The organism is Chryseobacterium sp. (genome assembly GCF_019236175.1).
Lineage (GTDB): Bacteria > Bacteroidota > Bacteroidia > Flavobacteriales > Weeksellaceae > Chryseobacterium.
In genome coordinates this window covers 115,344-173,014 of record NZ_JAFAJM010000015.1, presented here as the reverse complement: position 1 = coordinate 173,014, position 57,671 = coordinate 115,344, and the positions used below count along the sequence as shown (strand labels likewise).

50 protein-coding genes and 1 pseudogene (2 of these 51 cut by a window edge) are annotated in these 57,671 nt (G+C 37.8%); 42 read left to right on the top strand and 9 right to left on the bottom strand.

Going from position 1 to position 57,671, the window contains the following annotated elements; genetic code table 11:
* The 3 genes in view from JO178_RS13815 to JO178_RS13805 are tightly spaced (each overlapping or abutting the next) and all read left to right on the top strand, a layout consistent with a single transcriptional unit that may run on beyond the window.
* A protein-coding gene (locus JO178_RS13815; RefSeq protein WP_291936864.1) for a tellurite resistance TerB C-terminal domain-containing protein crosses the window boundary here: on the top strand, positions 1 to 152 show its 3' end. It extends 1,327 nt beyond the left edge of the window; 152 of the gene's 1,479 nt are visible here — the last part of the coding sequence; the start codon falls outside the window, past its left edge; it ends in the stop codon at positions 150 to 152.
* Positions 142 to 1,458: an ATP-binding protein gene (locus tag JO178_RS13810; protein ID WP_291936861.1), complete on the top strand. Its 1,317-nt coding sequence runs from the start codon at positions 142 to 144 to the stop codon at positions 1,456 to 1,458. The genes JO178_RS13815 and JO178_RS13810 overlap by 11 nt, the downstream gene beginning before the upstream one ends.
* On the top strand, positions 1,455 to 3,602 hold the full coding sequence (locus JO178_RS13805) for a DEAD/DEAH box helicase (RefSeq protein WP_291936858.1): 2,148 nt from the start codon (positions 1,455 to 1,457) through the stop codon (positions 3,600 to 3,602). Before JO178_RS13810 ends, JO178_RS13805 begins: the two co-directional genes overlap by 4 nt.
* A gap of 31 nt (positions 3,603 to 3,633) precedes the next feature.
* Here JO178_RS13805 and JO178_RS13800 read toward each other — a convergent pair whose 3' ends face one another.
* Both JO178_RS13800 and JO178_RS21525 read right to left on the bottom strand, forming a co-directional pair.
* The gene (locus JO178_RS13800; protein ID WP_291936855.1) at positions 3,634 to 3,810 is read right to left on the bottom strand and encodes a helix-turn-helix domain-containing protein; all 177 of its coding nucleotides are present in this window, start codon (positions 3,808 to 3,810) and stop codon (positions 3,634 to 3,636) included.
* A gap of 8 nt (positions 3,811 to 3,818) precedes the next feature.
* Positions 3,819 to 4,067 carry a cyclic nucleotide-binding domain-containing protein gene (locus JO178_RS21525; RefSeq protein WP_365866773.1) on the bottom strand — a complete coding sequence of 83 codons (249 nt, stop codon included), beginning with the start codon at positions 4,065 to 4,067 and terminating at the stop codon, positions 3,819 to 3,821.
* A gap of 727 nt (positions 4,068 to 4,794) precedes the next feature.
* Between JO178_RS21525 and JO178_RS13795 the strand changes: the two genes are divergently transcribed.
* A complete protein-coding gene (locus JO178_RS13795; protein ID WP_291936852.1) occupies positions 4,795 to 5,136 on the top strand; it encodes a hypothetical protein in 342 nt (113 codons plus the stop codon).
* A 14-nt stretch (positions 5,137 to 5,150) separates the two neighbouring features.
* Here the strand turns inward: JO178_RS13795 and JO178_RS13790 are convergent, their stop codons facing one another.
* Positions 5,151 to 5,882 carry an MBL fold metallo-hydrolase gene (locus JO178_RS13790; protein WP_291936849.1) on the bottom strand — a complete coding sequence of 244 codons (732 nt, stop codon included), beginning with the start codon at positions 5,880 to 5,882 and terminating at the stop codon, positions 5,151 to 5,153.
* Between the two features lie 292 nt (positions 5,883 to 6,174).
* On the opposite strand from JO178_RS13790, the gene JO178_RS13785 reads away from it, so the two are divergent.
* Entirely contained in the window at positions 6,175 to 7,362 is a 1,188-nt protein-coding gene (locus JO178_RS13785) for an MFS transporter (RefSeq protein WP_291936846.1), read from the top strand.
* An 18-nt stretch (positions 7,363 to 7,380) separates the two neighbouring features.
* Here the strand turns inward: JO178_RS13785 and JO178_RS13780 are convergent, their stop codons facing one another.
* Positions 7,381 to 7,758 carry a helix-turn-helix domain-containing protein gene (locus tag JO178_RS13780; RefSeq protein WP_291936843.1) on the bottom strand — a complete coding sequence of 126 codons (378 nt, stop codon included), beginning with the start codon at positions 7,756 to 7,758 and terminating at the stop codon, positions 7,381 to 7,383.
* 159 nt (positions 7,759 to 7,917) lie between these two features.
* Between JO178_RS13780 and JO178_RS13775 the strand changes: the two genes are divergently transcribed.
* From JO178_RS13775 to JO178_RS13720, 12 genes and pseudogenes are all read left to right on the top strand, one after another.
* Entirely contained in the window at positions 7,918 to 8,859 is a 942-nt protein-coding gene (locus JO178_RS13775) for an alpha/beta hydrolase (protein WP_291936840.1), read from the top strand.
* Entirely contained in the window at positions 8,856 to 9,434 is a 579-nt protein-coding gene (locus JO178_RS13770) for an MFS transporter (protein ID WP_291936837.1), read from the top strand. Before JO178_RS13775 ends, JO178_RS13770 begins: the two co-directional genes overlap by 4 nt.
* Entirely contained in the window at positions 9,434 to 10,021 is a 588-nt protein-coding gene (locus tag JO178_RS13765) for an MFS transporter (RefSeq protein WP_365866770.1), read from the top strand. The genes JO178_RS13770 and JO178_RS13765 overlap by 1 nt, the downstream gene beginning before the upstream one ends.
* A 70-nt stretch (positions 10,022 to 10,091) precedes the next feature.
* Positions 10,092 to 10,793, top strand: a complete 702-nt coding sequence (locus JO178_RS13760) for a DsbA family oxidoreductase (protein ID WP_291936831.1) — start codon at positions 10,092 to 10,094, stop codon at positions 10,791 to 10,793.
* A gap of 275 nt (positions 10,794 to 11,068) precedes the next feature.
* Positions 11,069 to 11,359, top strand: a complete 291-nt coding sequence (locus tag JO178_RS13755; RefSeq protein ID WP_291936828.1) for a hypothetical protein — start codon at positions 11,069 to 11,071, stop codon at positions 11,357 to 11,359.
* A gap of 33 nt (positions 11,360 to 11,392) precedes the next feature.
* Complete coding sequence (locus JO178_RS13750) at positions 11,393 to 11,980, top strand: nucleosidase (RefSeq protein ID WP_291936825.1); 588 nt, start codon at positions 11,393 to 11,395, stop codon at positions 11,978 to 11,980.
* Between the two features lie 58 nt (positions 11,981 to 12,038).
* The gene (locus JO178_RS13745) at positions 12,039 to 12,830 is read left to right on the top strand and encodes an AraC family transcriptional regulator (protein WP_291936822.1); all 792 of its coding nucleotides are present in this window, start codon (positions 12,039 to 12,041) and stop codon (positions 12,828 to 12,830) included.
* Positions 12,831 to 12,898: 68 nt separating this feature from the next.
* Positions 12,899 to 13,909, top strand: coding sequence for a S41 family peptidase (locus JO178_RS13740; protein ID WP_291936819.1), 1,011 nt, complete (start codon positions 12,899 to 12,901; stop codon positions 13,907 to 13,909).
* Between the two features lie 8 nt (positions 13,910 to 13,917).
* A complete protein-coding gene (locus tag JO178_RS13735) occupies positions 13,918 to 14,439 on the top strand; it encodes a GNAT family N-acetyltransferase (protein WP_291936817.1) in 522 nt (173 codons plus the stop codon).
* Positions 14,440 to 14,442: 3 nt separating this feature from the next.
* Positions 14,443 to 15,018 (top strand): Crp/Fnr family transcriptional regulator, encoded by a 576-nt coding sequence (locus JO178_RS13730; protein WP_291936814.1) that lies wholly within the window; start codon positions 14,443 to 14,445, stop codon positions 15,016 to 15,018.
* Positions 15,019 to 15,065: 47 nt separating this feature from the next.
* A pseudogene (locus JO178_RS13725) lies at positions 15,066 to 15,311 on the top strand (3-oxoacyl-[acyl-carrier-protein] synthase III C-terminal domain-containing protein); the annotation flags it as partial.
* 152 nt (positions 15,312 to 15,463) lie between these two features.
* Complete coding sequence (locus tag JO178_RS13720; protein ID WP_291936809.1) at positions 15,464 to 16,276, top strand: alpha/beta hydrolase-fold protein; 813 nt, start codon at positions 15,464 to 15,466, stop codon at positions 16,274 to 16,276.
* 135 nt (positions 16,277 to 16,411) lie between these two features.
* On the opposite strand, the gene JO178_RS13715 is transcribed toward JO178_RS13720, so the two are convergent.
* Positions 16,412 to 17,509, bottom strand: a complete 1,098-nt coding sequence (locus tag JO178_RS13715; protein WP_291936803.1) for a TauD/TfdA family dioxygenase — start codon at positions 17,507 to 17,509, stop codon at positions 16,412 to 16,414.
* A 216-nt stretch (positions 17,510 to 17,725) separates the two neighbouring features.
* Here JO178_RS13715 and JO178_RS13710 point away from each other — a divergent pair, with 216 nt between their 5' ends.
* The 9 genes from JO178_RS13710 (at position 17,726) to JO178_RS13670 (ending at position 31,523) form a co-directional block, all read left to right on the top strand.
* Positions 17,726 to 19,252, top strand: a complete 1,527-nt coding sequence (locus tag JO178_RS13710; protein WP_291936800.1) for an aspartate aminotransferase family protein — start codon at positions 17,726 to 17,728, stop codon at positions 19,250 to 19,252.
* The gene (locus tag JO178_RS13705) at positions 19,224 to 21,641 is read left to right on the top strand and encodes a GNAT family N-acetyltransferase (RefSeq protein ID WP_291936796.1); all 2,418 of its coding nucleotides are present in this window, start codon (positions 19,224 to 19,226) and stop codon (positions 21,639 to 21,641) included. The genes JO178_RS13710 and JO178_RS13705 overlap by 29 nt, the downstream gene beginning before the upstream one ends.
* Entirely contained in the window at positions 21,634 to 22,950 is a 1,317-nt protein-coding gene (locus tag JO178_RS13700; RefSeq protein WP_291936794.1) for a SidA/IucD/PvdA family monooxygenase, read from the top strand. The genes JO178_RS13705 and JO178_RS13700 overlap by 8 nt, the downstream gene beginning before the upstream one ends.
* A gap of 6 nt (positions 22,951 to 22,956) precedes the next feature.
* Positions 22,957 to 24,762, top strand: coding sequence for an IucA/IucC family siderophore biosynthesis protein (locus tag JO178_RS13695; RefSeq protein WP_291936791.1), 1,806 nt, complete (start codon positions 22,957 to 22,959; stop codon positions 24,760 to 24,762).
* A complete protein-coding gene (locus JO178_RS13690) occupies positions 24,759 to 26,162 on the top strand; it encodes an MATE family efflux transporter (protein WP_291936788.1) in 1,404 nt (467 codons plus the stop codon). Before JO178_RS13695 ends, JO178_RS13690 begins: the two co-directional genes overlap by 4 nt.
* A gap of 1 nt (position 26,163) precedes the next feature.
* Positions 26,164 to 26,409, top strand: a complete 246-nt coding sequence (locus JO178_RS13685; RefSeq protein ID WP_291936785.1) for an acyl carrier protein — start codon at positions 26,164 to 26,166, stop codon at positions 26,407 to 26,409.
* A 4-nt stretch (positions 26,410 to 26,413) separates the two neighbouring features.
* Positions 26,414 to 27,802, top strand: a complete 1,389-nt coding sequence (locus JO178_RS13680) for an AMP-binding protein (protein WP_291936783.1) — start codon at positions 26,414 to 26,416, stop codon at positions 27,800 to 27,802.
* On the top strand, positions 27,789 to 30,233 hold the full coding sequence (locus JO178_RS13675; protein WP_291936780.1) for a TonB-dependent receptor: 2,445 nt from the start codon (positions 27,789 to 27,791) through the stop codon (positions 30,231 to 30,233). The genes JO178_RS13680 and JO178_RS13675 overlap by 14 nt, the downstream gene beginning before the upstream one ends.
* A 102-nt stretch (positions 30,234 to 30,335) precedes the next feature.
* Positions 30,336 to 31,523 carry a PepSY-associated TM helix domain-containing protein gene (locus JO178_RS13670; protein WP_291936778.1) on the top strand — a complete coding sequence of 396 codons (1,188 nt, stop codon included), beginning with the start codon at positions 30,336 to 30,338 and terminating at the stop codon, positions 31,521 to 31,523.
* Between the two features lie 103 nt (positions 31,524 to 31,626).
* Here JO178_RS13670 and JO178_RS13665 read toward each other — a convergent pair whose 3' ends face one another.
* On the bottom strand, positions 31,627 to 33,117 hold the full coding sequence (locus JO178_RS13665) for a PLP-dependent aminotransferase family protein (RefSeq protein WP_291936775.1): 1,491 nt from the start codon (positions 33,115 to 33,117) through the stop codon (positions 31,627 to 31,629).
* Between the two features lie 66 nt (positions 33,118 to 33,183).
* Here JO178_RS13665 and JO178_RS13660 point away from each other — a divergent pair, with 66 nt between their 5' ends.
* The 5 genes from JO178_RS13660 (at position 33,184) to bioA (ending at position 37,992) form a co-directional block, all read left to right on the top strand.
* On the top strand, positions 33,184 to 33,810 hold the full coding sequence (locus JO178_RS13660; protein WP_291936770.1) for a hypothetical protein: 627 nt from the start codon (positions 33,184 to 33,186) through the stop codon (positions 33,808 to 33,810).
* Entirely contained in the window at positions 33,800 to 34,945 is a 1,146-nt protein-coding gene (locus JO178_RS13655) for an aminotransferase class I/II-fold pyridoxal phosphate-dependent enzyme (RefSeq protein WP_291936769.1), read from the top strand. The genes JO178_RS13660 and JO178_RS13655 overlap by 11 nt, the downstream gene beginning before the upstream one ends.
* A 42-nt stretch (positions 34,946 to 34,987) precedes the next feature.
* Positions 34,988 to 35,599, top strand: a complete 612-nt coding sequence (gene bioD, locus JO178_RS13650) for a dethiobiotin synthase (RefSeq protein ID WP_291936767.1) — start codon at positions 34,988 to 34,990, stop codon at positions 35,597 to 35,599.
* A gap of 2 nt (positions 35,600 to 35,601) precedes the next feature.
* A complete protein-coding gene (gene bioB / locus JO178_RS13645) occupies positions 35,602 to 36,585 on the top strand; it encodes a biotin synthase BioB (RefSeq protein WP_291936764.1) in 984 nt (327 codons plus the stop codon).
* A gap of 108 nt (positions 36,586 to 36,693) precedes the next feature.
* Positions 36,694 to 37,992 (top strand): adenosylmethionine--8-amino-7-oxononanoate transaminase, encoded by a 1,299-nt coding sequence (bioA, locus tag JO178_RS13640; protein WP_291936761.1) that lies wholly within the window; start codon positions 36,694 to 36,696, stop codon positions 37,990 to 37,992.
* A gap of 52 nt (positions 37,993 to 38,044) precedes the next feature.
* On the opposite strand, the gene JO178_RS13635 is transcribed toward bioA, so the two are convergent.
* Positions 38,045 to 38,425 (bottom strand): helix-turn-helix domain-containing protein, encoded by a 381-nt coding sequence (locus JO178_RS13635; protein WP_291936758.1) that lies wholly within the window; start codon positions 38,423 to 38,425, stop codon positions 38,045 to 38,047.
* 26 nt (positions 38,426 to 38,451) lie between these two features.
* On the opposite strand from JO178_RS13635, the gene JO178_RS13630 reads away from it, so the two are divergent.
* Entirely contained in the window at positions 38,452 to 39,222 is a 771-nt protein-coding gene (locus tag JO178_RS13630) for an MBL fold metallo-hydrolase (RefSeq protein WP_291936755.1), read from the top strand.
* A 56-nt stretch (positions 39,223 to 39,278) separates the two neighbouring features.
* Here JO178_RS13630 and JO178_RS13625 read toward each other — a convergent pair whose 3' ends face one another.
* Positions 39,279 to 40,484 (bottom strand): MFS transporter, encoded by a 1,206-nt coding sequence (locus JO178_RS13625; protein WP_291936752.1) that lies wholly within the window; start codon positions 40,482 to 40,484, stop codon positions 39,279 to 39,281.
* A 71-nt stretch (positions 40,485 to 40,555) separates the two neighbouring features.
* On the opposite strand from JO178_RS13625, the gene JO178_RS13620 reads away from it, so the two are divergent.
* Positions 40,556 to 41,338 carry an AraC family transcriptional regulator gene (locus JO178_RS13620; RefSeq protein WP_291936748.1) on the top strand — a complete coding sequence of 261 codons (783 nt, stop codon included), beginning with the start codon at positions 40,556 to 40,558 and terminating at the stop codon, positions 41,336 to 41,338.
* A gap of 324 nt (positions 41,339 to 41,662) precedes the next feature.
* Here JO178_RS13620 and JO178_RS13615 read toward each other — a convergent pair whose 3' ends face one another.
* Entirely contained in the window at positions 41,663 to 43,012 is a 1,350-nt protein-coding gene (locus JO178_RS13615) for an MATE family efflux transporter (protein ID WP_291936746.1), read from the bottom strand.
* Between the two features lie 243 nt (positions 43,013 to 43,255).
* On the opposite strand from JO178_RS13615, the gene JO178_RS13610 reads away from it, so the two are divergent.
* The 9 genes from JO178_RS13610 to JO178_RS13570 form a co-directional block, all read left to right on the top strand.
* Positions 43,256 to 43,864 (top strand): hypothetical protein, encoded by a 609-nt coding sequence (locus JO178_RS13610; RefSeq protein ID WP_291936742.1) that lies wholly within the window; start codon positions 43,256 to 43,258, stop codon positions 43,862 to 43,864.
* A gap of 216 nt (positions 43,865 to 44,080) precedes the next feature.
* Positions 44,081 to 44,761, top strand: coding sequence for a response regulator transcription factor (locus JO178_RS13605; RefSeq protein WP_291937196.1), 681 nt, complete (start codon positions 44,081 to 44,083; stop codon positions 44,759 to 44,761).
* Positions 44,758 to 46,107, top strand: a complete 1,350-nt coding sequence (locus tag JO178_RS13600; protein ID WP_291936739.1) for a HAMP domain-containing sensor histidine kinase — start codon at positions 44,758 to 44,760, stop codon at positions 46,105 to 46,107. The genes JO178_RS13605 and JO178_RS13600 overlap by 4 nt, the downstream gene beginning before the upstream one ends.
* Positions 46,108 to 46,409: 302 nt before the next feature.
* On the top strand, positions 46,410 to 49,457 hold the full coding sequence (locus tag JO178_RS13595) for a SusC/RagA family TonB-linked outer membrane protein (protein WP_291936735.1): 3,048 nt from the start codon (positions 46,410 to 46,412) through the stop codon (positions 49,455 to 49,457).
* A gap of 11 nt (positions 49,458 to 49,468) precedes the next feature.
* On the top strand, positions 49,469 to 50,821 hold the full coding sequence (locus tag JO178_RS13590) for a RagB/SusD family nutrient uptake outer membrane protein (RefSeq protein WP_291936732.1): 1,353 nt from the start codon (positions 49,469 to 49,471) through the stop codon (positions 50,819 to 50,821).
* Between the two features lie 260 nt (positions 50,822 to 51,081).
* Entirely contained in the window at positions 51,082 to 51,444 is a 363-nt protein-coding gene (locus tag JO178_RS13585; RefSeq protein WP_291936729.1) for a hypothetical protein, read from the top strand.
* A 219-nt stretch (positions 51,445 to 51,663) separates the two neighbouring features.
* Positions 51,664 to 56,001 carry a CusA/CzcA family heavy metal efflux RND transporter gene (locus JO178_RS13580; RefSeq protein WP_291936726.1) on the top strand — a complete coding sequence of 1,446 codons (4,338 nt, stop codon included), beginning with the start codon at positions 51,664 to 51,666 and terminating at the stop codon, positions 55,999 to 56,001.
* Between the two features lie 7 nt (positions 56,002 to 56,008).
* On the top strand, positions 56,009 to 57,160 hold the full coding sequence (locus tag JO178_RS13575) for an efflux RND transporter periplasmic adaptor subunit (protein ID WP_291936723.1): 1,152 nt from the start codon (positions 56,009 to 56,011) through the stop codon (positions 57,158 to 57,160).
* Positions 57,161 to 57,545: 385 nt separating this feature from the next.
* Positions 57,546 to 57,671 carry the start of a hypothetical protein gene (locus JO178_RS13570; protein ID WP_291936721.1) on the top strand. It continues 1,683 nt past the right edge of the window, so 126 of the gene's 1,809 nt are visible here — the first part of the coding sequence; its start codon is at positions 57,546 to 57,548; its stop codon lies off the right edge, out of view.

The following is a 57,671-nucleotide window of genomic DNA, read 5'->3' as shown; positions in this document are numbered from 1 at the left end:
TTAAAACGAAAGGCCTTTTTACGGGCTCTGCTATAGACTCTGTCAATGAATCCTGTTTTGAAATTCTGGATGATGTTCTGATTGAAGAGGAAGATGAGTATTTTATTATTAACACAAATTATTACCAAAAACTTTTAAACAATGATCGATAATATTAAACCCAAAGAAGCTGCCTCCATTGTCAATTCTCTGGTAAGCGGAGTCGTACCGAAAATTGGAGTACAGCATATTACAGTAGGAAGATCTGAAGAAATCAATGCAGCAATCGGGGCTCTGCAAGATGTAAAAAACGGTCTGAGCCTTGTGAAATTCTGGATAGGGGATTTCGGAAGCGGAAAATCTTTTATGCTGCATGTATTAAATACAGTAGCTTTAAAACAAAAATTCGTAGTGGCCAATGCCGATTTTACTCCGGATAACAGACTTTATGCCAATGACGGAAAAAGTGTGATTCTGTACTCAGCGATTATGGATAATATTGCTATTCAGACAAAGCCGGAAGGGGGAGCTTTACAAACTTTGCTTGAAAAATGGATTGAGCAGGTGATTGCAAAAACAGCAGAAGAAAATCATATTTCATTAACGGAAATCAGAGACGATCAGTACCTGACTCTGATCCAGCATTCTATTATGAAAACCATCAATGAAATTACCGAAGTAGGAGGATTCGATTTTGGATCGGCTGTTATCAAATATTATGAAGGCTATGTTAAAGGTGACGAGCTTTTACGAAGAAATGCCCTGAAATGGCTTAAAGGTGAATATTCTACTAAAACAGAGGCGAGACAGGATCTTGGAATCCGGGAAATCATTAATGACTCCAATTATTATGACATGCTTAAAAACTTCTGTAAGCTTTTTGTAAGTATGGGGTACAGCGGTTTTATGATCAATCTGGATGAGGCAATTAATCTGTATAAAATCTCAGTTTCTGCTTCGCGGGAGAAGAATTATGAAAAAATACTATCTATTTATAACGATTGTTTTCAAGGGAAAGTCTCTAACCTGTTTATCAATTTTGCGGGAACAAAAGAATTTCTGGAAAATGAAAGAAGAGGGCTTTTCAGTTATCAGGCCTTAAAGTCAAGACTGGAAAGCAATAAATTTGAAACATCGGAATTACGTGATTTTGCACAGCCCGTTATTAAACTGATGCCTTTAAATCACAATGAAATCTTTGTGTTGCTTAAAAAATTAAAACTGATTTTTGATTTCAATTATCAAACGGATCTCAATATTTCGGATGAAGAAATTTCTGTTTTTATGGAAGAGATATTCAATAAACCTGGTGCCTCTGAATTCCTTACTCCAAGAGAAGTTATCAGAGATTTTCTGAATATTCTCAACATTATCAGACAAAACCCTGAAGCAGACAAGAGAAGATTGTTTGGAGATATTGAAATATCGGACGAAAGACCTAATGATCTTATTATTTTAGACAGTATTGAAGAACTATGACAGCATTCAGTCTGCTTTCCGAACCTATCAGAAAGTATATCAGAGATCAGAAGTGGGAAAGTCTAAGGCCAATTCAGGAAGCCGCTATTCAAAGAATTGTTTCAACCGATAATCACTATATTCTTATATCAAGAACAGCTTCCGGTAAGACCGAAGCTGCTTTTCTCCCTATTTTATCAAAAGTGAATTTTAAAGAACCGGGAGTCAAAGTTCTTTATATTTCTCCATTGATTGCCCTGATCAATGATCAGTTTGTCAGAGTAGAAAAATTATGTGAGTATCTGGATGTTCCGGTTACAAAATGGCATGGAGAAGCATCTAAAGGAGCCAAAGACCGGTTAATTAAAGAACCGTCCGGTATTGTCCTCATTACTCCGGAATCTCTGGAAGCCATGTTTGTCAATAAACCTTACAACATTCACCATCTTTTTTCCGGCCTTGAATATATTGTGATTGATGAGATCCATTCATTTCTGGGGTCCGACCGGGGTACTCATCTGCAATCCTTATTGAACAGGCTTGGAAAAGTAAATACTAAAAAATTAAGTATCGTAGGACTTTCAGCTACGGTAAGCGATGCTAATCAATACATTGAACTTAAAAGATTTCTCGGAAATCCTGAGGAGACAAAAGTCATCAGAGACACCACTCCTAAACCTATTCACGCTGTTTTCAAATATTTTGAAGGCAACATGAATGCATTGCCCTTACCTCTGCTGAAAGATTTGTATGTAAGAACGAGAGACTGTAAGGTGCTTATATTTCCGAATGCACGAGGAAGAGTAGAAGAAGTTGCCGTAAAGTTAAAACAGATATCAGAAAGAGTAGGGGGTCATAACAATTACTTTTCTCATCATTCTTCAGTGGATAAGGAGGTTCGTGAGTATGTAGAGTTTTTTGCTAAAAATTCTACGGAACAGAGTTTCTGTATTTCATGTACTTCAACACTGGAACTGGGCATTGATATCGGCAATATTGATGAAGTTGTACAGATTGATACGACTCACAGTATTGCTTCCCTGATTCAAAGAGTAGGACGAAGTGGCAGAAGAGAAGGAAAAGCCAGCAACCTGTTTTTATATGCTACAGGGAAATGGAGCCTGCTGCAATCATTAGCCTGCTGGATGCTTTATCAGGAACAATATATAGAACCTACCCCTATCAATAGAGCTCCTTATGATGTTTTGGCGCACCAGATTCTATCCATTGTTAAAGGCACATCCGGAATTACTTTGTCTAAACTTATGGAAGAAATTGCAGGGAATTCAACATTCTCAGCTATTAAAAAGGAAGATACGGAAGAAATTATCCACCATCTTACAGCAATTGAATTGTTGGAACAACTGGGGAACGAATTGATTATCGGGATCGAAGGAGAAAAAATTGTTAATAATAAAGATTTTTACACCCTTTTCGAAACTCCCGTTTTTTTCAAAGTTGTCAGTAATGGAATGAAAATCGGAGAATTGCCCTTATCTCCGCAAATAAGAGAAGAAGAGAATATTTATCTGGCGGCCAGAATCTGGAGTATACGATATATTGATTTTCAGGCAAAAAAAATAGAGGTTGTTCCGGCAATAGATGGAGAAAAACCTATGTTTTCAGGTGACCCTGCAGATACAGCATACCGAATTCGTGAAAAAATGCTTGAAATCCTGATCTCAAAAGATGTATATGATGATCTGGATGAAACAGGACATGATGTCATCAATACGATGAGAAGGGATTTTTCAGTATTTCCCATTAAGGATATTAAAACAGAAAGGCCTTTGTTTACAACTGGTGACAAACTTAGTTTTTATTCATTTACCAGTTCGAAAATCAACAGGACCCTGCATTTTATATTGGAAAAACTGGGGCTGAAAACTTCCTTGAATGACAGTGAAAGCTCGTTTGAAATAAAAGGAATCAGCTCTTCCGACTGGATAAGCAGTCTTCAGGGAATTAATCATCACCTCAATATTGATTCTATGCTTACGGACTTGCTCATCACTGTTCCTTCAACCATCGATTTTTCAAAATGGGGAAAATATCTGCCGGTATATTATCAGGCCGAATTGCTGAAAGAAAAATATTTTGATTTTGAGGCGTGTTATGCCTATCTTCTGGATTTAAAAATTATAGAAAATAATCCCTATGAATAAGTAAAAGGCCGGAATTTATCTATCCGGCTTTTTAATAATAGATCTTTCTTTTTTCAATCTTTACAATTTCATTTTTTTCCATTTGTTTGATGGTCCGTATCACGGTCTCAACACATAATCCGGTAAGTGATGCCGGCTGCTGTCTGGTAAGAGGGATCTGAAACGAATAAGGGCTTTTGTCTTCATGATAGCTTTTTAAATAATCCATCAGTAGTTTTAGCTTGGAAACAGGATTCTGAAAAGAAGATTATAAAACATGATATATTTATAATACATTCTTTCCGCCAGACACTGGTAAATATTCAGTGAAATATCAGGATTAGTTTTTATTAAATTCAAAAAAATTTCCCTCGGCATCTTAAAAACAACAGATTTCTCCATAACCACTGCATTCATAGGATAGGGGCGGTCTACAAACAAAAGGGATTCTCCAAAACTATGCCCGTCTGAAAATATATTCTGGATAAATTCCTTACCGTCTTCTGTATAGTTATTGAGTTTAACTTTTCCTTCCTTAATCTGATAATCGGAAATTCTTCTTCATGGAAAACAACATCTCCTGTAGAGTACTCTCTGGTTTTCCGCTCCAAATAATATTAATAAATTTTCTGGAATCATAATGCGACCGGCATATTTTTAAAATAGGTGTTTTTTAAAAAAAATAAAGAAACGGTGATTTTACACATTAACCATGAAATTGCATACCATTCAGATACCACAAAAACAAAGTTTTCTGCCGGGAATCTCCTTTATTATAAATGCAGAAGTATTGATCAGGATCATAAAAACTTACTGATATTACCAGCTACATTTATACTCCATCAAAAACAGAAAAACAAACCATAAAAAAGCAGTTAATAAAAGGGACTATGATATTTTACTGAAAAACATAACGTGGTACCTATGTGGTATACACTTTTAATAGAATTTTAATCATTTTTTCTTTCTTTGTTCCAGATAAAAAGTGAATAATATTTACATCTGAATTTTTTAACATAATTGTTCAATAAACGTAAAATAAAATCTGCGATTTATTGAATATTATCCAAAAAATGCAATTTAATTTTAAATACATAAAAATTATTCTATTATCTGTGTTAAATTATCAATAACTGATTGATAAGAGAAAAAGAGTTTGTACTGATGCACAAAAGATGTTGCATCAGAAATTAGTAGAGATGAGAACGTAATTATGAAAAATAGAAAACCTGAATCCAACGTAGAGGATTTGAATCAGAAGATTCTTGTGCAAGATGAAATTATGGCACTAGCCAAAGCAAATTCACCTCGTTTGCTAAGTAAATTCAGATTGGTGTATCCTGATTTTTTCGACAAGTTATCAGCTATACAGCCCGGCCTTAAGAATTCTGAATTGATCTTTTGTATTTATCTTAAACTGAATATGACTACAAAAGAAATTGCAACCTGCATCTTTGTCACGCCAAAAGCAATACAAAACCGGAAAAACCGGATCAGAAAGAAGCTCAATATTCCTTCTGAATTTGATATCTATAAATGGTTTAATGAATTTTAAACCATTTTTTTGATCTAAACTTCAATGATATTTTTTTGCAAATCGTGATACAATAATATTTTCCAGTGGTTTTCTCTCGCTTCTTTTTCCCACTTTAATCTCAGTTCCATGGCTTTTCTTCCATCAAAATCACTTTTGTAGGCGAGATGATATTGTAAATAAGAAGCCTGAGGAAGATCATCAGCTCCGTAGAAAACGGTTTCTTCATGTTCTCTGATCCAGAAAACCTGCATATAAGGTGTATGTCCGCCTACCACTTCATAAGAAATCTCATCGGTAATCTGGCCTTTATCCTCATTCATCCAAACGATATTCGGAAGTTGAATCAGCTGCTCCAGCACTTCAAAATCAAAAGAAGGATTTCCTTTATTTTCCATTGCAAAATCAAGTTCTCTTTTCTGAATATAGATGACTGCATTAGGAAAAACAGCTTCATAACCTTCTTCCGTTTGCCTGACTGCTCCTTCGATATGGTCTTTGTGAAGATGAGAAAGTAATAATTTCGTCACCTGATCCGGATGTATATTTTCTTTAGCAAGAATTTCGGAAACAACAGAATCGGCATTATCATTTTTCCAGCCAATGCCTGCATCCAGAAGGATATAGTCGTTTTGTGTAACAATAAGGAAAGGCTGTACAGACATTTTAATCCCCGCTGCGGTATTCCAGTTCTCTTCTGTTAAAAGACTAAAATCTTTCGTCTTGCTCGCTGAGAAATTGCCTTCTTTGAGTGGAATAATTTTCATGCTGCAAATTTCTTCAATATTTCTAAGATCTAAAAGGTTTTTCATCGATATATATCATCAATAAAAACAATCAGGCATGCTGATATTTAAGCAAAATTTTCAATTGGCGGGGAATCAGTGTGATCGATTAAAATCAATTGAAGGAATTCATGATCTGTAAAAAAAGAAATCCTGTATCTTACTTCTTTTTTATGAAAATGCCTACCTTTGAAATCTTAAATTCAGAGCGGAAAAATGACTGAAAATATCAATTGCCGGTCCGATTTTTATTCACCAAAATTGTATACGTACTATGCAGGAGCATTCTTCCAACGGGATTTCCCGGGCTGTTATCTGGCTGATGGCTATTATTTCGGGACTTGTAGTCGCCAACAACTATTATAATCAGCCTTTATTGGCTCTTATTTCCGAAGATCTTAACGTTTCAGAAACTGCAGCAAGCAGAATTTCTGTACTCACTCAGATTGGGTATGCAATGGGGCTTTTATTGATTGTACCTTTGGGTGATAAATTTTTCCGTAAAAAACTAATTTTAATCGATTTGTTTCTCGTTTTCGGTTCATTGCTGTGGATGACTTTTGCCAATCAGTTATGGATGTTGTATGCTGCCAGTTTACTGATTGGGGCTACCTCTGTTATACCTCAGTTATTTGTTCCTATTGCGGCAGAACTTTCATCAGATAAAGAAAAGTCTGCCAATATCGGGCTTGTGATGTCTGGTTTGTTACTGGGAATTCTTCTTTCGCGTTTTGTAGGTGGAATTGTAGGAGAAGTCTGGGGCTGGAGAGCGATGTTTGGAATTGCGGCAGGGCTGATGGTTTTAGTCTGGCTTGCCGTATATAAAATGTTACCGGAGCTGCACCCGAATTTTAAAGGAACTTACAAAGAACTTATGCAGTCTGTAGCACATCTTGCAAGAACGCAGCCTATTCTTCAGCTGGCTTCGTTCCGGGGTGCAATGGCTTTCGGATCAATGTGTGCCTTATTTACAACATTGGTTTTTCATATGGAAAAACCTCCGTTCAATGCCGGATCATCTGTAGTGGGAAGTTTTGGACTGGCAGGAGCTGTGGGAGCCTTAGCTGCGGCAAAGGTGGGAAAACTGCAAAAATATTTAGATATTAACAGAATCATATTGTATTCTTTACTGATCGTGATTGGAAGCTGGGGGTTCACTTATTTTGGCGGAGAGACTTACTGGGGGCTTATTGTAGGGGTAATTCTTGTTGACCTTGGTGTACAGTCCAGCCATATCATGAATCAAACCAATTATTTCCTGATAAAATCCAATGCGGTTAACCGATTGAATACAGTCTATATGGTTTCCTATTTCATCGGCGGATCATTAGGAACATGGCTGGCTTCTGTAGCATGGCAGAAAGCACAGTGGGAAGGCGTTTGCTTTGTAGGCACCGCATTTGGAGTATTCGCTCTGATTGCTCATATTCTGTTCTGCGGAAAAGTGAATCATAAAGCTTAATCCGGTTTCATATCAATATTAGTCTTCAGATACTTCCTGTTTCTGGATTAAATCTCTGTGCTTTCCGCCCCATTCACTCAGTACTTTCCAGATAGGAATTAATTCTCTGGCGATTTCCGTAAGCTCATAATCTACCCTTGGTGGAACCTGAGCATGCACTGTTCTTTTCAGTAATCCTTCTTTTTCAAGTTCTCTCAACTGAAGCGTAAGCATCCTTTCGGTGATTCCTGAAATGGATTTTTTGAGCTCGCTGAAACGTAACTTCCCATCTTTTAATTTATCTAAAATCAGAAGCTTCCAGCGGCCTCCGATTTTACAGACCGCATAGGTTAAATCACATTCATGGATATATTGTCTGTTGATATTATTCGTTGAGTTTTCTTTTATTCTTCCCATTACTTACAAATTTGTTAGTACCATACATTTAACGGTATACTATGCAAATGTAAGGTTTGATATTTAATTTTGCTGCAAAGAAGCATATAATAATGCAGCAGAAAAGAACAATAGCGCTAATGTTCATTGCAAAAAGAATATCAATTTAAACTTTAACAAATGCAGTTTACACCAAAAATTAATCAGATTTTACATCATTTAGAAAAAATACAATCATTTAATGCTCAGAATTCCCTGGACGATACCCGTAAATATCTTGAAGCAATGTCACTTCAGCTGAGCGGTAAAAAAGAACCGGTGAGAATGATCGAGGAATTGAATATCGCAGCAGGAGATCATCAGATCCCTGTCCGGATTTACCGCCCAAAAGGAATTACAGGGGGAAACTCCTCAGCCATTATCTATATTCACGGAGGATGGTTTATTGCCGGAGGTTTTGAAACTCATGATGCGGTAGTGCGTAAGCTGGCCAATGCAACAGAATCGGTGATTATTTTTGTGGATTACCGTCTTGCACCTGAACATCCTTTTCCTGCAGGGCTGAATGATTGTATTCATGTAACAGACTGGATCATTGATCATGCTGAATCATTGGGAATTGCCGGATCACGCATCGGAATTATCGGAGACAGTGCAGGTGCTGCATTGGCTACGGCTGTTTCAATACAATTAGGCAGGAAGCTGAAATTTCAGGCATTGATTTACCCTGCAGCAAATAATCATCTTGAATCAAAAACCTGGGAAACTTATGAAAATGGCCCCGTGCTTAACAAACCGGGAGGAGTAGAGGCATGGAAGTGGTATCTTCCGGAAGAAGAAAAGAATAATTCCCTGGCTGTTCCGGCTTTAATACAGGATTTTAAAGATACTCCGCCTACCCTGATTCTGTTAGCAGAACACGACCCGTTATTGGATGACGGCAAACAATTATCTGAAAATATGAAAAATGCAGGAGTATCTGTCAGTACAAATTTTTATCATGATATGGTGCATGGGTTTATGCATATGGGAGGAATTCTGGATGAAGTGCAGCAGGCCATTGATCAAATGGCATCTTTTGCTCATAAACATTTTGAGGTCAGCATGGAAAGCCAGTTATGAAAAAATATGCTTATATAGGATGCCTCGGATTTATTGCAGTCATCACTACCGAGTTTGGTATCATCGGAATTCTTCCGCAGGTTGCCGAATATTATAAGATCAGCATTGATAAAGCCGGATATTTATTGAGTGCATTTGCTTTGGTTATTGCACTTACAGGACCTTTTATGACTCTGATCACTTCAGGGATCGACCGGAAAAAAATAATGATGGCAGCCATTTTTATGTTTTTAATAACCGGGATTGTTTCATCACTTTCTCCACCATTCTGGCTGATGATGGTGGTGAGGGTTCTTCCTGCTTTTTTGCAGCCTGTATATATTGCAACAGCATTGTCAGTTGCCATATCCCGTGCTGATGAAAAGAACAAAAATGAGCTGATGAGCATTGTCTTCAATGGAGTAGCAATAGCCATGGTGACCACAGTACCTTTTGCAACATGGATTTCGGGGCTTTATTCCTGGGAATATTCATTTACAGTACAGGCTGCAGTAAGTTTGATCGCATTATTCTTCATCTACTTTTTTCTTCCGCCTATACCGGTAAAAGAAAAAAATCGTATGGAAGTCAGGTGATGATTTTAAAGAAACCTGCGTTTATTGTAAGTATTCTGGCTAATCTGTTTATGATTACGGCCTGGTTTTCTACCTACAGCTATTTTGCCGATTATCTGAACAAAGCCAGAGGGATGAATACGGCCATGATCAGTTATATGTTGCTTTTATTTGGAATCATAGGCATTCTGGCCAACTGGATCGCCGGGAAAATGCTCAGCAAAAGTATAACAGGAACGATCTCTTTTTTTCTTTCAGGAACGGTTCTGATTCCCATCTTTTTATATTTTTCCGAGAATAATCTGTGGATTACTTTTGTGGTAATAGGTTTGTGGGGGTTCCTTTATTCTCCAAGTTTTCTGAATGCTTCCACTTATATGATCTCTGCGGCTCCCGATTCTTTGGAATTTGCAAACAGTCTGGCTACGTCATTCGGAAATCTGGGAGTCAGTCTTGGAACAACCATAGGAGGTTGGGTTATTGTTTCCAAAGGAGTGGAATATACGCCCTGGATTGGCTTTGCATTCGGACTTCTTGCATTTCTGATGATCTTTTTACGAGCCAGGTTTGAAAAAAGAAATCAGGATTTGTTAAGCTGTCAGAATTAAATGTAACAAATTTTATTACATTAAAATAATTGCGTATCTTTGCGGTATAAAAATTTATAAATCAAATACAATGAAAATAGAAATATGGTCGGACGTTATGTGTCCATTTTGTTATATCGGAAAAAATAATTTTGAGCAGGCTTTAAGTAAATTACCATTTAAAGATGAAGTGGAAGTGGAATGGAAGAGTTTTCAGCTGGATCCGAGTTTAGATCCTAAAGAGACTCAGGATACGATTCAGTATTTCAGAGAAAAAAAAGGATTCCCTGAAGCTCAGGCAACACAAATGCTGGGTCAGGTTACCCAAATGGGAAAAGGAGCAGGAATTGATTTTGATTTCGGAAAAACACTGATCACCAATACTTTCAGTGCACATAAATTGCTTCATCTGGCTAAAAAGCATAACCTGTCGAATGAAATGGAAGAAGCTTTGTTTATTGCTCATTTTATTGACGGAAAAAATGTAGGGGATACTGAAGTTTTAGTTTCTCTTGCTGAAAATCTCGGGATTGATCAAGAAGAGGCGAGACAGGCGGTAACTTCTGACGAGCTGGATTACGAAGTTAATCAGGATATTCAGGAGGCCAGAAATAATGGTATTTCAGGAGTCCCTTTCTTTGTTCTAAACGGGAAATATGCTGTTTCAGGAGCTCAGCCGGTCAATGTATTTGAAGATGCTCTTCAGCAAACTTATAAAGAAACGGTGAGCCCTTTTAAAGATCTCTCCGGCAATAGTGGCGCTTCGTGCGATGCTGACGGTTGCAGCATTTAAGATATCAAAAAGACCAAAGCAGTTTTATTTGCTTTGGTTTTTTTATGTAAAAAGGACAGACTGATAATATTCGCAGGAATAAAAGTATCTTTGAAATACATGATATTAAATAAACTTCAGGGAGGTGGTAAAATAAAATTAAAAAACGGATATTAGTGCATCAGAATTAAAGGGCTCATGGAACTACTAAAAGTAAAAACGAATATTTTTCGTAATGCGGCCGTTATTTCTTATCTGCTTATTATTTTAATGGGGCAGATCATAGGGTACCCTTAATGATCTGGCTTTTAGTTACAGCTTTTGATTTTGATAATTCTGATCAGCTTTCTGCCGTATCAGGTATTTTAGGAGTTTCCCTGCATTTAACACCATGGAAAAACAAATTCTACGTTACCATTCTGAGCTTTATCATGATGCTTTTACCCGTTGCCGGAAGGATGATAAAGATACCGATAGAGCAGTTTAATTATCCTGCATTCGAGATTCCTTTGTTTATTTTTTTCGTCTGTTATCTGATATTTATAATTCTTAATGCAAAAAAAGCGAAACCTGTCGTATCTTTGTAAGGCAGTGATAGACTGTATAAATCTAATTTCTCAATGATAAAAATTAACAACGAGACTCAATATTCAATTGATGATACTCTTTTTGTTTTTGCTCTGGATTCTGAAGCAGGAACAGTGTTTGACGGCAAAAATAAATTAATTACAGGCATCGGAAAGGTCAATGCCGCCATCGAATTAACCAAAGAAATTCATACCAGAAAGCCTAAACTGATCGTGAATTTAGGTTCAGCAGGAAGTAAAGGATTTCAAAAGGGGGAAGTGGTTTGCTGTACCCAGTTTATTCAAAGGGATATGGATGTAAGGGGCCTTGGATTTAAATTATATGAAACTCCGCTGTCCGGTGTTCCCCCGGTATTGGAATATGGTCTTAAAATGGAGGCCTTACAGGAAGGAATCTGTGGAAGTGGGGATAGTTTTGAAATGAATCATTCCGAAACAGATTATAATATTGTAGATATGGAAGCTTATCCATTGGCTCTAATTGCTCAAAAAGAAAATATTCCGTTTTTATGTCTGAAATACATTTCAGATGATGCGGGAAGTGATGCAGCGGATGACTGGAGTGTACAGGTACATCTGGCTTCTGAGGCATTTAAAAAAATATTATTTTCATCAATATAATCCTGAAGTCAATTTCAGGATTTTGTTTTCAATTGTTACCATCAGTTTCTTCAATCGTATGAAAGTTACTTTTTATCAGCCGGTACATCCTCGTCTTAAAGAATATATAGAAGGATATTATTTTGTAGAAAAAGATGATGATCAACCGGTCAGATATTGTACATTTCCGGACAATTACTTTATCATATCAGCATGTAAGGATGTATCTATTATTCAGGATAAAGGATGGGTGGAAATATCAAGATCCCCATCTAAAAATATGATGATGGATTTTGTTTTCAGATGCTCTGTTCCGACCGAAATCTTTTATCACCAGTCTGTTGATGAAGTTACGGTCTACTTTAAGCCATTAGGCATATATCATTTTTTTAATGCTGAAACCAGCAACGACCTTCCACAGGAAATTCTCCGTTCAGATTATAAAGACATTATAAATGCCACCCTGAAAGAATCAGACAGACAAATACAGATTGAAATACTTGAAAATTACTGGCTTTCAAAATTCCGGCAACGGGATTTACGTCTGGCTTATCTGATATTGGATGATTTTGAAACTGAACTTAGTATTGAAGAAATTGCAGCTAAAAATAAGATAACGAGACAATATCTGAATAAAGTTTCACAAAGATATCTGGCTAAACCGGCCTCCGAATTCAGAAAAATTCAACGGTTTCGTAAAGTATTGGTTTCAAATAAAAAATCCATAAACCTTACAGCACTTTCTTATGAAAATCTTTTTTATGATCAGTCTCATCTTAATAAAAATTTTAAAGAACTGACGAAAATAAGCCCCGGAAAATTCTTTGATCATGTAGATACAGAGCAAAATAATATCTGGTTATTTATCTGAGTTTCCATTTTTACAATTCCTGTGATTTTCATTGAAGTACATTTGCCGAAATACTAAACCTTATTTCAATGAAAAAATTATTAATCGGAATTCTCTTGGTCAATTCTTTATTCTCTTATGCCCAGAAAAATGATACTTCAGCCGTATTATCTGATATTACAGAAAAAGTAAAAAACTACTATATCGATAAAGAAGCTTATCAAATAGTGGATTCTTTATTCCGCAGTGAATTAAAAAAAGAAACTTTTAATCATTTAAGTAAAAAGGATTTTGCAGCCTTTCTCACTCAAAAGCTGAGAACAACGGTTAAAGATGAACATTTTTTTGTGAAATACCTTGAAGATAGCACCCCTGAAAAGGGGATGAGTGAAAAAGAAAAAGAGAAGCAGAACAACTATCATAATAGTCTTGAAAATTTCGGTTTTGAAAGCGTTCAACGACTTCCCGGGAATATCGGTTACATCAATTTCAAAGGCTTTGCATCTCCTGAATCCAGTGAAAAAACATTAGCTGCTGCTATGAATTTTATTGCAACTACTCATTCTCTGATTATTGATCTCAGGGAAAACGGTGGCGGAGAAAACGGAATGCTTCTTCTGTTTTGCAGTTATTTTCTTAATCAGAAGACGGATTTATATACCACTTATTTCAGATATAATCGGAAGACGGTGATGAACAGTACCCGATCTAAAGTTTCCGGACAGAAATATCTTCATAAAAAGATTTATATTCTTACCAGCAAGAAAACTTTTTCGGCGGGTGAAGGACTTGCTTATTTTTTGCAGCAGTATAAACTGGGAGAAGTCATTGGTGAAAAGACAGGAGGGGCAGCCAATCCCGTAGAACATTTTATGATTCAGGATAAGTATCTGCTGCTCGTTCCGGCCGGAAAAATAACATTTTTAAAGAATAATAAAAACTGGGAACATATAGGCGTAATTCCCGATCAGGAAGTGAAAAGTGAAGATGCTTTAAGGACAGCTCACCTTAAAATTTTAAAAAATATTTTAGTCACAGGAACAAAAACAGAATTAACCATACCTGAAATAAAAAATCTTATTAATAAATTAGAAGAATAATTCATATTATGTCATCGATAATCATCCATAAATCCGGAGAAAAAGATATCGAACTACTTCAAAGTATGGCGATCCAGACTTTCACGGAAACTTTTGCAGAAGCCAATACTGAAAAGGCTATGAAAAAGTATCTTGAAGAGAGCTTTAATACAGAGAAGATAAAATCTGAGCTGAATAATCCGGATTCTGTGTTCTATATTGCCTGGGAAGAAGATAATCCGGTAGGCTATCTGAAATTAAATTCCGGTAAAGCACAAACGGAATTACAGGACGAAAACGGTCTTGAAATCGAAAGAATTTACGTAAAAAAAAGCCACCACGGCAAAAAAGTAGGGCAGCTACTGTATAACCAGGCTCTGGAATCGGCATTACGGCTCCATAAATCTTATTTGTGGCTCGGGGTATGGGAAGAGAATCTGAGAGCGTTGAATTTCTACAGGAAAAACGGCTTTGTAGAATTCGATCAGCATATTTTCCGGCTTGGAGATGATGAACAAACTGATCTGATGATGAAGAAAATACTGGGTTAATAAATGAAGCATTCAGAATTTATAAAACAGATCACACAGTATTATCCACTGTCTGATGATACGGTTAGAGCCTTACTCGCTATCTGTACCGAAGAGAAGTACCCTAAAAATGACCTCCTGCTGGAAGCCGGAAACAGGGCGAATTATTATTATTTTTTAAAATCAGGATTGATAGGATATTACACTATTGACGAACAGGGAGATTCTATTTATAAAATTTTCTTTGAGGAAAACAGTTTTGTAGCTTCTACGGCAGCCATTATTAAAAATGAACCCAGTGATTTTAATATCATTGCTCTTGAAGACTGTTCTGTCATCCAGTATCCGGTAAAAGCTTATCGTGAGCTGTTGGAAAAACATCACGATCTCGCCCTGTTTCATTTATATTATTTAGAAAAAAACTGGGTGGTCAAAAAAGAACCGCTGGAAGTTTCCTTAAAATATGAAACAGCAAAGCAGAGGTATCTTCAGCTGATTCAGAATCAACATTTATACAGCCGGTTAAAACAACACCAGATCGCTTCTTATCTGGGAATTACTCCTACACAACTTAGCCGCATCAGAAAAGACATGAGTTGATTTTTTTCTACCGCATAATATAATAATTTCATAAACAGTTAGTTGTGTTATATCTTTTCCTGTTTTCACAATTTTCTTTAAAGAATATCAATATTATTCGTGATTATTATCGGATACCGGAAGAAAAGATTCCTTTCTACTCAAAAGAATTAAGCTATACTGGGTCTTCAAGTCCATTTTTAGCCCTGCATCAGTATCAGAAAAAAATAAGATCTTTACAAAAAGGAGAGAACATCCTTATCTGGACCCTTGGTGCTGGCTATCAGGCTGGATTAATGTTATGGAAATATTAATAATTTAATATGATAAATAAGAAAAGCTTCAACATATGTTGAGGCTTTCTTTCTTTTTTGGCCACACCTTTGTAGTGTTATTACACCAGCTATTGTATGATCTGCAGCATACCCTGATGTGATACCCATCATTAACTAAACATTTTTACAGCATGAAAAAGTTCATCAACATTGTTGTTATTCTGACGGCCTTTGTACAGGGAACAGCTCAGAAAATTATTCATCAGGAAATCTTCAGTCCGAAAATGAATAAAAAGATCAAAACGATCATTATTACTCCAAATCTTCAGCCCGATATGATGTATCCGTCAGTATATATTCTTCATGGCTTCAGCGGGAATCCGGACAGGATTATCAAACAGGATATTCCGGATCTGGTTAAAAAAGCTCAGGAATATAAAACAATCTATGTACTGCCGGACGGAAATTACAGTTCATGGTATGTAGACAGTCCAATCGTGAAGGATTCCCAGTACCAGACATTTATTGGAAAAGAGCTGGTAGATTTTATTGACAAAAATTATCCTGTAAAATCAGAGAAAAAATACAGAGGAATTTTAGGATGGAGTATGGGAGGTTATGGAGCTACAAACATTGGGGTTACATATCATAAAACCTTTGGAATTGTGGGAAGTTCCTGTGGTGCTCTTGACTTTAATTCATTCGGAGAAGGGTATCAGAAATATATGGTTAATAAAGTCTTAGGTCCGCAGGAATCTCTTAATCCGAATTTTCTTACAGACAGCAAAATAAAGCTTATGGCAGAAGCCGGACAACAATACCTTTTTGATTGTGGTACGGATGATACCCAGATGATTCAGATGAACAGAATTTTCCATAAGAAACTTACGGAAGCTAAAGTTCAGCATTTATACACCGAATCTTTAGGAGCTCATGTTCCGGAATACTGGAGCAGGTCATTATCCGAACAGTTATCCTTATTTGACCGTTTTTTTAAACAATAATTTTAGGAAATAAATCCTGCATAAGCATGTGGGGTTTGTTTTTTACAAATAGTTTTTATCCTATTAAAAATCCCTTTTAAGGCTGGCTTAAAAGGGATTTAACATTTAGGACAATAAAAAAAAATCTAATTAATACTACAAATGTTGAAAGTTCTTGCCCAAATGTTCTTCGATCACAAAAAAGGGATCTTCAGTAAGGGTGTGTGCCCGCATATCAATCAGGCTTACTTTACTCATCATACGAAGCATAATTCTTCTTTCGCAGGAGTGTTCAATACCATCAATATTTCTTACCCCTGCACGAAATGCCGATCTTCCGTGAGCACATAAGTGGTTATTTACCAGAATAACATCTCCGGCCTGTGGAGTAAAATCCGAATAAATCAAATGTCTTGCTTCATCCCAGAACTCAGCCAGACATTGTTGGGCTTCATCAGATTGTTTTATGCTTGGATTAAACAGTTGTTCTGCTGCATCGAATCTCATAAAAGGAAGCTTATTATTGCCGTACAACACAGCATCCAGTGTTTCTTCTTCACTTTCCCCGGTTTCCAGATTAGCATCCTTAGGAATCTTGTAAATTCTGTCGAACAGAGGTTTGTATTGGTCTCCGATTGACTCATGAGAACGTATAGAATACAGGGTAGAGGGAACCTGTTCTTCATTTCTTACATACATAAAACTCAGAAAGTCTGCCTGATGTTTAAGAAAAGCATCTTCCGTATGTACATATAAATCTGTTGCAGAACCTGAACCAGTCTGTGTTTCCCGCATTTTCTCATCCGGTATAATTGCATGAATCAGACCGCCGCCTTTTCGTTGTGAATAATACTGTACAGGCTTTGACGGCAGTGCACCATGTATCAGAGCACAGGCAAAGCCATACAGGTTAAACTTAGAATAGTCGGCAGACTGCCAGTTCGCCGGAGTTGTTCCTAAGCTTTCCTGGTCAACATCCATTAATCCTTTTAAAATCAATGCGCCATACTGATTTTCTGAAAAATCACTTGCAAAATCAGCCGCTATATGTAAAATTCTTTCAGGTAAAAAATAAGAAGCCATTTGATGCACATGCCTGATAAAGTCACGGTTTTCATAGCTTCCATATTTTCTCTGCAGATGCTCCGCCGCATCTTGTATCATTCTTCTCTCCTGAGAGGTAATCTCAATCACTGTAGGAAGTAGTTTTGCCTCCGTAATTGTGTCGTTATTTAAAATTTTTAGAGAATTCATTAAAAAAAAATTTGGTGTTTAGTAATAATTTTTATCTTTGTTTTTAATTATTCTAAATAACAATAGCAAGTCCAAATTTAGGAATAATTACTGAACTGCCAAACAAAAAAAGAAAAAAATGAAAAATTTAAAAACTTGACTGTCAGATATATAAATACGTATATCGAAAAACCACACACAACCTATTGATTTAAAAAATCACCTTACAAAAAATATATGAATAACAATTTTGCACCCCTTGAAGAGGTATCAAACACAGCTTCACCTCACATTTCGGGGAATTTTGGAAACATTTTCCATCAGGACAATTACGATCACTATCGTAATGCAGTCAACAGTACTTTAGACCTTGTACAAGAATTTTTATATAGAAATGATAAGCCTTTCAGTGGCATTCAGGCCCGGGAAATGAAGGGAATGGTACAGGAAATCGATCTTAATCAAAAATTATCTACTTATAAAGAATTATTGAATGAAGTAGATCATATTTATGTAAAGCATGCTACCGCTTTTCATCTTCCACAATATGTAGCCCATCTAAACTGTCCCGTAGTAATTCCTGCTTTGGCTGGAGAAATTCTGGTAAGTGCCATCAATTCCTCACAGGACACTTATGACCAGAGTGCGGGAGGAACCTTCATGGAAAGAAAACTTATCGACTGGACAGCAGAGCAGTTAGGATATAACGCGAATGAAAGTGACGGGGTTTTTACTGCCGGAGGGTCACAAAGTAATCTGATGGGATTAGTCATGATGCGTGACTGCTTTTCTCAAAAAAGGTACAATCATAATATAAAACTGGATGGATTGCCGCAGGAAGCAAGCCGTTTCAGGATCTTTGTTTCGGATAAATCACATTTTAGTAACCTGAAGAATGCCTCCATCATGGGACTTGGCGAAAAATCAATCATTAAAGTACCTACAGATGACAGATTCCGGATGGATATCTCCCTGCTGAAGAAATATATCAAAAGGGAAGAACAACTGGGGAATATTCCTATCGGAATTGTGGCTACAGCCGGAACTACAGATTTTGGAAATGTTGATCCGCTGGAAGATATCGCTAATATCTCAGAGCAATATAACATCTGGATGCATGTAGATGCTGCATATGGTTGCGCATTATTATTAAGTGAAAAATACCGTCACCTGCTGACAGGAATAGAAAGAGCAGATTCTGTAACCATAGATTACCATAAGTCTTTTTTTCAGCCAATAAGCAGCAGTGCTTTCATCGTTAAAAACAAGAAAGAACTCTTCATTCTTAAACACCATGCAGACTATCTGAATCCTAAAGAAATGGATGAAGAGGAAATTCCTGCACAGATTAATAAATCCATTACCCAGAGTACCAGAAGATTTGACGCATTAAAACTCTGGTTTACCCTGAGAATGATGGGGAAAGAACAACTGGCAGAATATACAGATACGGTGATTGACCTTACCAAAGATGCCGCATCTATGATTCATGAGGATCAGGATTTTGAACTGCTTTCAGATTCAGATTTAAGCGTATTGGTCTTCAGATATATAAGACAGGATATTGCAGATCTTAATGCACTGAATCAATACATTAAAATGAAACTTTTCTACAGTGGGGAAGTTTTGGTCGCCAGTACAAAAGTTGACGGAAACTTCTATCTGAAATTTACGTTCCTTAATCCGATCACTACGACAGAAGATATTCACGAAATTCTTACTAAAATCAAGAGACATGGAGAAAACTTTGGTACAGAAAACTAGCTGGAAACAAAAGGCAGAAGAGATAACATTCCGCATTCTGCTTAACGGAATGCTCAGAGAGTTTGGAAATGGAAAATTTTATGAGGGAATCCCCAAATATGATTCGCTCACAGCTCAAGCTCTGGAAAATAATCGCTATCCTCTCCATATAAGGTTTGAACTGAAAAAAAGCGGAATATTTTTATTCGCGCCGGTAACATACCGTTCCGAAAGCTCTTTTCACGAATATGCTTCTCCGGTTTGGGCCGTGGATCATCATAATCAACAGGTTTTTGAGGTAAGTATTACACAGCTGATATCATGGGTATACGAAGAATTTTCAGATACCTTCACCGAATCCGGGCTGGAGCGCTTCAAAGAAAGGATTCAGAGCAATCTGAAGAATCTGGAGCAGACATTAGCCTGTTCTAAAGATAAAAATAACTTATCCTATTCATTCCTGGAATCAGAACAACTTCTTCCGGTAGGTCATAACCTGCATCCGTTTACGAAATCAAGAATGGGATTTTCAGAAGAACAGCAGTCTGCTTATTGTCCGGAGTTTGGGAAAGGTTTTCAGCTTCACTATTTCCTGGTTAACCATCAGTTGGTCACAGAAAAATCTTTACCGGGTATTTTCGCCAGAGAACTTATAACAAAATTGATTCCTTCACTTGAAGAACTGAGTAAAACCTATCTTAAAGAGGGTGAAAACATAAATGATTTTTATATCCTTCCCGTTCATCCCTGGGAAGCGCAGTATCTTTTAACATCAAAGGAATATTCAGCTCTTTTCAAATCCGGAAACATTATTCATATCGGTGCAATGGGAGCAAAGTTTTACGCCACATCTTCCATAAGAACTGTATATAATCCTGATTTCAGCTGGATGTTTAAATTTTCATTACATGTACTGATGACAGGATCTGTAAGAACCAATAGCCTTAAAGATCTTAAGAGAGGTTATGCTTCTGCAGTCTGGTGGGAAGATATACGCCCTTCATTTGAGGAAAGTTATAAGGGTTTTAAACTCCTGCTGGAACCTGCCTCTTTAAGTGTTGAATATGATGGTGAAAATATAGAAAGCTTTAATACCCTCATCAGGGAAAATCCTTTTTCACCGGATGATAAAGTACTGCTGCTTGCCAGATTATGTCAGGATGAGTCTTCAGATAATTTTACCAGCCATTTTTTCAGAAATGTGATTCAGAATATGGGACTGGAAGCTGAAGAAGCGATAATGCTGTGGTTTGAAAAATATGTTAAACTGCTTCTGGCACCGCTTAACACATTGTTCAATACCTTCGGAATGGCCCCTGAAGTACATCAACAGAACCTTCTTATTGAACTGGATGAAAGTCTTCTTCCGAAAACAATATGGGTAAGGGATGGACAGGGATATCTCCTACGGGAAAGCAGTAAAAATCAATATAAAAATCTGATCGCGGAATATCCGGAAATTGAAGAGCTCTTTATCCGTGACGAACGCCTTCTTGATATTATTTCTCATCATCTTCTGGTAAGCAATCTGGCTGCGCTGATTACTTCAATTGGTAAAACCGGACTGGTGGATGAAAGGTCACTTATTGATATCCTGTATAAAGAATTCGAATACCTTCATGAGCAGGCCCCATCCGAACTTACTGATTATGCTCTTCATAGAAGATACTGGGCCGTAAAAGCCAATCTTCAGTCTGCCATCCTGAATGTAGACGGAGGTGTAAATGCTGCCGCGGTTTCTTATGCTAAGGTGCCTAATCTCCTTCATATGTATTTCTTTTCGGACCAGCTTATCCAGCCAAAAGGAGCAGATATTTTTTTTAGACGTTATTTCTCTAAAGAAGACGTAACCATCAGCATGCGTCCTGTTGATCTTGAAAATGATCTTGAAATGCTGCACGAATGGTTTAATCGGGAGCATGCTGTAAAAATATGGCAGATGAACTGGCCGATCGACGAACTTGAAACCTATTACCGCCTTATGCTTCCCAGCCGTGAAGGGCACAGCTATATCGTACTGAGTAATGATGAACCTTCATGTAATATCGAAATTTACTGGGCATCCAGAGATATTGTAGGAGATTATTATGAAGTATTACCGACAGATTACGGAACCCACCAGTTTATCGCGCCGGTAGATCCTAAAAAGAAATATGTATCACCTTCCACCCAATCTATGGTAGATTATGTTTTTGCCCAACCCCAGGTAGGTAAAATGGTAGGAGAAGGCTCTGTAGATTCTCTTGCTTCAATGATGAATAAAGCCCATGTGGGGTTCAAGGTAGAAAAAGTGATTGAAATGCCTCATAAAAAAGCAAATCTCAATTTCTGCTACCGCGAATGGTACTGGGAAAAATTCCCTCAAAACAAAAATGTAGAAATCACCACCAATATCACTGAACATGAATAAAGAAACCGTATACAATGTAATAGGTATAGGCATAGGACCATTTAATTTAGGTCTTGCCGCATTATCCCATCCCATTTCTGAACTTAAAACCCTTTTTCTGGATCAAAGAGATGGCTTCGACTGGCATCCCGGTCTGATGATCGATCATGTGACCCTGCAAACCCCATTTTTATGTGACTGTGTTTCCATGGCAGATCCTACCAGTCCCTTAAGCCTTCTGAACTATCTCAAAGAAACCAACAGGCTTTATAAATTCTTTATCCGTGAAAACTTTTTTATCCCCCGTAAAGAATACAACAGATACTGCCAATGGGTAATTGAACAACTGCCCGAATGCCGATTTTCAACACAGGTAACCGATATTGAGTATGAGAACGGAATCTACCTTGTTTACACGATAAACACCAAGACAAAGGAACAACAGGTTTTTAAAACGGAAAGACTGGTTCTGGGAACGGGTACCCAACCGCATATTCCTTCATTTATTCCTAAAAATGATTCACGTATTATGCATACAAGTTCCTATTTATACCGAAAGGAAGAATTAGTGGCACAAGGAAGAAAGATTGCAGTGATCGGCTCCGGTCAGAGTGCTGCCGAAGTTTTTTATGATCTTCTTCAAAACAGAGATGAAAATACGGAACTGGGCTGGTATTCACGCCCTGACAGATTTTTCCCGATGGAATATTCAAAACTGACTCTGGAGCTGACCTCGCCTGACTATGTGGATTATTTTTACAGCAGAAGCGAAACCGCAAGAAAAACTATTTTAAGCAAACAACAGGCTCAGTTTAAAGGAATTAATTATGATCTGATCAACGATATTTATGATTTTATTTATGATCTGAATATCGATAATGCAGACCCAAAACTCACAATTATCCCTAATAGTCAGCTTAATAAAGTAGACAATACAGGTCCGGCATCCCTTCATCTTGAATTTACACAGCTGGAACAGGAGGTTTCTTATGAACAGGAAGCTGATTATCTGATCATCGGGACGGGATACCGTTATCATGAACCTGCATTTCTGAAGAATATCCAGTCAAGAATAAAAAGGGATTCCAACGGCTTATTTGCAGTGAACAGAAATTACTCCATTGATGAAAACGGTGGCGAAATTTATGTTCTGCACGCAGAAGTACATACCCACAGCTACATTTCCACAGACCTGGGAATGGCAGCATACCGAAACTCATTCATCATCAATGACATCCTTGGAAGAGATCATTATAAAATTGAAAAGAAAATCGCTTTCCAGGATTTTGATGTAGAAAAATACGCCGAATTACCAACCGCAAAAATATAATAGAAAATGAACACAGAATATACAATCAGCCAGGAAAACTGGAATGAGGCTAACAGAAATCTTATGGCCAAAACCATTGCAGAATTAATGCATGAAGAATTATTGAAACCGGTTACCGTTTCTCAGGATGAAGAGGATTATACCGTATTTACACTTGAAACAGGAGTGGAGCATATTCAATACAGTTTCCGGGGCCAGGAAAGAATGATGGACTACTGGCATATTGACGGGCGGAGTATCACCAAGACAGAACATGGCGAAAAACAGCCTTCTGTGGATGTAGCTTCTTTTTTCCTTGAAATGCAGTCTGTTTTTGATCTTGATCCGTACACCATTGCCAGATATACTGAAGAATTATTGCATACTTTATACTGTGATGCAATGATTTTGGCAAAAGGAACCATGACTTCACAGAATCTGGCGGCTTCAGATTATCAGACGATAGAACATCATATGACAGGACATCCGTGGGTGATTGTCAACAAAAGCAGACTGGGGTTTTCTCCCCGTGACCTTCAGGCGTTTGCTCCGGAATCCGATCAGAATCTGAAAGTTTTATGGCTGGCCACTCATCAGAGCAGATCTGCCTTCCAGTCAGTGGACTCTATCAATAGAGAAGATTTTTACCGCTCAGAAATAGGAAATGAACTGTTTAATGAATTCCAGCTGAAACTGGCTTCCCATGGAAAACCGGTGGGAGACTATCATTTTATCCCGGTTCATCCGTGGCAGTGGGAACATAAACTAAAGATTCATTTTGCAGGTGATATCGCATCAGGACTTATCATCCAGTTAGGAGAAGGAAATGATGTTTACAGCCCTCAGCAAAGCATCCGTACTTTATTCAATGCGGATCATCCGGAAAAAAGATATTTAAAAACAGCAGTTTCCATTTTGAGTACAGGAAACATCAGAGGACTATCACCTAAACAGATGAAAATTGCACCGGCCATTACGGAATGGGTAAAAAGTCTGATTAAAGATGACGCTTACCTTGAAAATAAAGGAACAATTTTTCTGGGAGAAGAAGCGTCTATTGCTTATTTGCATCCTCAGTATGGAGCTATTGCCAATGTACCTTATCAATATAATGAATTCCTGGGAGCGCTGTGGCGTGAAAGTGCTGAAAATTATCTGAAGCCAGAAGAAGAAATGGTGACAATGGCCTCTCTGCTGTATATAGACCAGAACGGAACACCTCTGGTGGAAGCATTCGCAGAAAAGGCAGGTATGACCATCAGAGACTGGGTTATAAGCTATCTGGATGCTTATCTGACACCGCTGCTGCATATTTATTATACCCATTCGTTGTGTGTAACTCCTCACGGAGAAAATATTATGGTCGTTTTAAAGAACGGCATTCCGCAGAGAATTGTTATTAAAGATTTTGTAGATGATATTGTGCTTACTACTGAAGCCAGAGAGAAACTACCTGCTCATCTGGCGGACGGTCTGATACAGTCATCCAATAAAGAAAATATTCCTTTATTTATCCTTTTAGGTGTTTTTGATGCTTTCTTCAGGTATTTATCCAATATCCTGCATACCTATTCCGGATTTGAAGAGGAAACATTCTGGATGCTTGTTCACGAATGTATTGAAGGATATAAAACCGATAACCCCCATTTACAGGAGAGATATGCCAAATATGACTTGTACGTACCGGCTTTCAAAAGATTTTACATCAACAGCCTTCGTTTAAAAAATAACGGATACAGTGAAAACAAAGCATTTGCGATCCCAAGAAAGGACGGGGCATTACCCAATCCCTTATACCAGATCGCCAACAAAAATTCTGTAGCAGCATTATGAGGAAATTCCTGAATCTGCTAAAGAAGGGAACGGTTTTTACCTATGGAGCGCTCGCCGGGAAAAAGGTGGAGCTGACTTCGGGGAGTATCAACCGTTCCATCTTTAGTTTAGCTATTCCAATGGTAATGGAACTGGTGATGGAATCTGTTTTTGTAAGTGTCAACCTCCTGATCATTGCCAGATTGGGAGATAAGGTCCTGGGACTTGTGGGAATAACAGATAACTATATCAATTTTGCTTATGCTATTGCTGTAGGTCTTGGAATTGCTGCAGCAACACTTGTAGCGAGAAGAGCCGGTGAAAAGGATAGGGAAGGAATGGGCAGAACCGCCCATTACATTATTCTGTTAGCCCTCTTTTTTGCTCTGTTAATAGGGGGGATTTCCTGTTTATTTGCCTCTGAAATCGTGGGATTCCTGGGCATAAGTACGGATGTGGTGAATGATGGATTATCCTTTTCCCGACTGGTGTTTCTAAGTATAGGGCTGGTAATCCTCAGGCTTTCCGTTAATGGACTTTTCAGAGGAGCCGGAGATGCTGATCTTGCAATGAAATCACTGTGGCTATGCCATATTTCTAATATTATTTTTGCAGTAATCCTTGTTTTCGGACTTGGCTTTATTCCGGCTTTCGGACTGATGGGACTGGCGTATGCTACTGTTTTATCAAGACTGCTGGCAGTGATCTATCAGTTTTTCATTTTACTTTCCGGCAAAACAAGCATTAATATTCTGATGAAGTTCCATTGGGATATTCCCCTGCTGAGAAAGATCTTGAAAATAGCTTTTGGCGGATTGGTCCAGTACATCATCCCGACTTCCAGCTGGCTGATTATGGTTAAAATCATATCAACCTTCGGAACAACGGCACTTGCGGGATATATTATAGCCCAGCGTATTGCATCGGTTGCCACTATGCCGGCATGGGGAATAGGCAATGCAGCAGGTGTTCTTACAGGGCAAAATCTGGGTGCAGGAGATCCTGACCGTGCAGAAAAAACAGTATGGAGAGCAGGTACTATCAATATGAGCTATCTCATTGTCGTAGCGCTGTTCTGGCAGATTGCAGCAGAATATGTGGTGAAATTTTTCACAACAGAAACTGAAGTGGCACGATATGCCGTTCAGTATATTCATGTTGTATCCATGGCCTATCTGTTACTGGGCTTTACTATGGTAATCAGCCGGGCGCTCAATGCTGCCGGAAATATCATGCAGGTCACCATACTTTATGTCATTATGTTCTATGTCATCCAGCTTCCGCTGGCTTATCTGCTCGGAGTAAGATTCCAATGGGAACTCACCGGAATATTCACTGCTATTGTCTCATCGGAGATTGTACTGGCTGTCCTTTTCTTAATGATTTTTAAAAACGGTAAATGGAAAACAATAAAAATTTAAAATGAATACAACAGAAGAATTTTATGAAATTATCGCTTCAGCAATTGCGGTAAAAAAAGAACTGGTAAATGAAAAACTCACTTATCAGGAGATCCCGGAATGGGATTCTATGTCTCACCTGCTTATTGTGGAAGCACTGGAGCAGTTTTACCAGATTAAATTTGATTTTAATGATATCCTCGAAATGGGGACTGTAGGTAAAATTCGTGAGAAAATGAAAAAATACGATGTACTTGTAGAAAACTAAGAAAATGAAAATTTTAGAAAATGTAATTGCCAACAGAAACCTGTTGTTTACAGATGCCTCCACCGGAAAAACCATTCCGGTAGGGGTTCTTTACAGGTCTTTAGGCCTGAATCCCGTAGAAAAAGGCTTGATTTTTTTATATAATGACAATCAGCTTTCCTCCATTGAGGTGCTGTTGAATTTTTACGGGACAGCACATACTATCGCTGTTCTGGGGCAAAAGCTACATCCAGAATTCAAAGCCCGTCTGGAAGAGGAATATCATCCAAAATACATCTTTGATCCTTCAAGAGGTGAGATTTCGGGATATACGGTTAAATCCTTCTCGGATTCGGTTGATATCCATACCAGAAAAGATTATAAATCCGAAATAACAATCCATCCTGAAATTAAAATTCTGCTGAGTACTTCAGGAACAACGGGTATACCGAAACTGGTTAAACTATCAGATGAGAGCCTTTACCAGAATGCAGTCAGTATTCTTCAGTATATGCCTGTTCTGGAGTCTGATGTTGTTCCGCTGAACGTTCCTATCAATTTCGTATATGGATTCTCAATCTTTACTACGAATTGTATGCGTGCCGGAAGAATTGTGTGTACAGATAAGGATATTATGCAAAAAGCTTTCTGGGACGAAATGGAGGAATTCGGATACAGTACCCTTGGCGGGGTTCCTTATTTGTATGAGAATCTGAACAGAATTGGTTTCTTCAGAAAAGACAGTCCGAGTTTAAGATACATGACTCATACCGGCGGAGTTATCAATGGTGAATTGAGAAAAATAATTTTTTCCTACTGTCATGAATTTGAAAAACAGTTCTTCGCACAATATGGCCAGACCGAAGCAGGCGGTAGAATGGCTTATCTCACAACAGACGGCCTTCTGGAAGCAGAAACTTCTATCGGTACTCCGGTGCAGGGTGGAGATTTCAAAATAGACCCGGAGACCGATGAATTGCTGTTCTCACACAACAGTATTTATGGAGGCTATGCCAACACACTTCAGGACCTTACCACTTATGAACAGCCTTCGGTTTTGCGTACAGGAGATACTGCTCAAAAAGGAAGTAACGGAATTTATTACATTACGGGACGTATTAAAAGAATCATGAAGCTATTCGGAATACGCCTCAATCTGGACGAAGTGGAGTTTATCCTTAAAAATGAAATGGAAGGAAATACTTTTGTCTGCCTGAATTCCAATGATAAAAAGATCATTGTACTGTATGACAATCCAGATATTAATCCGCAGACTGTCACCGAAGCCATCAAAAATAAACTGCGCATCAATCCTCAGTATATACGCACTGAGCTTATAGAATCATTTCCATTATCACAAAACGGCAAAATAAATTATCCCCTGTTACAAAACTTACAGCATGAAAACATCTAAAACCCTTATATTACTTCTTGGTCTTGCTTTAACCTCCCATCAGCTTTCTGCACAGCAAAGCGACAGAGTTCATGGCAAAATCATGCTCTCTGAACAGGCACCGGTAAAAAATGCTGTTTTAAGACTTGTCGATACATCATATCAGGCAAAAACAAATAATTTAGGAGAGTATTACTTTGAAAATGTGCCATCTGGAGAATATATGCTTCAGGTGGTTTTAAATGATATCGAACTGATGCGTGAGAAAATCAGTATTAAAAAAGATGTCTACGAAATTCCGCCCATTTATGCTTCCATTCATAATAATGTGATTGAAGGAATTACTATTTATGCGGTCAGCAGAAACAAATTTCTGGATAAAGACAGTACCTCAGTAGCTAAAATGCCTTTAAAAAATTTAGAGAATCCGCAGGCATACACAAGCATTAATCAACAAATCATGAAGGAGCAGCTAACCTATGATGTTTCAGAGGTTTTGAAAAATGTTCCGGGAATGGTAAAAATGCAAGGAAGCCCGGGAAGGGGCTCCGGTGATGGAAGCTTTTATTACAGCTTACGAGGTTTCCCAACAAAAGTATCCATGGTGGATGGAATTCCTGCGACAACCAACGGAGAGATTGATCCTGCGGATATCGAACGTCTTGAGGTAATCAAAGGACCGTCGGGAACATTGTACGGAGGAGCAGTAACATCATTTGGAGGGTTAATCAATTTAGTCACCAAAAAACCAAAAGACTATTTCGGAGGAGAAATATCCTATCTTATGGGAAGCTACAACCTCAATCGTGTGACAGCAGATGTCTATGGCCCGATAACGGATAACCGAAAAACATTATTTCGTCTGAATGCCGCTTATCAGTATCAAAATGGATTTCGAGACTCTGAATTCAGAAAATCATTCTTTGTTGCGCCTACAGTAAGTTATCAGGTAAATGACCGTCTGAAGTTTAGTCTGGGAACCCAGATTTATAACTATGAAGGAACCAATACTCCAATTATTTTCCTTCCCAGAACAAGAAACTATTTTGCACATACCCCGGATGAACTGGGCTTTGACTGGAAAAGATCATATTCTAATAATGATATGACCCTGAAAGCCCCTTCCATCAACGTAAAAGCTGAAGCTAATTATAAAATTTCGGATCGATGGAGCTCACAAACATTGATTTCCAGAAACTTCAGAAAAACCGAAGGATTATATCAATATCAGTTTATCAGAGGAACGACAAATGATGCAACACTGGAACGTAATGTTCAGTGGCAAAACTCAGAAGCTTCTTCTACAAGTATTCAGCAAAATTTCAACGGAGAATTTAATATCGGAAACATCAAGAATAAAGTGTTGATCGGAGTAGATTATCTGAATCAGATGATTAATAACAACCATTCGCCTATTGTTGTCTATGATAATATTGACGGACAAAGCTTAACAGGTAATTATGGAAATATTTCCAAAGATCTTGCCCTTCAGAAAATCCAGACTTTCACTCAAACAGCAATTCAGGCAGGTAAAACGCCTTTGGTAAGAAATACATCTTCCGCAGATCTTTATGGGGCCTACGTATCGAATGTAAGCTATATCACAGACCGTCTGATTACGTTATTGAGCCTGCGTATGGATCATTACGAAAGCAAAGGACAGCTGAACCTGAACACCAATGTTCGTTCGGGGGAATTTAAGCAAACAGCATGGTCTCCAAAAGTAGGTTTGGTTTATCAGGTTCTTAAAGATCAGTTATCCGTATATGGAAACTATATGAATGGTTTTAGTTACACAGCACCTGTTATACAGCAGCTGGCGGATTATAGCGGCGATATGAAGCCACAGATGGCCAATCAGTGGGAAGTAGGAGTAAAAGGAAATCTTTGGAGAAACAAAATTAATTTCACCGTGGGATACTATGATATCCTTGTTAATAACATACAACGTGGAATCGGAGTGGTTCGTGATGGGAAAGAATATGCTATTGTTGTTCAGGATGGACAACAAAGAAGTAAGGGAATTGAAATTGAAACCATTATGAATCCTGTTCAGGGATTAAATATTATGGCAGGATATGCTTATAATGACAGTAGATTTGAAAAAGCAGACGCCGATGTAGAAGGCCGTCGCCCGGAATCCGCGGGGCCTGCCAATGTATTTAATTCGTGGATCAGTTATATCATTCCCATTAAAGGACTTCAGGGGCTGGGAGTAGGTTTCGGAGTCAACCGGGTAGGAAAACAGATTACCGGAAATAAAGTAAAAACCGGACAGTTTGCATTTCCTGCCTATACATTGATTAATGCTTCTGTTACCTTGGAAAAGGAAAAGTACAGATTAGGATTTAAAATGAATAATTTAGGTAATGTACAGTATTTTGCAGGGCAGGGAGTAATTGTAGCTCAAATGCCTCGCAATTTCGTTGCTGAGGTAAGTTTTAAATTTTAATACTCTGTGACCCTAATAAAGAGTTTATATCAAGTACCTCTGATTATGAATCTTTTTAGAATGTATTACCTTGTAAACTCTCAACTTTTTCCCCTATAAGCTATGAAACTTAAATTTAGAAAAATAGTCTATCAATTACATCTATGGCTCGGATTATCATCCGGGCTTATAGTTGTAATAATGGCTGTTACAGGTTGTATTCTTTCATTTGAAGATGAACTGAAACACCTCATACATCCCCAGAGATATTTTGTGACTGCGATTGGAAAAGAAAAATTACCGCTTGCTGAATTAACCGTCAGAGCCGAACGGGCACTTCCCGATGGTCTTAAAATCAAAAGAGTCCAGATTTCATCCGACCCCTCCCGAACCTATATGTTCAGAACGCTTAAAATGAATAACGAAGCATTAACCTATTGGGGAACCTATGAGTATTATTACCGGGTTTATATAGATCCGTATACCGGAAAGGTTCAGGAGCTGGAAAATGCAAAAACCGATTTTTTTGAAATTGTCCTTGATCTACACCGAAGGTTGTTATTGGGAGAAAAAATAGGGAAAACCATTACCGGATATTCCACCTTATTACTGGCTATTATTCTTTTTTCCGGACTGGTGATCTGGTATCCCCGGAAAATGAGTAAAAATATGCTCAAAGGAATGTTTTTCATTAAGCTTTCCGCCAACTGGAAAAGAATCAATTATGATCTTCATAATGTTCTCGGGTTCTATTCAATGATCCCTTTACTTTTGATTGCTTACTCTGCATTGATATGGAACTTTACAGATATGGATAAATGGATACAAAATTTTTTAAACGACAATAGGAGAACAGAGCAAAAAGTAAAAAGCAACAGGCCCCAGAATGAATCCGTCGGTCGGAATATTGTTCTGAACAGGATATGGAATACGATGGAACCTCAGATGGCTCATAAAAAATCGGCAATGATTAATTTTCCCAGAACTGAGGCGGGAACTTATTATGCAGAAATAACTTATGCAGAAAAGCAATATCAGAATGAGCAGTTTAGTTTCGATCAGTATTCCGGGGTTAAACTAAAATCTCAGTCCTATAAAGATAAAAATATCGGAAACGGAACTGCACTTCGGGAAAGGAATTACGATCTACACACCGGAAGTATCTTCGGAATTACCGGACGTATCATTTATTTTTTAGCAGGTATTATTGCGGCCTCACTACCGGTTACAGGATTTATTATCTTTTTGAACCGGAAAAAGAAAAAGCCCAAACATCAGAAGAATAAGATTATTTTTCCTGCTCATCATTAATAAAAGCCTCTGTAATGAGGCATTTTTATTGCTAAAGATGTTGGTAAACGCAAAGACTCAGGGATTTTATCACGTAAGGATTCGTGAATTTAAAGTTTAAAGATCACTCAATCAATTTTTTAACATGGCTGGAGAAAACTTCAATACTTTTATCCATTTCTTCAGAGTTAAGGTCCCCAAAGCCTAACCGCATAGCGGTAATATTTTTATTTTGATACAATAATGTTTTAGGAATAAAGAGATTATCCTGAGCACTGTTACGACTGAGCTGCATAAGATTAATCTTAATATTCCATTCCAGCCAGATAGCCAGTCCTCCTGACGGTTTCTGAAAGGAGATAAGGTTACCAAGATTATCTTCCAGCAAAGCAGCAAGATAATCCCGTCTTTCCTGATAAATTTTTAAAGATTTTTTCAGATAACGGTTAATTTCTCCTTCCTCAATCATTTCTCCCAATGCTCTTTCCATTAGAATATCTCCTTGCCGGTCTATTATTCCAAGGTATTTTCTCATTTCAGTCATCAGATTTTCCGGGGCAACAATAAATCCTGTCCTGAAACCCGGTGCTAATGATTTTCCGAAAGATCCTATATAAATAACCATTCCGTTTGTATCAGCACTCGCTAAAGGAAGAATAGGGCTTTTGTCATAATGGAATTCATAATCGTAATCATCTTCAAGAATAATAAATCCGTACTCATTAGCCAGTTCCAGCAATTCCAGTCGTCGTTGTGCACTTAATGCCACTGTAGTAGGATAGTGGTGATGCGGAGTGAGATAAAGCATTCTGATTTTTTGTTTTTTGCAGGCTTCTCTCACGCTTTCAACAATAATTCCGTCATCATCAATGGGAATAGAAACCATATGGACTCCGGCTTTCATAAAGATCATATTGACTGAAAAATAGCTTAAAGCTCCTACTAAAACCACATCTCCCGGAGAAAGGAGAATCTCGGAAACAATATAAATACTCATTTCCGTACTTCTCGTAATCAGAAGATTATTTTTGGAAATTGGCAATCCACGGGATAAATTGAGATAACGGGATAAATGTTCTTTAAAAAACTCACTTCCGTCATGGTTATAATGTCCTGATATTTTCTGATTCGATTTACGTTTTAAAATAGAACTGTAAAATCTTGAATGCTGGCCTATCTGAGTCAGTCTGATATCCGGAACCCCATCATTAAATACATACTCACAATCCGAGCGTTCAAAAGGGTTATCTAAAATATTAGATGTCTTAAAAGAAAAACCGGTTGTTGTAGGATAGTTTTGAAGATTATTTTGTTTAAAATCATTCATTTTCACAGGTTTTTCCTGATCTTTCCCAATGATGAAAGTTCCTTTATTCGGGAAACTCTCCGTCCAGCCCTGAGCAGACAATTCATCATACACGGCTACCGCTGTATTCCGGTGGATTTCCAGCATTTCACTGAATGTTCTCGTTCCGGGAAGTTTCGTTCCAAACGGTAAATACCCCCGTTGAATCGCATTGATCAGTTGATTGGCAATTTGTAAATAAATAGAAGTTTCTGATTGTCTATCTATTTTAATAAAACTTTCATAAGGAATTCTAACCGGACTATCCATAATATCAAAACTGGCACAGTATGACCATCCGGCAATATACTACTTTTGACATCAAAATAAAAATCTATGGAATTTCAGCAGCTTTTAAAAAGAATTGTGCAGAAGGGAAGTACCCATGCCAAATGGCTTAATACCCTTTCTTTTATGGAAAATGCAGGCGCAAGGAAAATCTCTAAATGTGAACATCCGGTTCTGGTGACTCAGATTCAGTTAAAACACGCTGCTGAAGAACATCGTCATGCTTATTATCTTAAAAAACAAATCGGAAAGATAAACCCTGATTTTTGCAAGACGTACGAAAATACAGAACTTCTTGCTCCTGTAGCGACGCGTCAGTATCTTCATTCATTGGATATCAGGGCCTGTAAATATCTTCAGACAGTATTTACCTTGAACAGAGAAGATTTGAAATACGCCGCCTATCTTTTTGTAACCTACGCCATTGAAGTTCGGGCTGATGAGCTTTACCCCGTATATCAGGATATCCTTACCGAAGAATCTTCAAAAATAATGGTAAAATCAATTATCCTTGAAGAAGAAGGACATCTGGAGGAAATGATTAACCAATTAAATGAATTTTCATCCGACTGGAAACAGCATGCAGATTATATCCTGATGATTGAGAGAGAATTACATGAAAACTGGATTAATGCGATCAGAGTAGAAATCACAGAACCTGATTATGCTTCATAACAATCATCATTTTCAGAAATCACTTGACAAAAGGAATGAACAGGGAGTCATAAGGAGTTTAAAACGTCAGCCTGAAGGTGTTGATTTTTATTCCAATGATTATCTGGGGTTTGCAAGAAGCTACGAATTGCAGAATATGTTGCTGCAGAAGATTATAGATACTCCGCAATTGCTTTCAGGAAGTACAGGCTCAAGACTTATCAGTGGAAATAGTCATATGGTGACTGATACAGAAAATTACATTGCTGAAAAGCATCGGTTTCCTGCAGTATTGCTTTTCCCATCCGGTTACTGTGCCAATCTGGCGATCTTTTCAACACTTGCAGGCCGCCATGATACGGTTATCGTAGATGAACAGATCCACCGTTCTGTACATGACGGGTGCCGAATGTCAAATGCAAAGAAACTGAAATTCAGGCATAATGATGTTCATGATCTGGAAAGAATATTAAAAAGACAGACCGGACATTGCTATGTAGCTATAGAAAGTCTTTATTCTATGGAAGGGGACTTTGCCCCCATTTTGGAAATTGCTGAACTTGTAAAAAAATACAATGCTGATCTTATTGTAGATGAAGCTCATGCCTTCGGTGTTTTAGGGTACGGACTGATAGATCAGTACCGGTTGCAGCAAAATGTCTCTGTAGTGATAATAACTTATGGTAAAGCATTGGGAGCTCATGGAGCAGCAGTATTATGTAACAATACCATAAAGTCATATTTGGTCAACTTTGCCTCGCCCTTTATTTATACTACTTCAGCACAGGATTTTCAATGGATGGGTATCAGAACCGGGTATGAATTTCTCGAACGGAACTCCGAGCTTGCAGAAATTCTTAAAAGGAATATTGCCGTTTTCAGAGATCAGGGATTACAATCTCCATCCTTCGAAGACAGCCCTGTTCAGGCCATCATCATTCCGGATAATCAAAGACTGAAGGCAATACAAAATACATTGTCGGAAGAAGGCTTTTTAACGTATGCAGTTTACAGCCCAACCGTAAAAGAAGGAAGCGAAAGGCTCAGAATATGCCTTCACAGCTATAATACAGAGGAAGAAATTCTAAGGCTTGCAGAAGTTATTAAGAAATCCGGTACGCTCAAAGAACACGATAGAAAAGAAATAAACCTTTAAACATAATAAATAACATCCCGAATCACAAAACCCTAACTCTACATGAAATTATTCATCACCGGCATCGGAACCGAAATAGGAAAAACAGTCTGCTCCGCCATTTTGGTTCAATATTTTAAAGCGGACTACTGGAAACCTGTACAATCCGGAGATCTTCACTTTACCGACAGTCATAAAATTGAAGCATGGACAGATCATACCACCTGCTATCCGGAGACCTATCGTCTTAAGCTGGCTGCCTCACCACATCAGTCGGCCCGTGCAGAAAATGTACAGATCCGCCTTGATCATTTTCAGTTGCCGGAAACTGATCAGCCATTGATTGTTGAAGGAGCCGGAGGACTCATGGTTCCGTTATCAGATAACAGATTTATGATTGATCTGATAGACACCCTGAATTTACCCGCAGCTCTAGTGGTGAGGAATTATTTAGGCTGTATTAATCACAGTCTACTTTCAATGATGGTATTACAACAAAGAAACATAAAACTGGAATATCTGATTCTTAACGGAGAATTTCCTGAAGATACAGAAAGGGTTATCTGCAGCTTTGTGACAAAAGATACAAGAATTATCAGAATCCCCGAAATCAGCATAACCGATAAGGAACAAATAAAAACTACGGCAAAACAATTAACGATAACAAAATTATGATAATGGATAAGAAAACAGAAATCAGAAATAACTGGACCAAAGAAGAGATTGAAGATATTTATCATTTACCGCTTATGGAACTGATTTATAAGGCAGCCACTATACACCGGGAATGGCATGATCCTTCCGAAGTACAGATCTCCACACTATTGTCAATCAAAACCGGAGGTTGCCCCGAAGACTGTTCCTATTGCGGACAGGCAGCACGATACCATACCAATATAAAAGTACAGGCTTTATTGCCTACTGAAACAGTAATTGCACATGCACAAAAAGCTAAAGATAACGGCTCGTCCCGTTTCTGTATGGCTGCGGCATGGCGTGAAGTACGCAATAACCGTGACTTTGACAGAGTCATTGATATGGTAAAAGGAGTGAATGATCTTGGGCTTGAAGTATGCTGTACATTGGGAATGCTTACCGAAGAACAGGCAATCAGACTCCAGGAAGCCGGACTATATGCTTACAATCATAATCTTGATACTTCTGAACAGTATTATGAAGAGATTATTTCTACAAGAACATTTGACAATAGAATTAATACAATTAATAATGTCCGAAAAGCAGGCATCACTGTATGTTCTGGAGGGATTATAGGTTTAGGAGAAACCCACAGAGACAGAATCTCCATGCTTTTAACACTGGCAACCATGCCTAAGCATCCTGAATCAGTTCCTATCAATGCATTGGCAAGAGTAGAAGGAACACCGCTGGAAAATAATGAAAAAGTGGATACATGGGAAATGGTCAGAATGATCGCTACTGCGAGAATCGTTATGCCTTCATCCATGGTGAGATTAAGTGCCGGCCGTATTGAAATGTCAGAGACAGAGCAGGCATGGTGCTTCATGGCAGGAGCCAACTCCATTTTTACAGGAGAAAGAGAAACGTTATTAGTGACTCCGAACCCCGGTGTATCTGAAGATATGCAAATGCTGGAGAACCTTGGGCTTAAGCCTATGATGAAAAAAGAAACCTGTTGCTAATTAATAATGATAAACGATGAGTTTCTGGATTTTAATCATGAGTATTTTGAAGTTCATTTCAATAGTATTGTCTGATCTATTAGTCATTAATACATTATATCCCAATATATGAACACCATAACATCAAGCGGGCTCCGGCAAAGAGATAAAGCTGTAAACTGGCATCCGTACACTCAAATGAAGACAGCAGATGATATCATTCCTGTGGTCAGAGGAAAAGGTATTTATCTGTATGATGAACAAGGCAAACAATATATGGATGTGGTTTCTTCATGGTGGGTTACGCTGCATGGACATTCCCATCCTCATATTGCACAACGTGTTTTTGAACAATTAAATACACTGGAACAGGTTATTTTTGCAGGGTTTACCCATGAGCCCGCAACACAGCTTTCTGAAAATTTACTACAGCTTTTACCATCCGCTCAAAAAAAAGCTTTTTATTCCGACAATGGCTCCACAGCAGTGGAAGTTGCCTTGAAAATGTGTATTCAGTATGCTCATAACCACGGGAAAAAGAAGACCAAAATCTTAGCTTTTAAAAATGCATATCACGGAGATACCTTCGGAGCGATGTCTGTCAGTGAAAAAAGCTTCTGGACCAAACCTTTTGAAAGTATGCTGTTTGAAGTTGTCTTCATTGATACTCCCAATGCCGGAAATCTGGAGTATCTGCGCTTACAGATTAAAGAACTGGCGGATGAAGTAGCTTGTTTTATTTATGAACCTTTGGTTCAGGGAGCAGCAGGAATGCTGATGTATGATGCCGAACATCTGAACAGTCTGATGGCAGTTTGCAGAAAAGAAGGAGTACTGATGATTCAGGACGAAGTTTTTACAGGATTCGGGAGAACAGGAAAATTATTTGCGGCAGATTACCTTACGGAAAAACCGGATATCATGTGTTTTTCCAAAGGATTAACCGGTGGTACAATGCCTATGGGAATTACCACCTGTACAAACAGTATTTATAATGCTTTTTTATCTGATGACCGCCATAAAACGTTATTCCACGGTCACTCCTTTACCGCCAATCCGTTGGCCTGTGCTGCGGCATTAGCCAGTATGGAATTATTGCTTACCGAAGAAACCCAAATGAATATTCAATATATCACCCAACGGCATTCAGAATTTGTAAACAATCTGGCTTCCCATTCTCAGGTAGAAAATGCTCGAAGTATAGGAACGATTTTAGCTTTTGACTTTAAAACCGGAAACGGGACATCTTATTTTAACGAAATAGGAAAAATACTCTATAACGAGTTTCTACAACGAGGAATTATCATGAGACCTTTAGGCAATGTGATCTATCTGGTTCCTCCATATTGTATTACTTCTGAAGAATTGGATTTTGTATACCGGAATATTCTGGAAGTACTGGATCAGTTCAACGATAAGAACATCTGATGATATTAAAAAAAACTGTTACCGCAGTAAAAATAAAGGCCTAAAAAACACACTACGAGCTCAGTTCATTTCCCCACAAATGAAGTTCAGAGAGGATAGGGCCCAGCTTTTTCCCTCTCTCAGTCAGCTTATAATAAACTTCCGGAGGGAAGTTATAGACTTCAATTCGTTGAATGATATGATCTTCCTCCAGTTGTTTTAATTGTTCTGTAAGCACCTTTTTGGAAACTCTCGGCATTTTTCGCCAGAATTCTACAAAACGTACGCAATCTTCTTCGAAAAGGTTATGGAGGATCAATGGTTTCCATTTACCTGAAAGAATATCCAGACTTCTTCTTAATCCGCAATTTTTAAACTCTTCAAAATTCATCATAATTCTTAGAATATGGGTAACCTTCTGGTAACCTTCGATTGCTCTTCTCCGGTTAACCAATAGCTTTGTTTTACAAAATTAAACAAATGAAATTACAACTATGGCGCAATGCAACATTGCTGTTGAAAATTGGGAAAATTACCATTTTAGTGGATCCGATGCTGGGAGATAAAGGATCTTTAGGTTCATTCCCTATGACAGATAATGACTTATTAAATCCATTGGTAGATCTTCCTTTCAGTTATGAAGACCTTGCTGAGAAACTAAAAAATACAGATATAATAGCGGTTACTCATTTACATCCGGATCATTGGGATGCTAAAGCAATTGAGCTTATTAACAAAAATACACCTGTTCTCTGTTCCGGCGAAATTGCCGACCAGATTGCTCAATACGGCTTTCAAAATGTTTTTTCTGTTAATGAGCACATTCAATGGGAAAATATTGATATTTTCACAACAAAAGGCCGGCATGGAACGGGAGAGATTGGAGAAAAAATGGGAAAGGTGAATGGTTTTCTGTTTAAAACACAGGAACAGTCCGTATATATTGCAGGAGACAGCATCTGGTATGAGGAAATAGCTGATGAGATTGATAAGCATCAGCCACAACATATCATTGTAGCAGGCGGAGCAGCCACTTTTTCCGTAGGAGATCCTATTATTATGACCAGTGAAGATATTATAAAAGTCTGTGAATATGCTCCACAGGCAAAAGTATGGGTGACTCATCTGGAAGCAGTGAGCCATTGTACGGAAAACAGAATGCTGATCAGAGAAAGAATCATAGAAAATAAACTGGACAGTCAGTGTTTTATTCTGAATGACGGGGAAGAGGTGGAATTAAGATTCAGTTAAAATATAATCCCCTGCAGATTTGAACATCTGCAGGGGATTGTTGTATTAAAACCGGATTAGTCTTCCACATATTTATTTCTTGCCGCTCTCATTCCAAAATAAAGCATTAATAAAACGGCTAAACTTAGAAAATAAAAGGAGCTGTTCCATGAAATATCCCGGTCATGGAGCTTTCCGAATACCGGAGGTCCGAATGCGGCGATCATATATCCTACAGACTGCGCCATTCCGGAGATTTTTACGGCATTGATACTGCTCTTTGTTCTGGTAGAAAAAAACAGAATAGATAAGCTGAATGATAATCCGTTTGAAATCCCTATAATGACAGCATTTACATAGATCCACTCTGACTTCAGAAAAGCAAACATCATGGTACTGGTAAACATCAATGCACATATAAAAACAATCATGATTCGCTGATCTTTCATTTTACTCGCAATAATCGGGCAGCAAAAAGTTACCGGAATCATAGTGATTTGAATGACAAAAAGTACCCATCCCGAGCTCTCACCCTGCATATTATAATCTGCAAGGAAAGAAGGCAGCCATGCTACCAGACAGTAATAAAATAAAGACTGTAATCCCATAAAGATACTGATATTCCACGCCTGGGAAGACTTAAACATATTAAAACCGGAAGTGCTTAATGCTGTTTTAGGCTGATCAGGATTTTTTTTATTGAAAATAAATTCCAGGATTAAAACCAAAAATCCTAAAGCAGCAATTACCAGCCAGATCCCCAGAGAACCACGCCATCCGAAACCGGTCCATTCTCCTATTCTGACACTAAATCCTGAAGCAAGGGCTGCTGTAAGATTCATGGATACTGCAAAAATCCCGGTCATCAGGCCGATCTGTTTGGGGAAATTATTTTTTACATATCCGGGTGTTACCACATTTCCAATACATATTCCCAAACCAATCAGTACGGATCCTAAAAATAAAAACCAGAGAGATCCTGTAATCCGGAGGAATAGTCCAACACTTAAAATGACCAATGAATACATCAGAAGCCTGCTGATCCCGAATCTGCCGGAAAACCGGCTCACTAAAACTGAACAAACCGCAAACATAAAGAGTGGAATAGAGGTCAGCAGACTTACCTGAAAATTATCCAGATTTAAGGCATCTCTTACTTTTCCAAGTACCGGAGATACTGCAACAATAGGGGACCGAAGGTTACTGGAGATCAGTATTACGACCAAAACATTAATGATCATTAAAGCATAAGAAGCATTTCTTTTTACTTCATTCTTCATCATAATAAAAACTTTTGTACAAAATTAAGACAGTAATTTTGTTTAATTTTGCCAAAGTTTTAACCCAAAACGACATGAATCCAAACGACAGCATAGAAATTGATGAACTCGAAAAGCCTTATTTTGTATGGTTTGAAGAAAACTGGGTGCATGATGATATCCTTCATAAACACCATAAGGGACAACTTGTCTATGTAGAAAGCGGTTTTCAATACATTACCATTGGAGAACGCATTTATCTTCTTCCCCAAAATCATGCAGTATGGATTCCTCCGCACGCCATTCATAAAACGAATTCACATTCTGAAAAAATCAAACTGATGATTATGTTTGCTGAAATTAATCAGAAAGACAATTTTTATCATGAAGTGAATGTGTTCTCTGTTCCTCCGGTTTTAAAAGAAATGATAAAATATGCAGAAAAATGGTCAAAGCTTATAGCGAAAGATCAAAATGAAACCCTGTTTTTACAGGCTCTTTTTAATGAACTTCCTCGTTTTGTAGAACATTCCCTTAAAATACACATCTCACTACCAAAAGACAGACGCCTTGCCAAAGTAATTGAATACCTCCACCATCATTACCAGAATGAAATTAAAATGGAAGACCTCAGTGACAAAGCTTTGTTATCATTCCGTACTCTGGAACGTATTTTTAAAAAAGAAACAGGTTTGACTTTAAGTAAATATCAGCAAATGCTTCGGATTATTAAAAGCCTGGAACTGCTGAGTTCAGGCACTCTTACCATTTCGGAAACAGCATATGAAGTGGGGTATAAAAGTGTACAGGCTTATACCAGAAGTTTTCAATCAGTAATGTTGTTAAGACCTACAGATTTTATAAAAAATATTCAATAAATAAAAGCAGACTGCAAACACAAAAACACACTAAATAGTGATTTATACTTCTCGTAATTCACGAAACCTTCCTATACAAAGCATTTTTACTTAATTCAGAAACTACATATATCCCAAATTATCAAATTCACATATAGATAATGAATTCTGATAGATAGAAGTATTTAAAATAAAAAGGCCCCCTAGAACGGAGACCTTAAAAAAACACAAATGATGAAAAAAAATTATTTCGATCCACAAATATAAGTAAAAACTATATTATGCAACGCATCATAAGCTTAATTTTTTTAAATATTATTTATTTTAAGTAAAAATAATTATTCTCTAATCCATTTTCATTTTCTTTAAGATTCTGAAATTCGACCCTACTGCATACAGAACAACACCAAAGACAATCCATTCTATAACAGCACTGACGAGGTAGATACTTCTGAGACCATACACCATTGGAATAAAAAGCAGGGCCGGAATATACAATATAAATTGCCGCATAATGCTTATTATGGTGGCTGGTTTTGCATTTTCCACAGACGGGAACCAAACCATTGCCATAAAAATAAAGGGTAGTGCGGGCAAAACACTCATATAAATTCTGAAATCCATAAGCTGGGAATGCGTAAAACTTACATGAGGAATCATTAATGATAAAACATCAGCCGGAAAACACATCACGAAAAACCAGAAAGGAAAGAGTATAATAAGCCCCGTAAAAGAAAATAGCCTGTATGCACTAATGCTTCTTTCATATTTTCCTGCTCCGAAGTTCATTCCTGATACGGGCTGAAGTGCTCTCATCAGACCCCATAATGGTGTATTTAAAACAATATAAAACCGGTTTACAGCTGTAAAAAAAGTGATATCCTTATCCTGTCCGTATCGGGCAATAACATTGAATACAACAATATTTTGTATTACAATCATAATCATCATAATAAAGCCGGGCATTCCTAAAGAAAAAGCTTCCTTAATGATCTTATTATCTTTTTTTAATGACCAGAAACGGGTGTTAAAAGAAGCTTTACCGGAAGCATAATACCATATTCCTAAAGCCGTATAAATCATCATTGAAATATTAGTTGCCCAGGCTGCACCCCTTACTCCCCAACCAAAATAATCTATTAAAACCGGTTTTAGTGCCACATCGGCAATCAGACCTGCTGCAATCATCCAGGCGGCTGTTTTCATCCGGCCCTCTGCACGAATCAGCATATTCAAAGCCAGACCATGAATCCAAAAAAGGCTTCCCAGAATTGTTTCCCTGAAATAGTCTGTTCCTAAAATTAAGATGTCACCTCTTCCCCCCATCATATAAACGAGTTCTTTTGCGAAAAAATAACATGGAATTGTAATCAGGGCAGAGAATAAAATGCTAAGAAAATTAACCGTCCCCATAGCTTTGTACAACCTGTCTTTATCGCCTCCTCCAATCCAGATGCTCACAGCAGAGCCTATTCCTGTACCAATCAGGGTTCCGAATCCCTGTGCAAATTGCGCAAGAGGATAAGCAACTCCTACCGCAGCAAGGGCTGTATTGCTGATGAGATGTCCTACAAAAATCCCGTCAAGGAAATTATTCAGTCCGTAAAGGACCATAGCGATTACCGCAGGCCAGGACATCTGCCACATCACTTTATACATTTTTTCCTGTAAAATAAATTGTCTCTGTTGTTCCATTGTCGTACCTATTAAATCTGACCGATATTAATTTAAATCGCTTAGTATCTGACGATCAGCAGTTCACAAATTTATATCCCCGGATCCGGGAATGAGGTCTGTAAAACGGAATAAATACTCCGTTAAAAGGAGAAAAATTCAGAATCAGGTTATTCTGAAAATTAAAATATTTTTTAAGCATTCATGTGACTGTACTCATAAATAAAGAGATATAGTTTTCATTAATTTGTTTAAAACAGGCCTATGAAACCAAAACAAATTAGAGGAGTACCTCCACAAAAATCAGGTGGTTTTCATGATACAGAAAGCCGGAAACAATTTGAACAGGCTCTGATTCCATTGAAATTCGAAATACTGAAAAAAAGATTTTTATCTGTCAACCAGTGGAAAAAATATTGCGGGGAAGCCTTCGCAGCATTCAGGCTCTATGATGTAAATGGAAAATCTGTTGAACGGGACCCTCAAAAAGGAGATTTTATCAGAATAGATATTCCCGGTCCCGGAGATACTGAAGCAAAAGGCTATGATTGGGTAGAAATAACGGATATTTGTTTTTATCAGGACAATATTTCTGAAAATATAATGATGACCTGCCGTCCCTCTATAAATCCTGAAGATAAAAGAAAAAATCATATTGCTCATTTTTACAGTTCTAAAGCCACTTCTACTTTTATGATTTACAGAAATCCCACTCATCTGAAAGCAGCAATATACGGTCGCAATGAATCTCCTAATTTTAATGCAGGATTTATTGATATTCTCCGAAATATAATGATTGCAGCAGGAGGAATGGCCGGAGTAGCCAAGATCCAGTGGAAACAACTGGCAGACGGACTTCTGGATTTTGAATAAATGGCATTTCCTTTTTTGATAGAGGTCAGAGGTAGAGATCAGAATCTTTATCAGCTTCCCTTTTTTAAATAGCATAAGGTCCGGTATGTGTATGTCATCATAAAGATCCTGAATTTTCTAATCGTTTTCTAATACTGCATTAAAATTTTCTAATGTTAATGGGAGTTCGCATTAAATATTTTAATTTTGATGAATACAGATGATATTATTAATATGTTGAATATTTTACTGATTGAAGACGAATTCGGGGTCTCAAGTTTCATTAAAAAAGGACTTGAGGAAAATCATTATCATGTTAGTCTGGCATATGAAGGAAGAATGGGTTTAAGACTGGCTCTGGAACAGGATTTTGATATTATTTTACTCGATGTGATTTTACCGCAGATGAACGGTTTTGAAATTTGTACTGAAATTAAAAAATTCAAACCGGAAATTCCGGTATTGATGCTTAGTGCATTATCAACCATTAAAGATAAACTTACCGGTTTTGAACATGGTGTTGATGATTATTTAACCAAACCTTTTCATTTCGGGGAGCTTCTGGCCCGTATCAATGCATTAGGCCGGAGAAGTCAGAACTCTCTTCCTTCATCGGTCTATACAGCTGAAGACCTTTCTATGGATTCTTACAAAAAAATAGTACGCAGAGCAGGGAAAGAAATCTTTCTCACCCTGAAGGAATACACCCTTTTGGAGTATTTGCTGATCAACAAAAATAAAGTCATCAGCAGGGTTAAGATTGCAGAAGCAGTATGGGGAATCGGTTTCAACAGAGGTACCAACCTCATTGATGTGTATATTAATTATTTGCGGACTAAGATTGATAAAGACTTCCCAAAACCACTGATTCACACCGTGATCGGAATGGGATATATTCTGAAAGATGAGGAATCATGAAATTAAAAAGCAGATTATCATGCGTTTTCACCGTTCTTTTTGCTGTACTGCTCATCTTTGTATTAACGTCTGTATACCTGATTGTAAAACGGGACTGGAGAAATAATTTTTTAAAACAACTCGAAGACAGAGCCTATACTGTAGGGCATAATTATCTTGCACAGGATAATTTTACCAAACTGGAATTCGATCAGGTATTAAAAAAACTTCCCCGTACTTTACCTAAAGAAATAATCCGGATTTATAATCTTAATTTTCAGCCGGTATTCATCAAAGATTCATCAACAAACTGGGATAGGAAAGTACTTCAGAAAGTCGTTAAAAATAAGATCATCTCCTATCAGCAGGGCGATATTTATGTAGTTGGAATTTATTATGTAGATAATTCCGGAGATTATATTGTGATGGCAGAAGCGCAGAATAAATGGGGCGAGAAATCGCTTAAAGAGCTCAGAGAAACGATGATCTACTGTTTCCTCATAGCCATTCTGGTTACCATATTGCTCGGATATTGGTTTGCAGGAGTAAGCCTTCGGCCGATCGACAGAATTAACAGATATATGAATACAATACAGGCCAAAAGCCTGAATATCCGAATCCCGGTAAAACGTAAAAAAGATGAAATCGGAATACTTACACAAAGTATCAATAGCCTCCTGGAAAGACTACAGGAGTCTTTTGATTCTCAACAGGCTTTTGTTTCTTATGCTTCGCACGAACTAAAAACGCCCATCACTTCCCTGATTGGCAATACCGAAATAGCCCTGGGAAAAACAAGAACCGCTGAAGACTATCAGGATATTTTAAAAGGAGTGCTTCGGGATTCACTTCATATGAACAATATCATCACCGATCTTTTGATGTTTGATCAGCTTGATCACAGAGACTATCCTTTAGAGCCTGTTTCTCTGGAGACTTTAATCTGGAATGTCACTGATTATAGCAGTAAAACAATCCCGGATCTGCAGTTTAATATAGATATCCGGAATCCGGAATATTTTCAGATTACCCGTATCAATGCCAACCGTAATTTGCTGGAGCTGGTTCTCGCCAATATTATTTCCAACGCCCATAAATTTTCAGGAAAAGAGATCTTATTACTGATTGCCATCGAGGATACTTTTGTTAGTATATCAGTTATTGATAGCGGAATGGGTATTCATGCAGAAGAGCTTGATAAGATTACAATGCCTTTCTACAGATCTGCCAATGCTTATGGGATTAAAGGATTCGGATTAGGGCTTTCCCTTTGCGCAAAAATTATAAAACTGCATCAGGGAAATTTAAAATTTGTATCCAAAATCAATGAAGGTACATCCGTAACAATTGAAATACCTGTTATTTAAATAAGGTTGATGTAAAATAGTTCAATTTTCAATCGGATAGAGAAGCTGGAGGCTGGAAGTTAATAACCCTCAAATAACAACTGAAAATCTTTCCAAATAAATAAGATCTTTATCCATGACAACCTCCATGGAATAATCCGACAAATAATAACTTTCAGCCTCAATCTTCCGGCCCTCCAACATTAAAAAAAACTAACCGCTTTCTAATCTCTCTTTAATCTGTCTTTAAAAACCGCCTAACATGGCTGCTCTACTTTTGTCCTGTACTTAAAATACAGCAGAAAATTAATAGAGTTAATCATATGTTAGAAAAAAAACAACTTATTGGTACCGCAGTTCTTTTTCTTGGAATGACGCTGACCATACAGGCACAGGAACTGGAACATAATATCATGATCAGGGACCAGAAAACACAGCAGCCTCTTATGAATGTAGTCATGCGTGAAGAAGCCAGCGGAACAATACTGAACACCGATGAAAACGGCAATCTGAATATAACATCCACTGAAAAAACGGGAAAATACATTATTACCTCCGACGGATATTTCCCTCAGAATATTACCCTGATTCCGGGACAATTTCCAACCATCATAGAGCTAATTCCTAAAATCGGAAATCTAGAAGAAGTGGTATTAACGGGATATACCAGGCAATCCAAAGTAAAAACCACCGGAGCCGTGTCTGCCGTTAAAAAGGATGTCATCAGTAAAACTCCTGTTGCTTCTCTTGATCAGGCCTTACAGGGGCAGGTTCCCGGTTTGCATGTAGCATCACCTTCCGGACAACCCGGAACTATCGGAAGAGTAACCATCCGTGGAATAGGATCTATTCAAGATGATAAAACGAACCCGCTTTATATACTTGACGGAGTTCCCATCAGTCCTGAAACGTTTTCAGCGCTTAATCCACTTGATTATGAGGATATCATAATTCTTAAAGATGCAGCCTCCACAGCACAGTACGGATCACGCGGAGCCAATGGAGTCATTCTTTTAACCTCAAAAAAAGGACATAATAATGAAAATGGAAAACTTGAATTCTTCTATCAGAACCAGTTTGGGATCTCATCAGTAAATAACCGGAAATGGGATATGATGAACAGCACCCAAAGACTGGAGTTCGAAGAAATCCTGCAGGATCCTAATTATCCGGGATGGCAGTATTCCCGTAAAAATCCCTATAAAATGATCAACGGACAGCAAGTTGCCAAAACAGATGCCGATTATGTGTATGGTGATCAGAAGCTTGCCGAGCTGAGAGCTACGAATACAAACTGGAGAAAACTTCTTTTAAGGAATGCAATTACCAATTCCCATTATCTGGGAATGGGAGGCGGGAATGCAAAAACCAATCATTATTCTTCATTATCTTACTATAAACAGGAAGGGGTATTACCTAATTCCGGGTTGGAACGTATGAGCTTCAATACAGGAATTAATCATAAATCAGGGCGTTTCAGCAGTTCTGTAAATCTTAATCTGATCAACAGTCAGTCGCGGATGTCCGAATCAGATTTTGACGTAAGTGAAACCAATCCTATTGCCTCATTATACTTTGCATTACCCTATGAAAAGCCTTACGATACAGAAGGTAATCTTCAGCCAGGTGTTAACAGATTCGGTTCTAACGCGCTGTCTATGTATCAGGATGTAAGCCGTAAAGAAAATACCCTTACCGGATTCTTATCATCCAACCTGGCTTATGAACTGACTAAAGACTTAAAAATAACCAGTACATTGGGGATGAATTACCAGCAGGTAAAACATACCCATATTATTAAACCTGACACCTATTTCGGACAATTGGTGGATCCCGGGGAACAGGGACTGTTTGAAAGAGTTAATACCCAGAGAACATCCTATATGGCCAATTTAGGACTTAACTATAAAAAAAGATGGGGAATCCATGAAGTGGAGGCCATTGCTCTGGCAGAATTTAATAAATACAGAAAAACTTTTGACGGATTTACAGGATATGGGCTGATAGATGGTTTATATGATACTCCTGGCGGAATCACTCCGGGAACTCCTGAAAATAATTTTATTCCTAAAATAACCGGGGGAGCCACTGAAAATACCCTTCTATCACAATTGGGAATGGTAAGATATTCCTACGGAAACAGGTTTACCTTTTCTGCAAGCTTCCGAAGGGACGGATCATCCAGAGTCCCTGAAAATAACAGATACCAGCATTTTTATGCTTTTGGTGGAAGCTGGAATCTTAAGGAAGAAAATTTCTTTAAAAACTGGGAAACTTTAAGCTTTGCAAGACTAAGAGCAAGCTATGGATTGACAGGAAATGCCGGAGGATTTGCCAGTGATTTCGGATACAGAATGTTGTATGGCCCAAGAACATATAACGGGCAGACTGCTTTTGTTCCCGGAAGCCCCGGAAATCCTAATTATAACTGGGAAAAAAATAAAATAACCGATGTGGGAATAGAGTTTGGAATGTGGAATAGCAGACTGACCGGAGGAATTGACGTCTACAACCGTGTCACCAGTGATTTGTTTATCAACAGAAAACTGTCTATGACCTCCGGATTTGAATCTGTTGCCGATAATTTAGGAGAAATAAGAAACAGAGGTGTTGAAGTATATCTGGCAGGTGATATTGTAAAAACAAAAGATTTTGCCTGGAATCTGGGACTTAACTTCTCCTATAATCAAAACCGCATTCTGAGCTTAGGCAGTGAAACGGAAATTATTACAGATGATTACTCCATTCATAGAGTGGGTTCTGCATTAGGACACTTCTATATGGTAAGGTGGGCCGGCGTAGACCCGGCAACCGGAGCCCCTATGTATTATGATAAAGAAGGTAACGTCACCAAAGAATATGATCCTGATAATGCTGTGATGGTAAAAGGATCATTCGATCCACCGGTAAAAGGCGGAGTCACAACCTCATTTACATACAAAAACTTCCGCGTAAGTGCCTTATTTACATTCATCAAAGGAATGTACCGCCTTAATACCGCCGAGCTGTACAGAACTTCTGCAGATCCGAATTACAGAATTTATAACCAGTCGGTAAGCATGCTTGATATGTGGCAGAAACCGGGAGATATTTCAGAGCATCCCGGAGCACAGTATCCGAGATATATGACGGACAGAGAATTGCAGTCTGCAGACTATATCAAACTCAGAAACATTAGTATTAACTACAGATTAAAAGATATTGGCGGACTTTCTTCCTTCATTAAAGAAGTCAATATTTTCGCTCAGGGACAAAATCTACTGACATGGACCAAGTGGAAAGGGCAGGATCCGGAAGATGACAACAACTGGTATCAGTATGAATATCCTTTACCACGAACATTTACAATCGGTTTTAATGTTACATTTTAAAAAAATAAATTATGAATAAAAATATCATACGAATCTTTGCCGGAATCTGCCTTTGCATGAGCATCAGCAGTTGTAATAATTTATTGGAATTAGACCCGACGGATGCCGTTCCGGGAGAAAAAATATTTTCATCCGTTTCCCAGTTTGAAAGGGGAGTATTGGGATGTTACAGCACTTATCATCCTGAATATAATCTGCTGATAGGATCTGCCATGTCAGATGAATGCAGACTGGATAGTCAGAATAACGGAGTAAATGGTTTCGGCAATCTGTTACAACGATGGGTATACAGTTCAGAAGACGATATTCTTTATAAAGCCTGGAAAGATAATTATGCTACGATATACAGTATTAATCTCTTGCTTGAAAATGCGGCAAAAGTTCCGGTTCATAATGAGGAACAGAGAGAAAAACTACGCTCACTCACAGCAGAACTCCACGGATTGAGAGCGTTGGTACATTTTGATCTTCACAGAAATTTTGGACCGTCAGATGCCGAAACAAACGGCCGTACCATACCCTATATTACTGATACTGATATCAATAAAAAACCAGGCAGAATATCCCTTAATGAGTTTTATCAAAATATCTGGAATGATCTGAACAATGCAGGAGGAATACAACATCAAATCAATTTCAGACTACAGAATAATGCAGTTCTTGCTCTTGAAGCCCGTGTGGCATTATATCAGAGAAATTACCCTTTAGCTGCAGAAAAGGCGACCGCACTTATTCAGCTTTATCCTCTGGAAGATGCGCAGCGCTATGAAAGAATATGGAAAGACAACAACAATACTGAGGTTATTTTTCAGCTGAAAAGAACCAATGATAATGATTTACGTCCCAATACATTATGGCAAAACTATGCTACAGGCAGAATGTATTTCAGGCCCTCTCATCAACTCATGTCTATGTATGAAGCATCCGATGTAAGACTGCAAAACTTCCAGGAAGAAGAAGGCGATTATATCATCAATAAATATCCGGGAAATGATTACAGTAACAGAATTAATGATGTCAAGTTATTCAGGGTAAGCGAAATGTATCTGATCAGGGCAGAGGCCAATTTTTTCACCGGGAAACAGCAGGAAGCCCTTCAGGATATCAATACGCTCCGAATCAAAAGAAATGAAGATATACAACCAATTTCTACCGTTTCATTATCTGAAATTATGAAAGAACGTTATTTGGAACTGTCTTACGAGGGGCATCGTTATTATGATCTTAAGAGACTGCAGTGGGATATCAGCAGAAATCCGGAAGACTTATTTTCTCTGTCCGATGAACCCACTCTCACATCATCTGATAAGGCTTATATCTTGCCTGTGCCATTAAAAGAAACACTGGTGAATCCAAATTTATAAATCAAAAATCGTTTCTTCTTCAATTATTTTAATCCGGGGATGTCTCAAACATACAGAGGCATCCCCCTTTTTTGCGTTCCGGTGGTTCCGGTTCTTTAAAAATAGCTGTTTGTATTTCTGATATTTAGCTTCATTTTAATACCCTGAAGAATGGGTTAGCCTGATCAAACTCTGTTCTTAGCCCTCTGAAACACGCTATTTTAAAGAAAATTAATGTTCTGTATTTTTTTTAGAAAAAATTTAAACCCTATATTTGCACCATGTTAAAATGGTTCTCCATATTATGCTCAATGATGTATGTGCTGGCTACCACCAATGCGGGGGAAGTTCTCAAGGTACCTATGTTTGTGGAACATTATATGGAATATCACGGCGATCTTTCAGAATTTGTGATGGAGCATTATGACAATCATAAAAAAGATTCCGACTGGGATGCCGATCAGAAATTGCCATTCATCAATCCCCCTATTGTATTGACAGTGCATGCACAGCTTCCTGAGCTTAGTTTTGAAATTAAAAAACCGAAAGAAATTATTATTCCGCAGAAAAATAGTTTTTATCAGGAAAAGGATTTCTCAAACCTTTATCTTTCCAGAATTTTCCAGCCTCCGCGGCTTTCTTAACTACTTTTTACGATACATGCCTTACGCTGTGTAAAGCAGTTGATTTATTATTTCTATCCATTAATCCGTTCTACATTATAATGATTGCCGCCGGATCATAAACCTGCGGTTATTTTAAATGGAGCAAATGTATCTACTATTTTGAAAATCAAAAATTTTCACAGGCTCTCATTTGATCTTTTTATAATACAGTCCGGATGATCAATTACTAATTTTTTCATGTTAAATAAAATTATTGAGTTTTCTGTAAAGAATAAACTCATCATTGCTCTGTTTACGGTGGGGCTGATTCTTTTTGGAATATATGAAACCACCCGACTTCCAATTGATGCTCAGCCTGATATTACCAACAACCAGGTTCAGATCATTACTACGGCTCCTTCTTACGGGGCTGCAGATATAGAACGTCTGGTCACATTTCCGATTGAGCAGGCTACCAGCAATATCAGTGGTATTACCGAACTTCGTAGTCTTTCCCGTTTCGGGCTTTCTCTTGTTACGGTTGTATTTGATGATAATACCGATGTTTACTGGGCACGTCAGCAGGTTCAGGAACGGCTTCAGCTTGTTCAGGACAATATACCTGCCGGAATCGGAAGACCTGAACTGGGCCCTATTTCTACCGGGTTGGGAGAAGTCTTCCAATATGTAGTACGGGCCAAGAAAGGATATGAAAATGTGTATGATGAAACTGAGCTCAGAACCATTCAGGACTGGGTAGTAAGACGACAGCTGCTTGGAACAAAAGGAGTGGCTGATGTCAGCAGCTTCGGAGGAAAATTAAAGCAGTATGAAATTGCCATCAATCCTAATCAACTTAAAGCATTTAATATCAACATTAATGATGTTTTTACAGCTCTTGAAAAAAATAACCAGAATACCGGCGGTGCTTATATTGAAAAGAAAGAAACTGTTCTTTTTATCAGGAGTGAAGGGCTTTTAGGAAGTACTGAAGATATCGGAAGCATTCAGGTTGCAGAAACCAAAGAAGGAGTTCCTGTTCATATTAAAGATGTAGCTTCTGTAAAAATAGGTTATGCTACAAGATATGGCGCAATGACTTATAATGATACAGGTGAGGTCTCCGGAGCGATCGTACTGATGCTTAAAGGAGAAAACGCTAATGTAGTGATTGGCAATATCAAACAAAGACTGGAAAAAATTCAGGAATCTTTACCTGAAGGCGTGGTGATAGAGCCTTTCCTCGATCGGGCTAAAATGGTCAACAATACCATCAATACTGTCAAAACAAACCTGATGGAGGGAGCATTGATTGTCGTGTTTATACTGGTCTTATTTTTAGGAAACTTCAGAGCAGGGTTATTGGTTGCCTCTGTGATTCCACTGGCTATGCTTTTTGCCATTATTATGATGAATATTTTCGGAGTCGGTGGGAATCTCATGAGTCTTGGAGCTCTGGATTTTGGCCTTATTGTGGATGGAGCTGTCATTATTGTCGAAGCAGTTCTTCATCAGCTGGCGCACAAAAAACATTTTGGTAAAGACAATATGATGACCACAAAAGAAATGGACGATCAGGTTTCAGGTTCCGCTACAAAGATGGTTAACAGTGCGGTTTTCGGACAAATCATTATCCTTATCGTATACCTTCCGATCTTTACTTTACAGGGGATTGAAGGCAAAATGTTTAAACCGATGGCGCAGACGGTTGCCTTTGCATTAATCGGGGCTTTTATTCTTTCACTGACCTATATTCCAATGATGAGTGCTTTGGTTTTAAGCAGAAAGAAAAAAGAAAAAGAAAATATTTCAGACAGGGTAATGGCCAAAGTGGAAACAGGACATCAAAAGTTACTGATAAAAGCTCTTAAATTCAAGAAAACTATTATTCTGGGGGTCATAGTTCTTTTTGCAGGTGCTGTCTTTATACTTTCCAGAATGGGTGGAGAATTTATTCCCTCGCTGGAAGAAGGTGATTTTGCAGTTGAAATGAGGATTCTTCAGGGAAGTAATATCAATGAAACTAAAAAGGCAACTACTCAGGCCGGTCACATCCTTTTAACTCAGTTTCCTGAAGTACAAAAGGTCGTTGCCAAAATAGGGAGTGCAGAAATTCCTACTGAACCAATGCCAATGGATGCGGGAGATATGATTATTGTTTTAAAACCTAAGAAAGAATGGACTTCTGCACAATCATTTCCTGAACTCTCTGAAAAAATGCGTAAAGCATTAAGTGTAATTCCGGGATTAACGACCAGCTTTCAGTTTCCGGTACAGATGCGTTTCAATGAGCTGATGACCGGAGCAAGACAGGATGTGGTATGTAAGATTTACGGGGAAGATCTGGACAGCCTTTCCGTTTACGCCAAAAAACTGGGAAGTATTATCAATACCGTAAAAGGTGCTCAGGATCTTTATATTGAACCTGTTGTAGGAGCTCCGCAGGTTGTCATTGATTATAACCGTTCAGAATTATCCCGTTATAATATTTCTGTAGCAGATATCAACAGGGTTATCAATATGGCTTTTGCAGGGCAGACAGCCGGAGCATTATATGAAGGAGAGAAAAAATTTGATATTGTCGTCAGAATGGATAATGAGCATAAAAAAGACATGACCAGCATTCAGAATCTATTGGTTCCTACCTCTTCCGGAGCACAAATTCCGTTATCTCAACTGGCAAAGGTAGCGCTTAAAAACAGTCCGAACCAGATTCAGAGAGAAGATACCAAACGAAGAATTATTGTTGGATTTAATGTAAGAGGAAGAGATGTACAGAGTATAGTAGAAGAACTTCAGAAGAAAGCAGGAAAAAGTCTGAAATTCTCACCGGGATATACTATTTCTTACGGGGGTACATTTGAAAATCTAAACGAAGCAAAAGCCAGACTGGGTATTGCCGTTCCAATTTCATTGGTGATGATTTTCCTTTTATTATTTTTTGCTTTCAGATCGGTAAAACACAGCTTACTGATTTATACGGCTATACCATTATCAGCGATCGGAGGGGTTTATTTTCTTGCCTTAAGAGGTATGCCATTCAGTATCAGTGCCGGAGTGGGATTTATTGCCCTGTTCGGAGTTGCTGTACTTAATGGAATTGTTTTAATATCAGAGTTTAACAGATTGAAATACAACGGAATAAACAACACTAGCAGAATTGTACTGATAGGCACAAAAATCAGGCTTCGTCCGGTTTTAATGACAGCTTTCGTAGCTTCTTTAGGATTTCTACCGATGGCTTTAAGCAACGGAGCAGGAGCTGAAGTACAAAGACCACTTGCTACAGTTGTAATCGGCGGTCTTATGCTTGCGACACTTTTAACCTTATTTGTTTTGCCCATTCTTTACGTGCTTTTTGAACATATTAATAAAAATAAAATGAAATTCTCTAAAAAAATAAACCATAAAAAATTATCTGTTTTTTTACTTATGATTGCTTTCGGAAGCCTTCAGGCTCAGGAAAACATTACCTATGAGGAGGCATTGGAAAAAGCATTTCAACAAAACGGAACACTTAAAAATTCAAAATTAATTTCAGACTATCAGGAGAAATTAAAAGCCAGCTATCTGGATATCCCCCAAATGGAAGTTACCGGCGGATTCGGACAGATCCAGGGAGAAGAGACGGATAATTCTTTTGGAATCTCTCAAAAATTCAGCTTTCCTACTGTCTATTCCAAAAGAAAACATATGCTGAATGCTGAATGGGCGGCAAGTCTGATCAGTCAACATCTTACAAAAGCACAGCTGACCAGAGAAGTAACCGATGTTTTTTACAGAATTTTAGTCCTTCAGGAAAAGAAAAAGGTGTTGGAATATATCAGCCAGTTGTATATTAATTTTGCTGAAAAGGCAGCCTTAAGACTCAAAAAAGGAGAAGCGAATATTCTGGAGGAATCAACTGCTGAAATTCAGAAAGAACAGGTGATGGTACAAATGAACTCCCTTGAAAATGATCTGAATATTGCAAAAATTCAATTACAGTTACTTCTTCAATCCGAAAAAATGTATCAGCCCGTTTCAGAAAAACCTACAATGGATATAGGACTTCAGATTTCAGAAGAGCGTATAAAACAACATCCTGAGCTGCAATATCTGCAACAACAGATTAAAGTAGGAGAGTCTGAGGTACAACTTGAAAAAAGCAAATTACTTCCGGATCTTCTCGTAGCCTATACCAATCAGAGTATGAAAAACATTAATACCAATCGCTTTAACTCAGTTCAGGTGGGTGTCGGAATTCCGCTATTTACAAAAGGTCAAAGAGCCTTAGTTAAGGCTGCACAGGCTAAAATTGCAATTTCTGAAAATCAGTACCAAAGGAAAGAAATTGAGTTTAAAAACAGACTTAGACAACAAATGGGTAACTATATGAATCAGCAGAGAATGATCGAAAACTACGAGCAGAAGCAGCTCCCGAAATCTGAAACGATCCTGAAAACTGCTCAGAAACAGATGGAAGCAGGTGAGATTGACTATCTGAACTGGGTAATATTAGTCAATCAGGCTGTGAAAACAAAAGCAGATTATATTGATCAGCTGGAAAAACTTAATCAGATCAGTACGGAACTTAATTTCTTAATTTCAAAATAACAGCACCATGCAATTCAAAACCATATCTGTATATAGCCTGACTTTAGTACTTGCTTTATCTTCATGTTCAGGAAAAAAAGAAGAAGAAAAGACCGTTTATGAAAACACCAAGTTTACTAAAAACAATGAAAACACTGTTCATTTAGCCGAAAAGCAGCTTCAGTCCGTAGGAATTACCACAACATCCGTTCAAAACAGAAATATGGAAAAACTGATAAGGCTGAACGGAAAAGCTGAAATTGCACCTTCCCATATCAGTTCTGTTTCAAGCATTATGGGTGGACATATCAAATCTATCAATGTTATTAATGGCAGCCATTTTAATAAAGGGCAGGTTCTTGCCGTAGTAGAGGATCCACAGTTTATACAGCTTCAGCAGGACTATCTGGTAACAAAAGCTCAGCTTGAGGCCGCAAAACTGAATTTCAACCGTCAGAAAGATCTTAATACCAGTAAGGCAAGCAGTGATAAAACCATGCAGACAGCACAGGCAGATTATTCTACCTTACATGCTACTTTAAAAGGTCTCGAAGAGAAACTCAGAATTATCGGAATTAATGCCAAAGGATTAAGTACCGGAAATATCAGAAGTAAAATCAGTATTTATGCTCCGTTCAGCGGTTTTGTAAGTAAAATTTCAGTAAATAACGGGCAATACATCAATCCTGCCGACACTTTATTTGAGCTGATTAATCCTGCCGGATTACTTTTAGAACTGAAAGTTTTTGAGAATGATGTGAATGATGTAAAAATCGGGCAGGAGATTTTAGTCTACAACAATCAGAATCCTGATCTGAAATCCGGCGCTACAATTGTAAGTATCGTTCCCAATATTGAAACCGGTGGCTCATCAACCGTGATAGCAAAATTTTCTTCAGCACATTCCGAATTTGTAAAGGGCATGTACCTCAATGCAGAAGTTAATATCAGCAGCCGATATACTCAGGGACTTCCGAATGAGGCCATCGTATCCTTTGAAAATAAAAACTATGTTTTTGAAGACCTTGGAAAATCAACCTATAAAATGATTCCCGTACTAACCGGAATTGCTGATGATGAGTTTACAGAAATTATAAAAGCTGATTTTTTAAAAGGTAAAAAGATTGTACAAAAAGGAGCATACAACCTTTTGATGATGCTGAAAAATAAAGCGGAATAATTATTTATGATCAACCCCCAAAAAGGTTTTGTTTACGAAGGTAAATGGAACCTTTTTTATTATAATGCTCTTGCTTATTTTGCATTACGCAGCTGTTTACAATGATTTTTACCACCACCAATGCACGAATAATTGTAATGATATATTAAATCTATATTGCGGCTAAAAGATAATTTAATGATTACCACTTAGAATATGGTAACAGAAAAATAGTTATACTTACATTATCATCTAAAAATAGTCGTGGTATTAGATGATTTTTAGCATATTTTCAATATTCAATATATTATTTAATGCATAATTAATTAAAAAAACAATACTTTTAAGCAGTGAATTAGTTGAAAGAATTTTTAGTTGCATTAAGAAAAACTTTTATAGAAACATAATGACAACTAAACCGTTACACAATTTCCATATTCCGGTAATGGGCCTGGCTTATACTATAGACAGTCCGATTCGTGTTGCCCAATATGGAATTTCCTCTGTAATTTCTATCATTGATGATGAAATC

Excerpts from the sequence above, each read along its gene's own strand:
- JO178_RS13810 (WP_291936861.1), top strand. The coding sequence starts at position 142 with ATGATCGATAATATTAAACCCAAAGAAGCTGCCTCCATTGTCAATTCT.
- JO178_RS13805 (WP_291936858.1), top strand. The coding sequence starts at position 1,455 with ATGACAGCATTCAGTCTGCTTTCCGAACCTATCAGAAAGTATATCAGA.
- JO178_RS13800 (WP_291936855.1), bottom strand. The coding sequence starts at position 3,810 with ATGGATTATTTAAAAAGCTATCATGAAGACAAAAGCCCTTATTCGTTT.
- JO178_RS13795 (WP_291936852.1), top strand. The coding sequence starts at position 4,795 with ATGAAAAATAGAAAACCTGAATCCAACGTAGAGGATTTGAATCAGAAG.
- JO178_RS13790 (WP_291936849.1), bottom strand. The coding sequence starts at position 5,882 with ATGAAAATTATTCCACTCAAAGAAGGCAATTTCTCAGCGAGCAAGACG.
- JO178_RS13785 (WP_291936846.1), top strand. The coding sequence starts at position 6,175 with ATGCAGGAGCATTCTTCCAACGGGATTTCCCGGGCTGTTATCTGGCTG.
- JO178_RS13780 (WP_291936843.1), bottom strand. The coding sequence starts at position 7,758 with ATGGGAAGAATAAAAGAAAACTCAACGAATAATATCAACAGACAATAT.
- JO178_RS13775 (WP_291936840.1), top strand. The coding sequence starts at position 7,918 with ATGCAGTTTACACCAAAAATTAATCAGATTTTACATCATTTAGAAAAA.
- JO178_RS13770 (WP_291936837.1), top strand. The coding sequence starts at position 8,856 with ATGAAAAAATATGCTTATATAGGATGCCTCGGATTTATTGCAGTCATC.
- JO178_RS13765 (WP_365866770.1), top strand. The coding sequence starts at position 9,434 with ATGATTTTAAAGAAACCTGCGTTTATTGTAAGTATTCTGGCTAATCTG.
- JO178_RS13760 (WP_291936831.1), top strand. The coding sequence starts at position 10,092 with ATGAAAATAGAAATATGGTCGGACGTTATGTGTCCATTTTGTTATATC.
- JO178_RS13755 (WP_291936828.1), top strand. The coding sequence starts at position 11,069 with ATGATCTGGCTTTTAGTTACAGCTTTTGATTTTGATAATTCTGATCAG.
- JO178_RS13750 (WP_291936825.1), top strand. The coding sequence starts at position 11,393 with ATGATAAAAATTAACAACGAGACTCAATATTCAATTGATGATACTCTT.
- JO178_RS13745 (WP_291936822.1), top strand. The coding sequence starts at position 12,039 with ATGAAAGTTACTTTTTATCAGCCGGTACATCCTCGTCTTAAAGAATAT.
- JO178_RS13740 (WP_291936819.1), top strand. The coding sequence starts at position 12,899 with ATGAAAAAATTATTAATCGGAATTCTCTTGGTCAATTCTTTATTCTCT.
- JO178_RS13735 (WP_291936817.1), top strand. The coding sequence starts at position 13,918 with ATGTCATCGATAATCATCCATAAATCCGGAGAAAAAGATATCGAACTA.
- JO178_RS13730 (WP_291936814.1), top strand. The coding sequence starts at position 14,443 with ATGAAGCATTCAGAATTTATAAAACAGATCACACAGTATTATCCACTG.
- JO178_RS13720 (WP_291936809.1), top strand. The coding sequence starts at position 15,464 with ATGAAAAAGTTCATCAACATTGTTGTTATTCTGACGGCCTTTGTACAG.
- JO178_RS13715 (WP_291936803.1), bottom strand. The coding sequence starts at position 17,509 with ATGAATTCTCTAAAAATTTTAAATAACGACACAATTACGGAGGCAAAA.
- JO178_RS13710 (WP_291936800.1), top strand. The coding sequence starts at position 17,726 with ATGAATAACAATTTTGCACCCCTTGAAGAGGTATCAAACACAGCTTCA.
- JO178_RS13705 (WP_291936796.1), top strand. The coding sequence starts at position 19,224 with ATGGAGAAAACTTTGGTACAGAAAACTAGCTGGAAACAAAAGGCAGAA.
- JO178_RS13700 (WP_291936794.1), top strand. The coding sequence starts at position 21,634 with ATGAATAAAGAAACCGTATACAATGTAATAGGTATAGGCATAGGACCA.
- JO178_RS13695 (WP_291936791.1), top strand. The coding sequence starts at position 22,957 with ATGAACACAGAATATACAATCAGCCAGGAAAACTGGAATGAGGCTAAC.
- JO178_RS13690 (WP_291936788.1), top strand. The coding sequence starts at position 24,759 with ATGAGGAAATTCCTGAATCTGCTAAAGAAGGGAACGGTTTTTACCTAT.
- JO178_RS13685 (WP_291936785.1), top strand. The coding sequence starts at position 26,164 with ATGAATACAACAGAAGAATTTTATGAAATTATCGCTTCAGCAATTGCG.
- JO178_RS13680 (WP_291936783.1), top strand. The coding sequence starts at position 26,414 with ATGAAAATTTTAGAAAATGTAATTGCCAACAGAAACCTGTTGTTTACA.
- JO178_RS13675 (WP_291936780.1), top strand. The coding sequence starts at position 27,789 with ATGAAAACATCTAAAACCCTTATATTACTTCTTGGTCTTGCTTTAACC.
- JO178_RS13670 (WP_291936778.1), top strand. The coding sequence starts at position 30,336 with ATGAAACTTAAATTTAGAAAAATAGTCTATCAATTACATCTATGGCTC.
- JO178_RS13665 (WP_291936775.1), bottom strand. The coding sequence starts at position 33,117 with ATGGATAGTCCGGTTAGAATTCCTTATGAAAGTTTTATTAAAATAGAT.
- JO178_RS13660 (WP_291936770.1), top strand. The coding sequence starts at position 33,184 with ATGGAATTTCAGCAGCTTTTAAAAAGAATTGTGCAGAAGGGAAGTACC.
- JO178_RS13655 (WP_291936769.1), top strand. The coding sequence starts at position 33,800 with ATGCTTCATAACAATCATCATTTTCAGAAATCACTTGACAAAAGGAAT.
- bioD (WP_291936767.1), top strand. The coding sequence starts at position 34,988 with ATGAAATTATTCATCACCGGCATCGGAACCGAAATAGGAAAAACAGTC.
- bioB (WP_291936764.1), top strand. The coding sequence starts at position 35,602 with ATGGATAAGAAAACAGAAATCAGAAATAACTGGACCAAAGAAGAGATT.
- bioA (WP_291936761.1), top strand. The coding sequence starts at position 36,694 with ATGAACACCATAACATCAAGCGGGCTCCGGCAAAGAGATAAAGCTGTA.
- JO178_RS13630 (WP_291936755.1), top strand. The coding sequence starts at position 38,452 with ATGAAATTACAACTATGGCGCAATGCAACATTGCTGTTGAAAATTGGG.
- JO178_RS13625 (WP_291936752.1), bottom strand. The coding sequence starts at position 40,484 with ATGATGAAGAATGAAGTAAAAAGAAATGCTTCTTATGCTTTAATGATC.
- JO178_RS13620 (WP_291936748.1), top strand. The coding sequence starts at position 40,556 with ATGAATCCAAACGACAGCATAGAAATTGATGAACTCGAAAAGCCTTAT.
- JO178_RS13615 (WP_291936746.1), bottom strand. The coding sequence starts at position 43,012 with ATGGAACAACAGAGACAATTTATTTTACAGGAAAAAATGTATAAAGTG.
- JO178_RS13610 (WP_291936742.1), top strand. The coding sequence starts at position 43,256 with ATGAAACCAAAACAAATTAGAGGAGTACCTCCACAAAAATCAGGTGGT.
- JO178_RS13600 (WP_291936739.1), top strand. The coding sequence starts at position 44,758 with ATGAAATTAAAAAGCAGATTATCATGCGTTTTCACCGTTCTTTTTGCT.
- JO178_RS13595 (WP_291936735.1), top strand. The coding sequence starts at position 46,410 with ATGTTAGAAAAAAAACAACTTATTGGTACCGCAGTTCTTTTTCTTGGA.
- JO178_RS13590 (WP_291936732.1), top strand. The coding sequence starts at position 49,469 with ATGAATAAAAATATCATACGAATCTTTGCCGGAATCTGCCTTTGCATG.
- JO178_RS13585 (WP_291936729.1), top strand. The coding sequence starts at position 51,082 with ATGTTAAAATGGTTCTCCATATTATGCTCAATGATGTATGTGCTGGCT.
- JO178_RS13580 (WP_291936726.1), top strand. The coding sequence starts at position 51,664 with ATGTTAAATAAAATTATTGAGTTTTCTGTAAAGAATAAACTCATCATT.
- JO178_RS13575 (WP_291936723.1), top strand. The coding sequence starts at position 56,009 with ATGCAATTCAAAACCATATCTGTATATAGCCTGACTTTAGTACTTGCT.